Here is a 55,163-nt window from a genome sequence, read left to right as displayed (position 1 = left end):
GCGCCCTTGCGGATGATGAAGATGCCGGACTCGGTGGGCGACGGCGCACCGTCGGCCTCCAGTCCGTAGAGGTTGAGGTAGTCCAGGTCGCGAAAGGTGAAGGCGTCGGCGCCCTGCTTGACCTGGATGCGGTCGTACAGCCCGCCGCGCACGAATCCCGAGCCCTTGAACGACTCCTGGCCGGCGCTGCGGATGACGAAGAAGGCGTTGTCGCCCGGTTTGAGCTGGTCGTGCAGATTCTCGAACCCGCGCTCGCCGATCAGGCTGCGGCCGGTGTCGGGGTGGTTGAGGTCACCGAACCACAGTTCGATGAAGGGCTCGGGGCTGCGGTCCAGCCCGACCTGTTCGGGCATCACGCGCAGGCGCTGCACCGCGCCCATCTGTTCCAGTTCGCTCCAGTTGTAGCGGCGCTTGTGTTCCACAAAGCGGGCCGGCTCGCGCACGGTCGGCGCGATGATGCCGACCTGCCGCGCCACGGCCGAGCCGGAGAGCTGCATCACCTGGTTCTGTGCGATCACGGTCACCGTGGCACCGGAGATGGCGTCCACGCCCAGCACGTTCTCGTCCGGGCGCGAGGGACCGACCTCGATCGTGTCCTTGACCGACTTGCCCAGGTACTGGTTGTTGAAATCGACAAGCGCCTTTTCGGGAATGCCCAGCAGCAGGATGGGCTCGGAATGTTTGAGCACCTTGACGCCGACATAACGGCCCTGCAGGTCCATGCCGATCAGGGTCACCACCGGTTTGCCCGAATACGCGGGTGTGTCGGTGATGTCGGTGGACAGCATCACATAGCCCAGCAGCCGGCGCTTGCCCGGTTGCTGCGGGTCGGCCTCGCCATAGGCCTCGACATAGGGCGGCTGGCCCATGCGGGACGAGAAGGCCTGGGCGCCGGGAAACACCTCGGTGCAGGGCACGCGCTCGCACAGCGCGGGGTGGCTGGCCAGGTCGTCGGGGAGTTTGGCTTCGTAGGACTGGGCGTGGGCCACACGGTCCACGGGCATCAGGGTCAGCAGACCCAGCCAGAAGGCGGCCAACGCAGAGGCCAGCAGGCGAACAGTCGACATCTTCAATCTCTCTGTTGTCGCCGGCGGCGGGGCATCACGGTGATGCACCGCCGCCGGCGGACAGCTTCCCCTGGCGGGGAAGGGGCCTCATCGGCCCGTCGTTACGCTTCCACGATCATGCGCGAGCGCATCTCCAGGTGCAATGCGTGGCAGAAGTGCGTGCAGTAGCACCAGAACACGCCCGGCTGGTCGGCGATGAACGTGACCGACGCCGTTTCCTGCGGGTTGACGATGAAGTTCACGTTGTAGTTGGGGATCGCGAAGCCGTGGGTCAGATCCTCGATCTTGTCCAGGTTGGTCAGGATCAGCGTGACCTCGTCGCCCTTCTTGACCTTGAACTCGCGCAGGCTGAAGGCCGGCGCCTGCGAGGTCATCTTCACCGTCACCTTCTTCCCGTTGCGGAACACGCCCGACTCCTTCGGGTCCTTGACGGCGTTCGGGAAGTCGTCGAGCGAATAGACCTGCTTGGGCTTGACCAGGTCGCGCTTGAAGATGATGAAGTCGTGCGGCTCGCCGCGCACCGGGTGGTCGCCCATGAGCACCATCTTCTCGCCCGAGATGTCGATCAGCTGTTCGTTCTCGGCGTGCAGCGGGCCCACCGGCAGGAAGCGGTCCTTGGAGAACTTGCAGCCCACGGCGAGGTACTTGCCGTCGGCGGCCTTGGTCTCGGACTGCGAGGCGTTGATGTGGCCCGGCTGGTAGTGCACGTCGATGCGGTCGACCACGTACTTGGCGGCCTTGTCGCCGGCATGGAACTTGATGGCGGCGTCCACGTTCCACTTGACCACCTGGCTGTCCAGGAACAGCGTGGTGTAGGCGTTGCCGCGGCCGTCGAAGGCGGTGTGCAGCGGGCCCAGGCCGAGTTCAACCTCGGCCACGATGGCGTCGTCCAGCTTTTCAAGCTTGCCGTCGAACCACTCCAGCACCTTGCTGAGCTCGATCACCGTGGCGGTAGGCGAGAGCTTGCCCGCGCAGATGAAGTACTTGCCGTCGGGGCTGGCGTTCACGCCGTGGGGGTTCTTGGGAACCGAGACATACGCCGTCAGCGCCGTCTTGGGATCCTTGTTGGCTTCGTGTGTGCCGTCCACCACGGGCACTTTCGATGTGCCGATGGTCTTGAACTTGCCGGCCTTGACGGCCTCTTCGATGCGGGCGATGTTGAAAAACAGGCAGGCGTCGCGTTCGGCGGACATCATGTCCTCGTACTTGGCGCCCATTTCGATGTTGTACTGGTTGGTGGCCGCCAGCTTGCCGTCATACGACGTGGCGGTGAGGTCGCAGTTGCCATCGATCAGCACCTGCCAGCGCACCTCCATCGATTCGGCGTCCACGCAGGTGAACATCGAGCGGTACTTGCTGCTGTCCTCGGTGCCCGTGTTGGGCAGGGGGATCGAGAACTCGGCGCCGCAGAACACGCGTGTGGTGTAGTTGATGGCCGGATCGACCGGGTCGGCCTTGTCCGGGAAGATGCCATGGAAGCCCTGCACGTTGGGCAGCTGGGTGATCTTGTCGCAGACGAAGTAGTCCAGGCGGATGCGGGCCAGGCGGCTGTTGATCTTGTCGTTGATCCAGGCGTAGCGGCCGTCGTAGTTGCCGTCCTTGTAGGAGGCGTGGGTGTGGTGCGTGTCGGCGACGGTGTAGCGCAGCGAACCATCGGCCTTGGTGCCCATGATCGCCTTGGATTCGTTGGTGATGCCCCAACCGACCAGTGCGTCGGGTACGAAGCAGGGGATGCGCAGCAGTTCGCGGCCGGAGGGCATGCCCAGCACGCGCATGTCGCCCGTGTGGCCACCGCTCCAGAGACCGTAGTAGGTGTCGAGTTCACCGGGCTTGAGGTGGCCGGCGGCGGCTCCCGAGGCAGCGTGCGCCGCATCGGCGGGGGCTGCAGGGGCGGCGGGTGTGGCGGCTGTTCCGGCGGACTTGTCGGTGCAGGCCACGGCGCCGATGGACAGACCCGCCAGCGCGGCGGTGTTCAGGAACTTGCGACGCCCCCAGGCGGCGCGGTCTTGATCGTTGGAAATGCTGTCGTCTTTCATGTGAAAACCTCTAGGGTTGGGCTTGGGAAACGGGGTGGCCCGCGCGCGGGTGGCGGCGTGGCCTCGGGAACGGGGTGGCGTGTGGCCGTGGCGACGGCACGCTGGTGATGGCCAAAGTCCAGCAGCCAGGCGTCACTGATGGGAGGCGGGGAGGGCAGCGCCGTCGGCAGACACAGCGCGCAGTCCAGGGCGTGACCGGTGGTCGCCGGTGCGCCTTCGTTGTCGAGGTCCACCCACTGCAGGCCGGTGCTGCTGCAGACCGTGGTGCTCTGCGGCGGCTGGATCAGTGGTGAGGCGAACACCAGCGACCAGCTCACCAGCAGGCACCACAGCACGGGGCATTGGCAGCGGCTGCGGAGTCGGCTCAGGAAAAGCATGGGCGGACTATAGGTCCGATATGCTTCATAAAAAATGAATCTTTAAGGGCAATTGACATTCGTCAATTGCGCTCCCCGGTGGTGTGGTGCGCAGACGTCAGTGGCGCCGTGTCAGTTGGTCGGACCGAACCAGGTACCGGCCATCTTCATGCCCAGCAGCGTGAGCGCCAGCGAGCCCAGCAGGTGCAGCGCCGCGGTGCCGAAGGCCAGCAGGTAGCGCGCGTGCTGCAGCATGGACACCACCTCGGCCGAGAAGGTGGAGAAGGTGGTCAGCGCGCCGAGGAAGCCGGTGACCAGGGCCAGCCGCCAGGCCGGGTCCAGCTGCGTCTGGCTCTGGAAGAACACCACCGCCACGCCGATCAGCCAGGCCCCGATCCAGTTGGCAGCCAGCGTGCCCCAGGGCAGCACGGCGTGGCCCTGGTTGAGCCACAGGCTCAGCTGCCAGCGCGAGAGCGCGCCGACGCTCGCTCCGAGGCTGATGGCAACGATTTGCAGCATGGATCAGGCGCCGCTGAGCGTGTCAGAACGGCGCGTCGCCGTCGCCCACGGCGGTGACGGCTTCCTGCTTGGGTTTGGCCGGCGCCGACGCGGGCTCTGCACCCGGCAGCGCCGCGCCGGGCTCGATCTCGCCGCCCAAGGCTCCGATCAGCGCCGGGATCAACTGGCTCAGCTCGCCGGTGGCCAGGGCCACGTCGGTGTCGAAACCGCTCTCGTCGTCGTTGGGCCGGTCGTCGAACACGCCTTCCAGAAAGGCCAGCTTCTTCAGCTGCATGGATTCGGTCAGCGTGAAGCCGATGCGGCCTTCCCAGCTGAGTGCCAGCCGCGTGGGCAGCTTGCCTTCGGTGAGGTGCTTGCGCACCTCGTCGGTCAGCAGGTGGTGGCGCGTGAACTTCACGGCAGATTTCTCTTCGTCAGCCGACTTGAGCTCGCACTCGCGCTCGACGTTGAAGCCTTCGGGCCAGTCGTTCTCGGGTTCGGTGGTCGCCAGCCACTGCGTCATCGCGGTCTGCGGCGTCATGGCGGTCTGCAGCAGGGTGAGGGCCAGGCCGTCGAAGGCGCGCACCAGCGCGGTCACGACCTCGTCGTTCTTGCCCTGGCTGCCGGCGTCGGTGACCAGCAGGCCGTTCTTCATGTCGAACCAGACCCAGACGCTGCCGCGGCGCGGAAAGGCCTGGGGCAGCAGTGCCTGCAGCGCGTCTTCGCGCAGTTCCTTGGTTTCCTTCTTGCCGGGCTTGCGGCCGGTGGTGGCCTCGATGTGGTCGGCCGCTTCCTGCGCCTTTTCCTTCACCACGGCGCCGGGCACGGCCTTGGTCTCGATGACCAGCTTGAGGATGCGCTGGCCGTTGACCGATTCGACCAGCGGGCCATGCTCCTCACCACGCGGTTCGGCCCAGCCGACCGACTTGTCCTGCGAGGCGCTGCAGGGCACGAAACGCGCCGCGTCCAGCGCGGCCTCCATCGACTCCAGCGTCGCGTCCCAGCCGGGCGCGATGCGGTAGATCGTCACATTCTTGAACACGTATTTCCTTGGGTTGCAGGCCGTCAGCGGCCGACCTCCCCTGCCGGCGGCAGGAGAGGCCTGGGATCTGGGCGTTCGATGATACCGAGCCGGTTGGTATGTCCAGGCGTTTGCCTATACTGCCGACGGAACAGATCGGGCAGGGCGGCCAACAGATGTGCACCAGCGACCCTGCCAGCAAAACATCAAGGAGGTGTGTGTGCATGAGTTGCCTTTCAACCGCGGCGCCCGTCTGGCCTGCGCCATCGTCATGTGGGGGACGCTGATGGCCTGCCAACCCACCGCCCCAGCCGCGCCGGCGCCGGGCGCATCCGCTGCGGCCGACCAGCCCACCGGCGTGCAGAAGAACGACCGGTCGGAGCAGGCCCACCTCTTCAAGCTCAATCCCTCGCCTCGCCGGGTGTTCGAGGTCACGTTCGAGATCCACGATGCGCCGGGGCCGCTGATGGCGGTGCGGGGCAGCGCCGGTTACAGCGCGCCGCAGGCGCCCAACTGCACCTTTGTCACCAATGCCTGGGCAGGCACCTGGGGCACGCCGTTCAAAGGTCTGAGCCTGCCCGTCACACCCGCTGGTCCGAATCGCTTCGTGATGACGGTGGCGCTGGATGCCATGCTGGACGAGGACTACTACGGCAAGGGGGTGTGCCGCTGGGAGATGGGTGGCGCGGGGGCGGGCTTTGCTGCCAGTGCGTCGGAGGAGGACACGCGCTATGGCCTCAGCCTGGATGCGAAGGAGTTCGTGGACGGTGCCACGTACCGGCAGTACTACTGGAAAGGGGACTATCCAAAGCTGGAGACGCGCGATTCGGCTGTTTCCGTGGGCAACCCCGGGCGGCGCGATCCTGACGGCTACAAGGAGCCCTTCCGCTCCAACCTGTTCTCCATCACCGCACAAGTGAAGGCCAAACCATGAGTGTCTCCAGTCAGCAATATGCAGACTTGGCGTGGCATGTGTACAAGCCAGCGCAGTCTGCGAATTACGACCGTGGCGATGATTCGGCCCCAAAGGTCGTCTCGGACGGTGTCACGTTCCATGTCCGTGCCCATGTGGACAACCCCAGGACCGGGTACCAGGGCACGATTTACCAGCGCCGCGACACGGGCGAGTTGGTGGTTGTCCACAGAGGCACTGAGTTTGATCGGGAGGCGTTCAAGGACGGCGCTTTGGCAGACGGTGGCATGGTTCTCAATCGTTCCAACCTCCAAGCGGAGGATGCAATAGCCCTGACGCGCGAAGCTCTCCGTTTGAAAGTGGCGGATGAGGCGCGGAACTTGACTTCTGGCCCTGTCACCACCACCGGCCACTCGCTGGGCGGCACGCTGGCCCAGGTCAGCGCCCACCACTTCGGTCTCAAAGGCGAAACCTTCAACGCCTATGGCGCAGTCAGCCTGAGCTGGCGCATTCCCGAGGGCGGGCACTTGGTCATCAACCACATGATGGCGGGCGACGCGGTGAGCGCGGCCAGCCCGCACTTTGGAGAGACACGGATCTATGCCCGGCCCGAGGAGGTGAAGACGCTGCTGTCCAAGGGCTACGACAACCAGACCCACTGGAGCGACTCGCTACGTCCCTATTCTCCGGCAATGTGGGCCGCCGGAATGACCCCGCCCAGCACCCTCGGTGCGGCGGTGGCGCTGGGGGGCAGCCACAGCATGCACCACTTCGTGGAGGTGGACGCCGGCGGCCAGCCCGACCGCTCCATCCTTGCCAATCCGCAGGCGCGCAGCCTGGCGCAGCAGCAGGCGGTGCAGATCGGCGAGTACCGCCGGGACGTGCGCCAGATGCGTGGCGTGCTGACGGCGGTGTCTCGCGGCCTCGATGGCAACGCCCGCGATGCCATCGACACGATCCGCGGACCGCTCGAACCGGGTGAACCTGCCCAGCGCGAGCCGCGCAAAGGCGCCGCCCTGGACCCGGCGGCCTTGCCCGAACCGACCCGGCGGTTGCTCGACGACAGCAGGGGCCATGTGCAGCGGCTGGCCGACCAGCACGGACTGCCCTGGGACCAGGGCATGGAGAACACGGTGCACGCGGTGGCGCTGGGCGCGCGGGAGGCCGGTCTGTCGCGCATCACCCACTTGCGTGCGGATGGGGGCCAGATCCGCGTCGCGGAGTTCGATGGCCTCGGCTTGAAGGAGGGGGCCGTCGATGCGCGGCAGGCGGCCAACAGGCCCGTGGATGAATCGTTGCAGCGGCTGGCCGCGGGCGTGGAGCCGGTCGCCGAGGTGGCGGCTGTTCAGCCCCAGGAAAGACAGGCCCCGGTCAGGGCCTGAGCACCGCAACGCCCACCCTGGTTCTCGAAGGACCGCCTCAGACCAGTGCCGGCAAGCCCGCCAGGCGGTGGCCGGCCGCTTCCAGCGCGGTGCGGATCGCCCGCGCAGCGGCCAAGGCGCCGGGGCCGTCGCCGTGCACACAGATGCTGTGGATGGGCGTGGGCAGGCGCTCGCCTTCGGCGGTGAGGATGCCGCTGGCCTCCAGCATGCGCTGCACATGCCGCACGCAGTCGGCGGCGTCGTGCAGCACCGAGCCCGGTTGTGAGCGTGGCGTCAGCTGCCCGTCGGCCTGGTAGGTGCGGTCTGCGAACACCTCGCGCGCGACGCGCAGGCCGGCGGCTTCGCCCGCGCGCTCCAGTGCCGAGAGGGCGGGCGCCAGAAGAATCAGCTGCGGGTCCAGCGCCTTGACGGCGCGCGCCACGGTGGCGGCCATGGCCTCGTCGGCGCAGGCCATGTTGTTCAGTGCGCCGTGCGGCTTGACGTGGGTCACGCGACCGCCTTCCGCGGAGGCCATGGCCTGCAGCGCGCCGACTTGGTAGAGGATGGCCGCTTCCAGTTCCCTGGGCGAGAGCTGCATCACCCGCCGGCCGAAGCCCTGCAGGTCGGGGAAGGCCGGGTGTGCGCCCAGGCTCACGCCGTTGGCGATGGCCAGGCGCACGGTCTCGCGCATCACCACCGGGTCGCCGGCGTGGAAGCCGCAGGCGATGTTGGCGCTGTTGATGACGGTCAGCAGTTCGGCGTCGCTGCCCATGGTCCAGGCACCGAAGCTTTCGCCGAGGTCGGCGTTGAGGTTGATGGGGCTCATGGTGTGTCCTCTCCGGGGTGGGTGGCGAGCATGCCGGAAATCAGGTTGCGGCCGTAGAGCGCGGCCTCGTCGATGTGGCCCGGCGGCAGGAAGGCCTCGCGGCCCGCCAGCCATTGCTGCCAGCGCGTGCGCTGGGCGGTCAGGGCCTCGTGCGCCTGTTCCGCCGTCACGGGCGCGAAGCGCACACGCGTGCCCGGCCGCAGGTGCGCCAGCCGCGGCAGGTCGGCGGTGATGACGGTCGCGATCTTGGGGTAGCCGCCCACGGTCTGGCCATCGGCCAGCAGCACGATGGGCTGGCCGTTGGCCGGCACCTGGATCACGCCCGGCGTCACGCCGTCGGACACGATGTCGGCGGCGTCTGCGCTGGTGTGCGCGAGTGCCTCGCCTTCCAGACGCAGGCCCATGCGGTCCTGTGCGGGTGTGGCCTGCCAGTCCTGCGCGAAGAAGCTCGCCAACGCGTCGGGGGTGAAATGGTCGTCCTGCGGGCCAGGCATTACGCGGATCGGGCCGGTCTCGGGCTCCCAGGGCGAGCGGCAGCGCCACTCGCGCGGGTCGCCGCTGCCGGTCTCGCCGCAGGGCAGCACGTCGCCCGGCTGGAAGGCGCGGCCCAGCACACCCGACAGGCCGGCGCGCCAGTAGCTGGCGCGGCTGCCGAAGGCCGGCGCCAGGGCGATGCCGCCTGCCACCGCCAGGTAGGCGCAGCCGCTGTCGGCGCTGCCCAGCTGCAGGGTCTCGCCCTCGTGCAGCGTGGCGGTCTGCCAGGCGGGCAGGGGCGTGCGGGCGCCGTCCTCTCGCATGCGCTGCGCGCCGATGCGGCCGGCCAGCGCGACGCGCACGGGTCCGCGCTTCACCCGCAGCGCCGTGCCGACGCCGCGCAGCTCCAGCACCGCCGCGTTCAGATCGTTGCCCAGCAGCGCGTTGGCGGCCCGGGCCAGCGGCGCGTCGAGCCAGCCCGAGAGCGGCAGGCCGTGGTGCCGGTGGCCCGGACGGCCCCGGTCCTGCACGGTGGTGCCGATGCCGGGCTGCAGGACTTCCAGCTGGCCGCTCATGTCGCAGACTCTTTCAGGAAGGTCTCGCGCGGCAGGCCGTTGGCGATCTCGCGCGCGAGCCGGTCGTGGGTGGCGCGGTCCACCGCGGTCCAGCGCACCTCGTCGCCTGCGGCGAGCATGGCGGGTTGTTCGGTCTGCGCCGGGTCGAACAGCACCACCGGCGTGCGCCCCAGCAGGTTCCAGCCCCCCGGGCTCTCCCAGGGATAGACCGAACACATGTCCAGCGCGATGGCCACCGACTTCGCGGGCACCTTCTGTCGCGGCGAGGGCAGGCGTGGCGTGACCAGCGTGGGTGGCAGTCCGCCCATGTAGGGGAAGCCGGGCTGGAAGCCGAGCATGTAGACCCGGAAAGCGGCGCCCAGCAGCTGGCTGATCACCTCGGACCGGCTCAGTTGCTTCAGCTCGCACACGCGCGGCAGGTCGGGTGCGAAGTCGTCGTCGAAGCACACGGGCAGCTGCCACTGGCGTCCTTGCACAGTGGTCTGCTGACCCTCCTGCGCCATGGACAGCAATTGCCGGCCCAAGGCAGTGGCGTCGCCCGCCCAAGGGTCGAAATGCACCGTGAGCGAGCGGAAGGTCGGCACCACATCGGTCACCGGGGCCAGCAGCGGATCGTTCTGGCGCGCGGCCGCGACCCGCCCGGCCAGGCCCATGACGCGCGCATTGGTTGCCGCGTCGATGGCGTGGCCGAACTCCACCGTCCAGGCGCTGTCGCCCAGGGGCAGCAGACGTGGGGTCATGACGCTCACAACGACGCCGCCGACCGGGCGGCCTGGTCGTACATGCCCGAGAGCACGCGCAGCAGGCGCGCCAGCTCGCCGATGTCCTTGTTCAGTGCATCGTCGGCGTGCAGCGCCTGGATCAGGCATTGCTCGCGGATCTCGCGGTAGCGCTGGACGAAGGCGCTGCCGGACTCGGTGGCCGCGTAGGTCACTTCCTTGCCCGACTTGCTCGATGCCACCACGCCCAGGCTCGCCAGCTTCTTGAGCGAGTAGTTCACCAGGTGCGTGTCCTCGATGTTCATGATGAAGCAGATGTCGGACAGGCGCTTGTCCCTGGCCCGGTGCGTCACGTGGTGCAGCACCAGCACGTCCAGCGGCATCAGGTCCTTCAGCCCGGCGGCGGCCATGCAGTGCACCACCCAGCGGTGGAAGGCGTTGCTGGCCACGATCAGGCCGAACTCGAACTCGCTCATCTCCGCGCTCTGGGGCGAGACCAGGTGCGCAGAGGACACGATGGGCGATCGTGGTGCGGCGGTGACTGGCGTGCTGCTTGCTTGGGCTGACTTGGCCATGGGTCGGTTTCCGTGGTGGGCGGGCGCCTGTATTTGACGACAATTTACCAACGATTTGTCAACAATAAGGGAAAACACTGGTCACAATCTGTTGCCATGACCCCTACAGTGCATGCACCCGTCTTCTGCGGTCGGTGCCGCGGTTTGTTCAACCTGCAACTGGAGCTTTCATGAAACGTCGCGCTTTCCAACTCTCCATGGCCTTCGCTGCCATCGGCCTCTCGACCTCGGCGTTCGCCCAGGCCAAGTGGGACCTGGCCACCGCCTACCCGGCGAGCAACTTCCACACGGTCAACATCAACCAGTTCGTGGCCGACGTGGACAAGGCCAGTGGCGGCAAGCTCAAGATCACGGTGCACCCCAACGCCGCGCTGTTCAAGGCGCCCGAGATCAAGCGCGCGGTGCAGGGTGGCCAGGCGCAGGCCGGCGAGATCCTGCTGGTGAACTACCAGAACGAGTGGCAACTGTTCGGCGCCGACGGCCTTCCGTTCGTGGCCGACAGCTACGACGAGGCCGCCAAGCTGTGGAAGGCGCAGCGCCCGTTGCTGGAGAAGAAACTGGCCGAGCAGGGCATGATGGTGCTGTTCGCCGTGCCGTGGCCGCCGCAGGGTGTCTACAGCAAGAAGCCGCTGAACAGCGCCGCCGACCTCAAGGGCATCAAGTGGCGCGCCTACAGCCCCGCCACCGCCCGCATCGCCGAACTGGTGGGCGCACAGCCGGTGACGGTGCAGGCCGCCGAAGTCAGCCAGGCCTTCGCCACCGGCGTGACCGAAAGCATGATGTCCAGCGGCTCCACCGGTGCCGACGCCAAGCTCTACGAGCATGTGAAGTACTGGTACGACACCCAGGCCTGGCTGCCCAAGAACGCTCTGCTGGTGAACAAGAAAGCCTTCGACACGCTGGACAAGCCCACGCAGGACGCGGTGCTCAAGGCGGCTGCCGACGCCGAGACGCGCGGCTGGGACGCCAGCAAGAAGGCCAACACCGAAAGCCTGGACAAGCTCAAGGCCGGCGGTATGCAGATCCTGCCCGCGCCAGCCGCGCTCAAGGCCGACATGAAGAAGGTCGGCGACACCATGCTCAAGGAGTGGCTGGACAAGGCGGGTCCTGAGGGCCAGGCCCTGGTCGACGCGTTCCGCAAGTGAGCGGCGGCAGCAGCATGCGGCGCGCGCTCGACGCTCTGTACGACGGCTGCGCCTGGCTCGCGGCGGTGTTCATGATCGGCGTGCTGGTCATGGTGCTGCTGTCGGTGCTGGGGCGCCAGTTCAATTTCCATGTGCCGGGCACCGACGCCTACGCGGGTTACAGCATGGCGGCGGCCGGCTTCCTGGCACTGGCGCACACGCTCAAGCGCAACGAGCACATCCGCGTCACGCTGGTGCTCGGCAAGCTCACAGGCGGTGCGCGCCGGGGCATGGAGCTGTGGTCGCTGAGCGCGGCGGTGCTGCTGTCCGGCCTGTTTGCCTGGTTCTCGCTGCGGCTGGTGATGCAGTCGCACGAGTTCAACGACATCTCCACCGGCAACGACGCCACGCCGCTGTGGATTCCGCAGCTGGGCATGGCGCTGGGCACGCTGGTGCTGCTCATCGCGTTTGTGGACGAATGGGTGCTGGAACTGCGCGGCCAGCGCCAGCACATCGGCGGACCGGAGACGCGCCATGAATGAGATGCTGGTCACCGGTTTTCTGATCGTCGCGCTGTTCCTGCTGCTGGGCAGTGGGGTCTGGATCGGCCTGACGCTGGCCGGCGTAGCCTGGATCGGCATGGAGCTGTTCTCCTCGCGCAGCGCGGGCGACGCCATGGCGGTCACCATCTGGGGCTCGGCCAGCAGCTGGACACTCACCGCCTTGCCGCTGTTTGTGTGGATGGGCGAGATCCTGTTCCGCACCAAGTTGTCCGAGAACATGTTCAAGGGGCTGGCGCCCTGGGTGAATGCGCTGCCGGGCCGGTTGCTGCACACCAACATCCTGGGCAGCACCATCTTCGCCGCGGTGTCCGGCTCCTCGGCCGCGACCTGCGCCACCATCGGCAAGATGACCATTCCCGAGCTCACCGAGCGCGGTTACCCGCCCGAGCGCGTGATCGGCTCGCTGGGTGGCGCCAGCACGCTGGGGCTGCTGATTCCGCCCTCGATCGTGATGATCGTCTACGGTGTCGCAGCCGAGGTGTCGATCGCCAAGCTGTTCGTCGCAGGCGTCATTCCGGGCTTGCTGCTGGCGGGCCTGTTCAGCGGCTACCTGATGGTCTGGGCGCTGATGAACCCGGACAAGATTCCCGAGGCCGACGCCGGCATGAGCTTCACCGAGAAGCTGCGCGCGTCCAGCGAGCTGATCCCGGTGATCCTGCTGATCGGCGGTGTGATCGGCTCGATCTATGTCGGCGTGGCCACTGCGACCGAGGCGGCGGCCATCGGCGTCGTCGGTGCGCTGCTGCTGTCGGCCTACCAGAGGTCGCTCTCGTGGCAGAGCTTCAGGGATGCGCTGCTGGGCGCCACGCGCCTGTACTGCATGATGGCCCTGATCCTTGCGGGCGCGGCCTTCCTGACGCTGTCGATGGGCTACATCGGCCTGCCGCGCCACCTGGCCGAATGGGTGGGCTCGCTGGGCCTGTCGCCCGGCCTGCTGCTGGTCGCGCTGGCGCTGTTCTACATCGTGCTTGGCTGCTTCCTCGATGGCATCTCGATGATCGTGCTGACCATGGGTGTGATCATTCCCACGGTGCAGGCCGCAGGCATCGACCTGATCTGGTTCGGCATCTTCATCGTGATCGTGGTCGAGATGGCGCAGATCACGCCGCCGGTGGGCTTCAACCTGTTCGTGCTGCAGGGCATGACGCGGCGCGAAATCAACTGGATTGCGCGGGTCTGCATGCCGTACTTCCTGCTGATGGTGCTGGCGGTCACCCTGCTGTACTGGTTCCCGCAGATCGTGATGTGGCTGCCGGGGAACATGTGAGCACGCTGTTCAGGCGCGCAGGAAGCGCTGCGGCCTGAACGGGTGCGGGTCGATGGCGCTCGGTTCGCCCAGCATCAGCTGCGCCAGCAACTCGCCGGTGCCCGGGCCGGTGGAAAAGCCGATGTGCTGGTGACCCAGCGCCAGCCACAGCGCCTCCTGCCCCGGGCATTCACCGATCATCGGCCTGCAGTCGGGCATGGTGGGGCGGCTGCCCAGCCAGTCGGGGTCGGAAGTGCGGTCACCCAGCGGCATCGCTTCCCGCGCAGTGCGTTCGGCCACCTCGAGTTGCGCCTGGTGGGGCGGCGCGAATTGCGCGTTCAGCTCGACACCCGTGGTCAGCCGCAGCCCCTGCGCCATCGGCGCCAGCACGTAGCCGCCAGCGGTGTCGTACACCGGCCGGCACAGCGCTGTGCCCTCGGCGGGGTGGAAGTGGCGGTGCTGGCCGCGCTCGAAGCCCATGGGCAGGCGCAGGCCGAACTGCCCGCGCAGGAAGTCGCGCGACCAGGGGCCAAGCGCCACCACCACATGGTCGGCTTCGAGCGGTGTGCCGCTGCGGGTGTGAACCGTCCAGCCGCCGCTGTGGCGATGCAGCCCGGTGGCCTCGTCCGTGCGCACCGCGCCGCCGAGCGCCTGGAGCCAGGCCGCATAGCTGCGCACCACCTCGCCGGGGCTGTCGACCGAGCTGGCGTCCTGCACCCACAGCGCGCGCGGGAACATTGGCTTCAGGTGGGGCTCCAGCTCGTGCAGCGCGGCCGCATCCAGCACGCGTGTGGCCACGCCGAAGCGCGCCAGCGTCTCGCGCCCGAAGGCGCCACTGTCGAAAGCGGCCTCGCTGCGGTAGAGAAACAGCCAGCCGTCGTCGCGGCGGCGGTGTGCGATGCCCGCCTCGGCCATCCAGCGCCGGTGGACGGTGCCGGAGTGGCGGATCAGCGCGTCCAGCGCGGTGGTGGTTTCCTGAAAGTCGGCAGCCCGCGCATGGCCCAGAAACGACAACCCCCAGCGCCACTGGCCCAGCACCCACGGCAGGTGGTAGCGAAAGCCCGGGTTTTTCCCGCGCAGCAGCGCCGGCAGCTGGGCCCACAGCCCTGGGTGGTTGAACGGCATCAGCGAACTGCGCGCCAGCACGCCCGCGTTGCCATGCGAGGTGGCGGCGCCGGGACCCAGCGGGTCGAGCACCGTGACGTCCATGGACCGCTGGCGCAGCGAGAGGGCACAGGCAATACCCACCATGCCGGCGCCCAGCACCACAGCGCGCTGCCCTGGTCTGGCCTGCGTCATGCTTCAATCACCTTCTTGTTGCTTCGGATGTGGACGCACAGCTTATCGCCATGAATGGTTCGGACAGCAGTGAAAAGGCCTTTCTCGGCGTGATCGTGCTCGACACGCGCTTCCCGCGTCCGCCCGGCGACATCGGCTGTCCGCAGACCTGGACGCGGGCCGGCATCCCGGCCCGGCTGCGTGTCGTGCCAGGGGCATCGGCACGGCGCGTGGTGCAGCAACAGGACCCGGCACTGCTCGGCCCGTTCATCGACGCGGCCCGCTCTCTGGCGGATGACGGTGCACGCCTGATCTCCACCAGCTGCGGTTTCCTCGCCGGGTGGCAGGCCGAACTGCAGGCCGTGGTCCCGGTGCCCGTGATCACCTCCAGCCTGCTGCAATGTGCCGACCTGCCCGCACCGGGCATCGTCACCTTTGACGCGGCCTCGCTGCACCCATCCCTGCTGCGCAAGGCCGGTGTGCCCGCCGGAACACCCGTGCAAGGCCTCGCTCCCGGCTGCGAGCTGCAATCGCGCATCCTCGCCGATGACTCGGTGCTGGACCTGGCGCAGGCGCAGCAAGATGTGGTGGCGGCGGCCATGAGGCTGGTGTCGCGGCACCCGCAGGTGCGGACCGTGGTGCTGGAGTGCACCAACATGCCGCCTTACCGTGCGGCCGTCGAAGCGGCGACCGGTCGGCCGGTACACGACCTGGAGACCTGGCTGCTGGCCGTCTGGCGCCGTGCTCAGAGTTCTTCGACGCGGCGAGCCGGGTAGCTGTCCCAGCTCTGGCAGCCCGGGCAGTGCCAGAAGTGCTGGCGTGCCTCGAAGCCGCAGGCGGCGCAGCGGTAGCGCTTGAGCGGAGCGGCCGCATGTTCGAGCGCCGCCTGGACCCGCTTCTGGGCAGCGGGGTCCGACAGGGTTTCGCCAGCCAGCCACTGGGTGGCCGCCACCAGGGAAGGTTCCCGCTCCAGGTGGCTGAGGTAGTGCCTCCGGGCCGCTGTCGCGCTGCCGCTGAGCGTGGCCAGCGCCTCGGTGATGTCCAGCGAGGGGCCGTGGGCCTGCGCCTCGTTGAGCAGGGCGATGGCTTCCTGCTGGCGCCCGGTGGCGATTGAAAGGTCGGCGATGGGTCGCGCCGCCAGCGGAAAGCCCTGCGGCGCATGGCGCACCAGTTGCAGCAGCGTGTCGAATGCACCCTTGGTGTCGCCCTGCTGCGCTTTCAGCGCCGACAGCGCCATCCAGCCGCGGACCATCTGCGGCGCGCGCTCCACCGCCTTGTTGAGCAGGCGCTGGGCCTCCGCGGCGTCCCCCTGGCTCATGGCCAGCTCGGCCTCTTCACAGAGGTAGTGCGCAAGGCGGGGCGTGAAGCTGCCCTGGTGGGTGTCCTCCAGGCGCTGGGCGAGGATCTGCGCCTGGGGCCAGTCGCGCGAGCGTTCGGCGATCGACAGCAGCGCCATCAGGGCTTCGCCCTCGTAGGCAGACCCTTCCAGCTTGTGCAGGGCGGACTCGGCACGGTCCAGCAGGCCCGCCTTGAGAAAGTCCAGCGCCAGCGCATGCTGGGCGCGGTCGCGGTCCTTGCGGCCGATGTCGGCGCGGGCCAGCAGGTGCTCGTGCACCCGCACGGCGCGGTCGTAGTCGCCGCGGCGGCGGAACAGGTTGCCCAGTGCGAAGTGCAGCTCGGCGGTGTCGGGGTCTCCTTGCACCGCCTCGATGAAGGCGTCGATGGCCTGGTCCTGCTGTTCGTTGAGCAGGTGGTTCAGGCCCCGGAAATAGGCCTTGGGCGTCTGGCGGCTTTCCATGCGCCACTGACGCAGGTCGAGGCGTGAGGCCAGCCATCCGAGTGCAAAGGCCAGGGGAAGGCCCCAGAGGAGCCAGGTCAGGTCAAGTTCCATTCGGGGGGCGGGACGCGGTGGACACTGCGTCCGGGACGGCAGGAGGCAAGGGTATGGGTGCGGTTGCCGGTCGGGCTGCTGAACGCCGACGCGCCCGCAGCCACAGCGGCAGCATCACCACCACACCCAGCACCACGCCCAGGAGCAAGGCGCACAGAAGAATCAGCACCAGCGGGGCCTGCCAGCGGGCTCCGAAGAACAGGTGCATGGTGACCGTGTCCTGATTGTTCAGCGCGAAGGCGAACAGAACAAAAAAAATGGCTGCATTGAGCAGCCACGTCAGGTATTTCAAATCATCCCCTCTGTGGTGGGACGATTGTAGCGATCAGGCCGTATTTTTCGGCTCTCGACCCAGGATCTCCGCCGTCTTGGCATCCACCTGCTCGCGCAGGGCTTTGCCAGGCTTGAAGTGGGGCACCCGCTTCTCGGGGATCATCACGCTCTCGCCCGAGCGCGGATTGCGTCCGATGCGGGGCGAGCGGCGGTTGACAGAGAAGCTGCCGAACCCGCGGATCTCGATCCGGTGGCCTTTCACCAGGGCATCGCCCATCGCGTCCAGGATCGCCTTGACAGCGAACTCTGCATCGCGGTGGGTGAGCTGGCCGAACCGGCTGGCCAGTGCTTCGACAAGGTCGCTGCGGGTCATGACTGAACTCGGGCGTTGGTGTGTCCGGAACAGCGCCGGGCCCTGCCGGTGCGTGAAGCACCGGCAGAAGCCTCAGGCTGGATCTCAGTTGTTGCTGTCCAGCTTGGCCTTGAGCAGGGCGCCCAGGTTGGTCGTACCGGCGTTGCCGGTGTTCTGGTTCAGGCTGGCCATGGCTTCGTTCTGGTCGGCCATGTCCTTGGCCTTGATCGACAGCTGGATGTTGCGGGTCTTGCGATCCACGTTCACCACCACGGCCGTGACTTCGTCGCCTTCCTTGAGCACGTTGCGGGCATCTTCCACGCGGTCGCGGGAGATTTCCGAGGCGCGCAGGTAGCCGATGACGTCTTCGCCCAGGTCGATCTCGGCGCCCTTGGCGTCCACAGTCTTGACCTTGCCGGTCACCACGGAGCCCTTGTCGTTGACCGACACGAAGGTGGTGAACGGGTCGCCGTCGAGCTGCTTGATGCCCAGGGAGATGCGCTCGCGCTCGACGTCGATGGCCAGCACGATGGCTTCGACTTCCTGGCCCTTCTTGAAGTTGCGCACGGCGGCTTCGCCCGGCTCGTTCCAGGACAGGTCGGACAGGTGCACCAGACCGTCGATACCGGCGGCCAGACCCACGAACACGCCGAAGTCGGTGATCGACTTGATCGGACCCTTGACGCGGTCGCCGCGCTTGGTCTGCTCGGCGAACTCGTGCCAGGGGTTGGCGCGGCACTGCTTCATGCCCAGGGAGATGCGACGCTTGTCTTCGTCGATGTCCAGCACCATGACTTCGACCTCATCACCCAGCGACACCAGCTTGGACGGGGCCACGTTCTTGTTGGTCCAGTCCATTTCGGAAACGTGCACCAGGCCTTCGATGCCGGGTTCGAGCTCCACGAACGCGCCGTAATCGGCGATGTTGGTGATCTTGCCGAACATGCGGGTACCTTGCGGGTAGCGGCGGGCCACGCCCATCCAGGGGTCGTCGCCCATCTGCTTCAGACCCAGCGAGACGCGGTGCTTCTCGGTGTCGAACTTCAGGATCTTGGCGGTGATTTCCTGGCCAGCCGTCACCACTTCGCTCGGGTGACGGACACGGCGCCATGCCATGTCGGTGATGTGCAGCAGGCCGTCGATGCCACCCAGGTCCACGAACGCACCGTATTCGGTGATGTTCTTGACCACGCCGTTGACGATGGCACCTTCCTTCAGGGTTTCCATCAGCTTGGCGCGCTCTTCGCCCATGGAGGCTTCCACCACAGCGCGGCGGCTCAGCACCACGTTGTTGCGCTTGCGGTCGAGCTTGATGACCTTGAATTCCAGGGTCTTGTTCTCGTAGGGGGTCAGGTCCTTGGTGGGACGGCTGTCGACCAGCGAGCCCGGCAGGAAGGCGCTGATGCCGTTGACCATGACCTTGAGGCCGCCCTTGACCTTGCTCGAGGTCGTGCCGGTGACGAACTCGCCGGACTCCAGGGCCTTTTCCAGGGCCATCCAGGAGGCCAGACGCTTGGCCTTGTCGCGCGACAGCAGGGTGTCGCCGAAGCCGTTTTCGACGGAGTCGATCGCCACGGACACGAAATCACCGACCTGGACTTCGAGTTCGCCCTGGTCGTTCTTGAATTCGTTCAGAGGCACGTAGGCTTCCGACTTCAGACCGGCGTTGACCACCACGTGGTTGTGCTCGATGCGCACGACTTCGGCGGTGATGACCTCACCCGAGCGCATTTCTGCGCGCTTCAGGGACTCTTCGAAGAGGGCGGCAAAAGATTCAGACATTGAATTTCCTATGACCACCTGGCGTCGGACAGCAGCAGCACCGAAGGAGGGTGCGCGAGGAATCGACGTGTGGGCGGCGTTGACGTTGCGGTGCGTGACACCGCGGGTTAAGTGAAAGAACCATGGGGCCTGCGGGCTGTGAACACCCGGCGGGGCCTTCTGGGCCATCGAAAAAGGCGGTTCAGTTGCCTGGAACCGCCGTTGTGCCTTGCCACCAGTCAAGAACCAGTTGCACCGAGGCTTCGATGCTCAGGTCCGAGTTGTCCAGCAACTGGGCGTCTTCCGCGGGCTTCAAGGGTGCGTGTGCACGGGACATGTCCCGGTGGTCGCGCGCCTTGAGGTCTGCCAAAAGGTCGTCGATGCTAGCAGAAATTCCCTTGGAAATCAATTGTTTATGGCGTCTCTGGGCCCGTTGTTCGGCGCTGGCGGTGAGGAACACCTTCAGGCCTGCGTCCGGGAAGATCACCGTGCCCATGTCGCGCCCATCGGCCACCAGCCCCGGCAGGCGCCGGAAGCTTTGCTGCAGGCCATGCAGCGCCGCCCTCACCGCCGGGTGCTGGGACACCCGGGAGGCCATGCCCCCGGTGGATTCCAGCCGCAACGGATCGGTGATGTCCCGGCCGGCAAGGTAGACCCGGTGATCGCGGAAGGCCAGGGGCAGATGGGCTGCCAGGCGGGCGAGGGCCGTTTCATCGTCCAGGTCCAGTCCGGCGTCCTGTGCGGCCAGGGCCGTGGCGCGGTACAGCGCGCCGGAGTCCAGCAGGTGAAAACCCAGTCGTCTGGCAACCTCGGAGGCCAGCGTGCCCTTGCCTGAGGCGGTAGGGCCATCAATGCAGATCACAGGGATGCGCGCCGCCGGTGTGGCACACAGCTCGAACAGGGTTTCGAAGTAGTCCGGGAAGGTCTTGGCCACGCACTTCGGGTCCTCGATGCGCACGGTGACGCCATCCGGATTGAAGGCGGCCAGCGAAAAGCACATGGCGACGCGGTGGTCGTCGTAGGTGTGGATGCTCGCACCCGTCCAGCGGGCGGGCGGCGTAATGCGGATGAAGTCTGCACCTTCCTCGACTGTCGCTCCCAGCTTGCGGCATTCGATGGCCATGGCCGCGATCCGGTCGGTTTCCTTGACGCGCCAGCTCGCGATGTTGCGCAGTGTGGTGGTGCCGTCGGCGTAAAGCGCCATCACCGCGAGCGTCATGGCGGCGTCGGGGATGTGGTTGCAGTCCAGGTCAATGGCCTTCAGGGGCCACTTGCCTCGCCGGATGTGCAGGCGGTTGGCTTCACCCGTCACCTCGGCACCCATCATCCGGGCCGCCTCGACGAACCGGATGTCGCCCTGTATCGACGACAGCCCCACGCCCTCGATGGTCACGCCATCTGTGCCCTCACGGGCAGGCGCCAGCGCACCCAGCGCGATGAAATAGCTCGCCGACGAGGCGTCTCCTTCGACGTGGACCAGCCCGGGCGACACATAGCGGCTGCCGGCGGGGATCGTGAATCGGGACCATTCGTCGCGCTGCACGTGCACACCAAACCGCTCCAGGAGGTTGAGCGTGATCTCTATGTAGGGCTTGGAAATCAGTTCGCCGACTACGTCGATTACCACCGGGCGCTCTCGCGCCACCAGCGGCAGGGCCAGCAGCAGCGCCGTGAGGAACTGGCTGGAAACGTCGCCCCGCACCCGGATGGGCTGGTCCAGACGAAGCACAGAAGGTGTGCCATTGCCCAGGCGCAGCGGCGGGTAACCCTCCTGACCGAGGCAGTCCACCGGGCAACCCAGCTGGCGCAGCGCGTCGACGAGGTCGCCGATGGGCCGCTCGTGCATGCGCGGGATGCCGCTCAGCTCGAAACACCCGCCCTGCTCGGCGGCCAGCAGCGCAAGCGCCGCGGTAAGTGGCCGCATGGCGGTGCCGGCATTGCCCAGGAACAGTGCGGCCCCTTTCACCGGCAGCTGACCGCCCAGACCGTGCACGCGCAGCAGGTTGTCGGGGCGCTGTTCAATGCGGCAACCCAATTGGTCCAAGGCGGCCAGCATGACGCGCGTGTCGTCCGAATCGAGCAGGTCGGCAATGTCGGTGTGGCCGGCGCTCAGGGCCGAGAGCAGCAGCACACGGTTGGAGATGCTCTTGGATCCGGGCAGGCGGACGGTGCCGCCCGCGCTGGCCAGAGGCGGGATGTCGAGATGGGCAATGGCGTACATGCGCTGGAGGAGGTCAGCTCTGGGGCTTGTGGGCGCTCATGCGCCACCGCGAGCGGGTCTGGCTGGCTTTGTCGATCAGTGCTTCGAGCGCGTCTGGATTGCCTGCAGCGATGGCGGACTCGAACGCGTGCAGAGCGCGCTGGAACTGTCGGGACTGTGCGATCAATTCCTCGCGGTTGGACAGCAGGATGTCGCGCCAGACGCTGGGGTCGCTGGCGGCGATCCGCGTGAAGTCGCGGAAACCGGGGCCGGCCAGGGCGAGGAACTGTTTGCCGTGCTCATGACCCGCGATGGCGTTCATGAGTGCAAACGCAATCATGTGCGGCAGGTGGCTGACCGCAGCGTAGGCGGCATCGTGTGCCTCGGGCGACATGCGCTGCACATGACAGCCCAGAGCCGCCCAGAGCTGGGCCGCCTTCTCCAGTTGAACTGTCTGGGTGCGTTCGATGGGGGTGAGGATGACCTGGCGGCCCTGGTACAAGTCCGCGTCGGCGTTCTCGACGCCCGCCAGCTCCTTGCCTGCGATCGGGTGCGCCGGCACGAACACGCCCACCTGATCCTTGAGCACGCGCCGTGCCGCGTCGATGACTTCCCGTTTGGTCGAACCCACATCCATCACCAGCGTGTCCTTGGTCAGCAGGTGGCGGATTGCCTTGAAGGTGGCTTCGGTTGCTGACACCGGAACGGCGACCAGCACCAGATCGGCGCCCGAGACGGCGAGCAGGGCGGAAGGCGCCTCAATGTCGATGACACCCATCTGGCGGGCGCGTTCGGTGGTGGATGGCGACTTGCTGTACCCGACGACACGCTTGACCAGCCCGGCCTTCTTCATGGCCAGCGCAAACGATCCACCCATCAGGCCGCAGCCGATCAGGCCCAGTTGTTCAAATTTGAGAGGAGGGGCGTTCATGTCATTCGCTGACCGGGTAGGCACCCAGCACCTTGTAGAACGCACACAGGCCCTGCAGCTCCTTCAGGGCTGCTGCCACGTTGGGCTGCGAGGGGTGACCCGCGAGGTCGATGTAGAAGTAGTACTCCCACTGGCCGGACTTGGCCGGGCGGGACTCGAACCGCGTCATGGAGACACCGTTGTTCTTCAGCGGCACCAGCAGGTCGTGCACCGCACCCGGGCGGTTCGGCACCGACACCACGAGGCTGGTGCAGTCGCGCCCGGAGGCGGGCGGCGTGGCCAGGGTCTGCGGCAGACAGATCACCAGGAAGCGTGTGCGGTTGTAGGCCTCGTCCTGGATGGCGTGCGAGACGATGTGCAGGCCGAACTGCGCCGCGGCGCGCTCGCTTGCAATCGCCGCCCAGGCCGGGTTGGTGGCAGCGAGCCGCGCGCCTTCTGCGTTGCTTGAAACGGCGCGCCGTTCTGCCCTGGGCAGGTGCTGTGTGAGCCAGCCCTGGCACTGGGCCAGCGCCTGTGGGTGGGCCAGCACCACCTCGACCGCGTCCAGGTTGTTCACCTGGCGCAGCAGGTTGTGGCGCACCAGCAGGCTGACTTCGCCCACCACGTGCACGGGTGAGCGCAGGAACAGGTCCAGCGAGCGCGCCACCACACCTTCCGTGGAGTTCTCGACGCCGACCACACCGAACTGGGCTGTGCCTGCGGCGGTCGCGTGGAACACCTCGTCGAAGCTGCTGCAGTAGATCAGGTTGGCGGCGCTGCCGAAGAACTCGATCGCGGCCTGTTCGGTGAACGTGCCTTCGGGGCCGAGCACGGCTACGCGCTGCGGGGCTTCCAGCGCCAGGCAGGCCGACATGATCTCGCGCCAGATGGACGCCACGTGCTGGTTCAGCAGCGGGCCCTGGTTGGCGTTCTGGATCTTGTCGATCACTTGGGCCACACGGTCAGGGCGGAAGAAGGGCGAGCCTTCGGCCCGTTTGATCTCGCCCACCTGTTCGGCGACACGGGCACGCTGGTTCAGCAGGGACAGCAGTTGCTGGTCGATGCTGTCGATCTGCACGCGCAGACCGGCGAGCGCTTCGGACTGAACGGGTTGCTGGCTCATGCGCAGGTCTTCTCGAAATCGCGCATGTAGTCCACCAGTGCCTGCACGCCCGCCAGTGGCATGGCGTTGTAGATGCTGGCACGCATGCCTCCCACCGACTTGTGGCCTTTGAGTTGCAGCAGGCCGCGCTCTTTCGCCCCCGCGAGGAAGGCATCGTTGCGGCTCTCGTCGCGCAGAAAGAAGGGCACGTTCATGCGAGAACGGCAGTCTCTGGCCACCTTGTTCACGTAGAACTGGGAATGGTCAATGAAGTTGTAGAGCAGGTTGGCTTTGCCCAAGTTGCGCGCCTCCATGGCGGCGATACCGGTGAAATCACCTTCCTTCTGGCGCTTGAGCCACTGGAACACGAGCCCGGCCATGTAGATGCTGTAGGTGGGCGGGGTGTTGTACATGGACGCGTTGTCGGCCACGACACGGTAGTCGAATGCGCTCGGGCAGATCGACAGGGCCTGGCCCAGCAGGTCCTCGCGCACCACCACCAGCGTCACACCCGCCGGACCGAGGTTCTTCTGAGCTCCACCGAAGGCCAGGCCCACGCGCGCCCAGTCCACCGGACGGGACGCAACGTGCGACGAAAAGTCGATCACCAACGGAGCATTGCTGCCCAGGGCCTTGAGATCGGGCAGCTCGTGAAACTCCACACCGTGGATGGTCTCGTTGCTGCAGATGTGCACATACTGTGCACCGGGGCTGATCTTCCAGCCAGCCGGGGCGGGCAGGGTGGTATGACCGTCGGCTTCATTGCTTGCGACAACGTTCGCGGTCGCGTACTTGCGGGCCTCCTTGGCCGACTTCTGGCTCCAGCCGCCGGTCACGACGAAGTCAACGGTGCCTCCGCGAGACAGGTTCATCGGCACGATCGCGTTTTCCGCCAGTCCCCCGCCCTGCATGAACAGGATGCGGAAGTGGGTTGGAACGGCGAGCAGTTCGCGCAGGTCGGCCTCGGCCTGCGCCGCGATGGACATGAACTCCTTGCCGCGGTGGCTCATCTCCATCACGCCCATGCCGGAACCATTCCAGTTCAGCATCTCGGCAGCGGCTTGTTGCAACACTTCTTCTGGAATCGCGGCCGGGCCGGCCGAGAAGTTGTAGGGGCGCTGGGTCATTCGGCGTCACCCGCCACGTCGTCGTTTCCTTCTGCTGCTTCGGGTGCATTGGCATCGTTTTCCACGATGCGCTGCAGACCCGACAGCTCGGCCCCTTCGTCCAGCGCGATCAGCGTCACACCCTGGGTGGCGCGGCCCATCTCGCGGATCTCGCTCACCCGGGTGCGCACCAGCACGCCCTTGTCGGTGATCAGCATGATCTCGTCATCGCTGTGCACCAGCGTGGCGGCCACGACCTTGCCGTTGCGCTCACTTTGCTGGATGGCGATCATGCCCTTGGTGCCGCGGCCGTGGCGGGTGTATTCGCCGATCGGCGTGCGTTTGCCGTACCCGTTGACCGTGGCGGTCAGCACACTCTGCTGTTCGTCCTCGGCCACCAGCATGGCGATCACGCTCTGGCCGTCTTCGATCATCATGCCGCGCACGCCGCGCGCATTGCGACCCATCGGGCGCACATCGTTTTCGTCGAACCGCACGGCCTTGCCACCGTCGCTGAACAGCATCACATCATGCTGACCGTCGGTCAGCGCCGCACCAATCAGGAAGTCGCCTTCGTCCAGGTCGACAGCGATGATGCCGGCCTTGCGCGGGTTGCTGAACTCGGTCAGCGCCGTCTTCTTGACCGTGCCCATGCTGGTGGCCATGAACACGTAGTGGTCCTCGGGGAAGCTGCGGAACTCGCCGGTCAGCGGCAGCACCACGTTGATCTTCTCGCCTTCCTGCAGCGGGAACATGTTGACGATCGGTCGGCCGCGCGAGCCGCGCGAGCCGGCGGGCACTTCCCAGACCTTGAGCCAGTAGAGCCGGCCGCGGTTGGAGAAGCACAGGATGTAGTCGTGCGTGTTGGCGATAAAGAGCTGGTCGATCCAGTCGTCTTCCTTGGTGGCGGTCGCCTGCTTGCCCCGGCCGCCGCGCTTCTGTGCGCGGTACTCGGACAGCGGCTGGCTCTTGATGTAGCCGCTGTGGGACAGCGTCACCACCATGTCGGTGGGCGTGATCAGGTCTTCTGTCGAGAGGTCCTGAGCGCTGTGCTCGATCTCGCTGCGGCGGGCGCCCAGCTTGGTCTGGCCGAACTCGTTCTTCACCGCCACCAGCTCTTCGCTGATGATGGTCGAGACGCGTTCGGGTTTGGCCAGGATGTCCAGCAGATCGTCGATCTCGGCCATCACATCCTTGTACTCGGCGACGATCTTGTCCTGCTCCAGCCCGGTCAGGCGCTGCAGGCGCATCTGCAGGATTTCCTGGGCCTGCGTTTCGCTCAGACGGTACAGGCCGTCGCCCTGCATGCCGAACTCACGTTCCAGGCCCTCGGGGCGGTAGTCGTCGGCGTTGACGGTGCCGCCGTCGGCCTTGGCGCGGGTGAGCATCTCGCGCACCAGCTGGCTGTCCCACGAGCGGGTCATCAGCTCGGCCTTGGCCACCGGTGGCGTGGGGCTCTCGCGGATGATCTTGATGAATTCGTCGATGTTGGCAAGAGCAACAGCCAGGCCTTCAAGCACGTGGCCGCGGTCGCGCGCCTTGCGCAGGTTGAAGACGGTGCGGCGGGTGACGACCTCGCGGCGGTGCTCCAGGAAGACGGTGATCAGATCCTTGAGATTGCACAGCTTGGGCTGACCGTCGATCAGCGCCACCATGTTGATGCCGAAGGTGTCCTGCAGCTGCGTCTGCTTGTACAGGTTGTTCAGCACTACCTCGGGCACTTCGCCGCGCTTGAGCTCGATCACCAGACGCATGCCAGACTTGTCCGACTCGTCCTGGATGTGGCTGATGCCTTCGAGCTTTTTCTCGTGCACCAGTTCGGCGATACGCTCCTGCAGCGTCTTCTTGTTGACCTGGTACGGGATCTCGTCAACGATGATCGCCTGGCGCTGGCCCTTGTCGATGTCCTCAAAATGCACCTTGGCGCGCATCACCACGCGGCCTCGGCCGGTGCGGTAGCCGTCCTTGACGCCGTTGATGCCGTAGATGATGCCGCCGGTGGGGAAGTCCGGTGCCGGGATGATCTCCATCAGCTCGTCGATGGAGCAGTCCGGGTTCTTCAGCGAATGCAGGCAGGCGTCCACCACCTCATTGAGGTTGTGCGGCGGGATGTTGGTGGCCATGCCGACCGCGATACCGCCCGAGCCGTTGACCAGCAGGTTGGGCAGGCGGGTCGGCAGCACCAGGGGCTCTTTTTCGGAGCCGTCGTAGTTCGGACCGAAATCCACCGTTTCCTTGTCGATGTCCGCGAGCATCTCGTGCGCGATCTTGGACATGCGGATTTCGGTGTAGCGCATGGCCGCGGCGTTGTCGCCATCCACCGAGCCAAAGTTGCCCTGACCGTCCACCAGCATGTGGCGCAGAGAGAAGTCCTGTGCCATGCGAACGATGGTGTCGTACACCGCGCTGTCGCCGTGCGGGTGGTATTTGCCGATGACGTCGCCAACGATGCGGGCCGACTTCTTGTATGGGCGGTTCCAGTCGTTGTTGAGCTCATGCATGGCATACAGCACGCGGCGATGCACAGGCTTGAGGCCGTCCCGGGCATCCGGCAAGGCGCGCCCCACGATCACGCTCATCGCGTAGTCGAGATAGCTGCGGCGCATTTCCTCTTCAAGGCTGATCGGCAGGGTTTCTTTGGCGAACTGGGTCATGAGCTTTGAAGGGGTCCGTGACGGAGAGGGAAAGCCAACAATTTTAGTTGACGGGTCGGGCTCAGGTCCGGACGGTGCCATGTTGTGTGTGGGCAACGTACCGACGGGCGTTGCGGGCGACCTTGTCCCCGCGCCGACCTTGGTATTCCAGAGGCTTGTGGCACAATGATTTGAGCGTTACAGGTGGTGGTCACCTCGAGCGCGTTCAATCAGAAATCAGCCGTCTGCGGCTTACTCCAAGAGGAAAACCATGAAAAAACTGAACTCAGTGGCAATGCTGTTCGCAACCGCCGCCATGGCATCGGCTGCTTTCGCTGCTCCCTCGAGCGGTACTGCGACGAACGACAACTGGCGCAGCGGCCATGGCAACCTCCAGTGGAAGAATGGTGATGGCACCCTGTGCTGGCGCGATGCCAACTGGACGCCCGCCACTGCAGCCAAGGGCTGTGACGGCGCCATCGTGCCGGCGCCCGCCCCCGCGCCTGCTCCGGCACCCGCACCTGCTGCTGCCCCGGCTCCGGCGCCCGCACCGGCCCCCGCTCCCGCACCGGCCCCTGCTGCCACCAAGGTGACCTACGCCGCCGACGCCTTCTTCGATTTCGACAAGGCTGTTCTGAAGCCGGAAGGCAAGGCCAAGCTGGACGATCTGGCCGACAAGGTCAAGGGCATCAACCTGGAAGTGGTGATCGCTGTTGGCCACACCGATGCCACCGGTACCGACGGATACAACCAGAAGCTGTCCGTGCGTCGTGCCGAAGCCGTCAAGGCCTATCTGGTGAGCAAGGGCATCGAAAGCAACCGCGTCTACACCGAAGGCAAGGGCGAAGGCCAGCCGGTGGCAGACAACGGCACCAAGGAAGGTCGTGCCAAGAACCGCCGCGTGGAAGTCGAGGTGGTGGGCACCCGCACCAACAAGTAAGACTTGCCGGTCTCGTTTCTTTCAAAAAGCCCCAGGCGTGCAAATGCCTGGGGCTTTTTGCTGGGCGCCCGATGCTGTGTCCTGGGCTTCGCCAGCATCCTGACGGCACCGTTGCATGCGGGTGAGGCACTTGTCCTCTCGCCAGAATGCCTCGACGTCGTTGTGCCCTCGGGCATTCAGCGCCCGGTCGTGGTGGCTGTGTTGTCGCCCAGGATGGTTTACAGCATGACCGAGTGGCCCCGAATGAGGGCTGCTGCGGAGGCCGAGGGTTTTGATACTGTCGCCTGGTGGGCGCCAGATCTGACGAATGATGAGGGTGTCCTGGCGGCACAAAGGGCCGGGTGGTCGGTCCGCGAGATGGCCGATGTGGTCCGGGTGCCCGACGCGTGTGCCGGATCGTTGGGGCATCCGAATCACTTTCCATACAGCAGGGTGCTGGACCGAGGTGGGATGCATGCCTGGCCGATCTGGGGTGTGATGCCGAATCAAGCCTGGGTGGATTCCTTGCGCTGGCGGTTGTGGTCGCTGCAGCAACCCAGGGAGGGGCGCAGACCATGACTCCGGCGGTCTTGCGACGAATGGTTCCGTGGACTCTGGCCTGCTGCATTGGCCTGGCTTGGTCCGCAGACGTCACCGGGTCTTCCTGCATTCCCGCGGTCAGCTACCTGCCCCTGGACGCCGCGGTCGTGGGGACTGACGCGAACGGCGTACCCGCCTTGGGCACCTATGAACGCATCAGCCCTGACGGGCGGTTTGTGTTGCGCTCGTACTCAGGCAAACGCCTCGGAGAGGTGTCGTTGATGGAACTGCCCTCCGAGCCGGACGATCGTATCCGAGCCTACCGGACACCCTTGAGCAACGAGGCCTTTCCGGTGCAGGGCAGCTGGCGATACTTGGTGGATGTGGATGGACGCCATTTCCGTCTGCGCGACGTGCTGCGGTCTGAGGCGGGTGCCAAACCGCTTTTCCAGGGGGGTATGCGGGGCTTCTACGCGGCTGCATCCGAACTGGATGCTCGCGATGCGCCAGATCCGTCCCTCGTCTGGATCAGGTCCATGAGTTGGCCGCAAGGCGACCGGTCCGGTCAGGGCACGGGGCCGTTGCAGGTCAGGACCATCGCGATCCTCGACGATGGCCGGGCGGCAGAGGTCGTGTCCGACACCGGCCCCCAGTTCATCTGTGGCTCTCGGCGGGCCGTCGACGGTGGGGTGTACACCTTGCCCATGATTTCTGTGGATGGGCGCGAGTTTTCAGCCATACCCATCAACCCACGGGTGGGTCAACCATCGATGCGTGTGTATGGGCTGTCGTCCGTGATTCCGGGTGCGGATCATGGTTGTGAGCCTCGGATGGACCTCAAGGCTTCGCCGGGGAAGGCCGTGTTCGCATTCCCCGGCCGCACCTCCGCGATGCTGGCCTACACCGACAACGCCAGCGTGTACTTCGTGGACCGGCGTTCCCCGCTGCAGGACCAGGTGTTTCGCATTGATGACGAGCGCACGCAGGTGCTGGCGAGCGCTTTTCCCGGATTCACCCGCGACGGCCGCATCGTGTTTGGTGCCACCTGGCAGGACTGCACGGCCGACCGTCGGTGTGACCGCCGGGCAGGCTACGTGGTGGCCGACCCGTATCAGAACGCCGACTACCGGCAACAGGTTCAACGCTTCGGGCTGTCGCCGGAGAAGCTCTGCATCACACACGCCGATGTCCAGAGGGAGCGCAGGCACTTCGCCTCCGAACTGGGGCTGGCGCCCTGAGCACATGGGACAATGAAAACATGAACAACGTCAATGCCGACCCGGCCGAACTGGCCAAATTCTCTGATCTGGCTCATCGCTGGTGGGACCCTGACAGCGAGTTCAAGCCTCTGCATCAGATCAACCCTTTGCGACTGGGCTGGATTGATGGCCAGGTTTCGCTGGCGGGCAAGCGCGTTCTGGACATCGGATGCGGCGGCGGCATCCTGTCCGACTCCATGGCGCGCAAGGGCGCGGACGTCACGGGCATTGATCTCTCAACCAAGGCGTTGAAGGTCGCGCAGTTGCATGCGCTGGAAGCCGGAACACAGAACGTGTCGTATCGCGAGATCAGTGCCGAGGCGCTGGCGCAGGAGCAGCCCGCCGGCTTCGATGTGGTGACCTGCATGGAGATGCTCGAGCATGTCCCGGACCCCTCTTCGGTGGTCCGCGCGTGTTCCGCGCTCGTGAAGCCCGGCGGCTGGGTCTTTTTTTCGACCATCAACCGCAACCCCAAATCGTTCCTGTTTGCAATTGTCGGCGCCGAGTATCTGTTGCGCATGCTCCCCAAGGGCACGCACGAATACGCCAAGATGATCCGTCCGAGCGAGCTGGCAGCGCATTGCCGCGCAGCGGGTTTGTCTCTTGAGCAAACCCGGGGCATGGAATACAACCCCTTGACCCAGCGCTACTGGCTCAGCAGCGACACCAGCGTGAACTACCTGGTGTCCAGCCGCAAGCCATGACGTCTTTTGCTGGCGTTCGCGCGGTGCTGTTCGATCTGGACGGCACCCTGATCGACAGTGCTCCCGATCTGGCGGGTGCTGCCAACGCCATGCGCATCAGCCGCCAACTGACGCCAATTCCCCTGGATCGTTACCGCGCGCATTCGGGCTCTGGTGCGCGCGGCATGTTGCGGGTGGCTTTCGATACCGGACCTGGCGATCACGGCTTTGAAGACCTCAAGCAGGAATTTTTCGATCACTACCAGAGCCGGTTGCTGCTGCAGACATGTCTGTTCGACGGTGTCGAGAGGCTGGTGGGCAGGCTGATGGAGCAGGGCCTCTTCTGGGGCGTGGTGACCAACAAGGGCGAGCGCTTCACCCGGCCGCTGACCCAGTCCATGCCGCTGTTTGCCAGGGCTGCCGCCGTCATCAGCGGCGACACCACGCCACACACCAAGCCCCATCCCGAGCCACTGCTGGAAGCAGCCCGCCGCATCGGGGTTTCGCCCGCGGATTGCCTCTACGTGGGCGACGACATTCGCGACATCCAGGCCGGTCGCGCCGCGGGAATGCGCACGGTGGCTGCGATGTACGGCTACCTGGGGCCAGAGGCCGACGTGTCGACCTGGGGCGCGGACGAAATCATTGAGGTGCCCCTTGGGCTCTTGAAATGGCTGGGACTGCCTTAAACTACCGATTCCAAGGGGCTGCACTGGTTTCGACGTGGGTTCGGACACGCAGCAGGGCATGTCGAGGTTCTGTCACCTCGTAAAACAGCAGAAAAAAACTAACTGCAAACGACGAACGTTTCGCACTCGCCGCTTAATTGCCGGTGAGCTTTGCAACAGCAGGCCTATGGGCTGGGCAAGGGTCTGATCAGCGCAAGCTGTGAGGGTCCAGGCTGCAAAGTTATTTACATAGGCTGGTCGCGCGACGGGCAACTTGTCGCGCGGTGAGATCCAAGGTTGCTGGCGTCCTGGGCAGAGTGCCGCTGCGCGGCTCAGGGGGTGAGATCCAAAACAGACGGCTACACATGTAGAACTGCTCGAAGAAGGCTTGCGGACGGGGGTTCAAATCCCCCCAGCTCCACCATAAAGTCGATCAAGGGCATGCACCCGCATACGGTGCATGCCCTTTTTCATTGGAGAATCAAGGCGTTTTGGTGCAGGGCCATCCATACGCATCCACCCCAAGCCAGCCGGTCTAGGGGGTACAAATGGGGGTACATCCCCCCTTTCGTCCGCAAATGGTGGTGCTTGTACCCCCACTTTCTGAGGGACGCCCCCCATGCTGACCGATCTGCAGTGCAAGAGCGCTACCTGTCCCCCCGACAAGAAGCACGCCCGTTTCTATGACTCCGGGGGGATGTATCTCCAGGTGAGCCCGGCCGGCTCCAAGCGCTGGTTTTGGAAGTACCGCATCGGCGACAAGGAAAAGCAGCTGGCACTTGGCAGCTATCCGGCCGTGGGGTTGATGGCCGCTCGCAAGGCCAGGGACGCGGCCAAGGTGCTCAAGGATTCCGGACAAGACCCGGTTTCCGTCCGCCAGGCCGAGCGCAACCCGCCGCCGCCGGTTCCCGATGGTGGCGACAGCTTCCGCCTGGTGGCCCTGGAGTGGTACCGCATCAAGTCCGGCCAGTGGAGCGACGTTCACGCCGAACGCATGCACCGCCAGTTCGAACGCGACCTGTTCCCCTGGATCGGTGACAGGGGAATCGCCAGCATCACCCGCGTCGAGCTGCTGGCCTGCCTTCGCAAGATCGAGGAGCGGGGCGCCATCGAGACCGCCGACCGGGCGTTGATGCTGTGCGGCCAGGTGTGGCGCTATGCGATGGCCACCGGCCGCACCGACAAGGACGTGACCATCGGCATCAAAGATGCGCTGACGCCCTACCGTGGCAAGCACTTTGCCGCCATCACAGAGCCCGCCGACCTGGGCACTCTGTTGCGAGCCATCCAAGCCTACCGGGGTGGTCCCATCGTGCGCGCGGCCTTGCAGCTCGCACCCATGCTATTCCAGCGCCCGGGCGAGCTGCGCGGCGCCGCCTGGGGGGAAATGGACCTGGACGGGGCTCTGTGGACGATCCCCGCCATGCGGATGAAGCGGAACAAGGAAGGCAAGGAGCACGGGGAGGCCCACCTGGTGCCGCTGCCTCGCCAGGCCGTGGAGATCCTGCGCGAGCTGCACCGCTACACCGGACACCATGCGCTGGTGTTCCCTGGGGAGCGGGGCAGGGGGCGACCCATATCCGAAAACTCGGTGCGCACGGCCCTGATCTCCATGGGCTACACACCCGACAAACAGACCTGGCACGGCTTCCGGGCGACGGCCCGCACCATGCTGGCGGAGCGCCTTGAGTTCGACCCGCTGGTGATCGAGGCGCAGCTCGCCCACGGGGTGCGTGATGCCAACGGCCGGGCCTACAACCGCACCACCTACCTGGCCCAGCGCACAGCCATGATGCAGGCGTGGGCGGACTACCTGGACAAGCTCAAGGCCGGCGCCGACGTGGTGAAGATGGTCCGTCGCGCCCGTTGAACAGACCGGCCACAGTCCTTCGGCGGTGATTTTTCTGAAGAACCACCGGGGCACCGGGGCAAAACCGCCGAAAGTGAGGATTCATGCGGGTTTGCGGCTTGGCAGGGTACCGGGGCAAGACCGGGGCAGAACCGGGGCGAAATAGGGGCAAACATAGAGGGGAGAGAGAGATCCTCACTCAGAGGGGCAGCTTTCTCGACGCCTGTTCTACATCGTGGCGGATGCTCCTGCACTCTATTGGTAGGCTGTGTAATAGCGCGGAAGAAAGTAGCCCTCCGCCACCCCTGTTTCCGGCCGATGCGCAGCAAAACGGGCACCGCCGCGCGGCGCGGACACGTGTCCAATCTGTTTCTACAGTGCCAGAATGTGAACAGGAGGGAAAGCGATATGCCAGCGGAAACCTGTCTCAAGTGCGGCCATGTCAATCCGCACGCCACCGGGTCAGAAACAGAGGCCTGCCCTCAGTGTGGCGCGATCTACTCGCGTGTGAAGGCGGCTGCTGCTGCCGGCAAGCCGGTGCGGCCGTCGCGAGCTGTGGACTCTGGTTTCAAGGAGGCCGCTGAACCGTCGGTGCCGCCACCGAGAAAGCCAGCGACTCGCGCCGAGCGCAGACCCTTCTCAAAGGCGCGCTATGTTGAGTCGCTGCGGGGTGAAACCAACTATCCCGCCTTCCGGACCGTGGTGCGTTTCGGACTGTTCTTTGGCTACTTGCTGGCCGTGTGCGCGTTGATCGGCGGCGCTATTTCCGCGTTCAAGACGGAGGGCACCTTCTGGCACCTATTGATGGGGGCCGGCGCAGGGGCCTTCCTCTACCTGCTGACGCGCATTTGGTTCGAGCTGACGGTGATGATCGTTGACATTGCCGACGCCAGCGTTAGGGCCGCAGAGAACAGCGAGTCCAAGTCGGCCAGTTAACGACCAACTTGGCACGACCCTCACCGCTTCTTGGTGCCGTAGGGCGATTGATTGGTCGGTTTGAGGGACACGCCCAGAGCGCTCGCCTTGGCCTGCACGGCTTCAGGCGTCCGGCCCAGCTTGAGGGCTGCAACCCGGGTGGGCGTGTTTCCCTTTGCCAGCTCTCGCAGATCCTTGACTTGAGAATCGGTCCAGCCCTTGCCGTGGTTGGATGGTTGCTTTGCCATTTGCTTTGCTCCTGGGGTGAAGAAAACTACCGCGATGCCTTCGGGAACTGCACGACGTTGGTGGTGCTGCCTGCAGGTTGCTGGCCTTGTCCTGGCGACCTGGAGTCCCCCCGCGCCACCCTGAGCGTCGCGAGTTCAACCACCTCGGGTGCCTTCGAAAAATAGCCCTCGCGCAGTCCCGCAAGCTGTTCGATATCGCGCTCAGAAAGCCCGATGAAACGGGGGATGCCCTCGGTTGGCATCACGCCCGCGCCGACCAGTAGCTCAATCGTTCTTCGCAGCAGCCTCGGCGACTCGGGCTCGCGCTTGTCGTCGCCTGGCTCTGCCTTCCTGCCCCAGCGGGACGATTGCCTCTTGAACAGGTTCAATTTGTCGGTGTCGTCGATCAGATCGAGCGCAGACAAACGCATGACCATGGCAGCGACCGAGACCCCCCATTTCTGCTTGAGCACGAGCAAGCTGTCCAGGCTCACGGGAATCCGAACGTCTGCTGCGAAGGTCTCTGGTGGCAACAGGAGCGCCCCAGCGAATCGGTGCGCTTGCTTTTCCATAAGGCTGTGCCGCTCAGGAGCTGGCCCCTCTGGCACGTGCTTGTGCAGCACCAAATGCCCGATTTCATGGGCCAGGTCGAACCGGCTGCGGAAGGCGTTGGCCTTGTCCGCAGACAGGAGCACAAACGGGCGGCTGCCGCTCGCGTCGTGGACCCAACAGGAAAGCCCCTCGATGGCTGAGATCTCGGTTTCTTCGCGGGCGACGATGATGCCTGCGCCCTCGGCGGCCAGCATGAGATCCTGGATCGGTGTCTGGCCAAGTTGCCACATGGCGCGGCAAGCTTCTGCAGCAATCTCGATTTCCGCGTTGCTGATCGCCTCGGGTTCCCTGAACTCAAAGTCTGGCAGTTTCACCTCGGGATAGTCGGCGAACTGGTTGAACAGCTGCGCCATTTCCTGCAGCCATTCCGCCCGGCCCCTCAGCTTCGCCCGCGCCGTCTTCAAAGCCTGGGCATTGCTGCGAAAGAGCGGCGCCGATACCGCGGAGCGCTGCGGGCGAGTGAACCACTCCACAGAGAGATTCAGCGTGTTCGCCAGCCGCTCCAGGGTGGTGGCCTCTGGCGAGTGTTTCGCACCTTCCTTCATCCACTTGCTGATGGTGGACGGGGAAATCCCGATCAAGCTGGCAAGCTGGCCTTGCGTGAGCCCGCGCGTTGAAAGCGCTTGCTGCAGCCTGGTGGGTTGAAAGTTTTCTACACCGCGTGTCATTGTTCGTTTTGCTTCTTCGGGGCCACGATGTTCGTCTTGAGAACAGGGTGCGCCATGTCGGGTTGGGACGCCTGGGGCTTCGACTCGTAGAGGGCCAAAGTCATGGCAACAGGTTGCCGGTAGAGCCACCCGTCCATGTCTGGCCGGGGGATGGCGATATCGACGCGCACAAGCTCAGCAAGTGCATTGCCAGGGGAGCGGTCGAACACGCCCACAGCAAAGAGCGATGCGGTCTGGGCCGGCTTGTAGCTTTCGAAGAGGTCGGGGGAGACCAGGTGCTCGATCGCGCGATTGAACATCGCCAACTGGCGTCGGGCCTTGCTCCGTTTGGCGTTGCCCCAAAAATGGGTTGTCACGTTGAAGCGGGAGATCGAGAAAATCCCGATGCGCCCGACCACGAGCCGATTCCCGTTCAATGGGGTCGGGCTCGCATCGGCCGCCGTGAGCGCGTCGAAGAAGCGTTCGTTGGTCCGGAAGTGCCGCATGTGGCCGATTGCATGCGCTCGATGACCTCGTGCCAGCGTTCCCGATCCGATGGCTCCCTCTGCGGCGCCAGTGATCAGGGCTTCTTCCATCGCAGCGATCAAGTCCTTGGGGACGTGGGCGACGATCAACGATTCGATACTTTCCGAGCTGGGAAAGTCGGCCGGGAGGATGTTGGGATCGAAATTGCTCATAACCGGAAAACGTATCGATAAAGTTGAAAGTTTGTGGATTCTGACAGACTTTTGTTGTTGTGTGAAGCCACTTGTCGGAGCGCAAACGAGAGCTGTCTTTCCCTTACCAAGCAGGAGCAAGGATGAAACGCTGGTTAACTTCACGGAAATGGCGCGGTTCAATTGCTGCCGTGGTGGCAGTGCTCGTTGCGTTGTCTTTGTTCAGGAAGGGAGGAGGTCAAGCGATGACGGATAGTTGCGTTTTTTTCTGGGCGCTCAAGGCAAGTGACTGCGCTGCGTGGGTTCAGGCATGGGGCACGCTCGCGGCCCTGGCGGTGAGCATCGGGGTCTGGTGGTGGCAGTCCTCGCGAGCCCGTGAGGACCGCGTGCAAGCAGAAATTGAACGCCTTACCGAGCGTGTGACACCGGCTTTAGGGCTGTTGGAAGGGATGCTCCACGAGTTTCATAGCATCGTGGCCGAGCTGGAGGGGCGGGTTGGCGGCGAGTTTTTTGGTTGGCAGGTCCCAAGTAAGACGAAATTTCTGGCACTGCTTAATGAATACAGTAAGGTGGAAGCGCATTTGCTCCCAGATGCGAACTTGGCGTTGGAGGCCGCCCGGGCAAAAGAGCTCGGGGCGACCATGCGCCAGTGGATTGGCTCCTTCGAGCCTTGGCCTGCTGTCAGAAGGTTTTCGGTCAGCCCGAATCACGTCAAGGAAGCCAAGTCGCTGCATGCTGCGCTCTCAGATTGCCGCGATGCAATGCGTAAGCGGCTCGTTGAGCGGTCGCAGCTGATCATCAATCCAGATCTGAAGCGTTCGCCAGTGGTCGATGCGGATTGACGGCATCGACTACCGTGCCATAATGTTCGCAACCCGAAAGGGCCGGTGCTTGAAAACACCAAAGGTTCAGCGGTTGCAGCCCCCACCGACAAGCGGGGTTTTGTCACGCCCATACATCGACGGCATGGCCTCGCGCCATCCCGCCACTGTGCCCCCACACAAGGGCACCTGCTTATGGACGGGATGGGCCTACCCGCAAGGATGGCCGCACGGCTGAACCCGTGTTTTCAACATCCCGTCCACCCGTTCGCGCTTGAAAACGCGGCCGGGTGGTTTCAAGTCTCGTTCAGGAGTCTGAAATCATGCCCAAGGTCATCGACCTGGCCAGCCGCCGCGCTGCGCCGACCACCCAAACCACCACCGAACCGCTGGAGCTGATCCAGCTCCACGCACAGGCGCACAACGCCCTGTCCACAGCGCTGCACTGCCTGCAGCAGCCCGAGTGCTCACCCCAGCACATCAAGACCGCCACGGCCCGCGCCATGCGCGCCGCCACGCTGCTGAAGCGCGCCAGCGTTGCAGCCAACCAGGTGGAGGCTTGAACCATGAACACCCCCAGCATTGACGCATTGCGTAGCACGGTGGAATTGGTGGACAGCGTTTCTCAAGACGCCTTCCGCCGCATCAGGTCACTGTGCGCAGTGACCCTGCTTGCCATGGAGCAGCAGGGGAAGGCGCTTGACTTGGAGCACCTGGCGCAAGTTCTGAAGCAGATCGAGCAGGCCTCCGACGAGGCCCATAACTACATCAACTCCGAGGCGGAGGGCGTCGGATGCAACTACAAGGACGAGCGGTGGTATCGGCGCATCGATGCTCGCAATGCCTGGCGTTCGGCCGCGAAGGCGGAGGGCTGAGCGATGGCCACGATCATGACAAACGCACCCCACAGCATTGCGGCGCCTGCGCTTGATCTCACACCGATGGAGGCTTTCCGGTGGCACCGGCCAAGCATCGCCGGAAATCCACCGACCGTGTTGGTCAACTCAGCCGCGACCTTCAGTCAGAAAACCGCTCTCGCATGCGCCATGGTGGTTGATCTGCAGGCTGTTGCAACGCTGGCGGATGTGCTGGCGAACACAGACACGAGCCAAGCCTGTGACGCGCTGCCGCTGCTGTCTGAGCGGCTGCGGCAACTTGCTGTGGTGATGGACCACCTGGGCCAGCAGGCCGCGGCCATGGAAGGGGCTGCACCATGAGCAAGACGGAAATGCAAGTCAGGCATGAAGGCCCCGTGTGGGTTGACCTTGGATGCCACGTTCTTCCCCTGCTTGATGCCATCGTGTGGATGGGGCAGGCCAGCAACAAGCTGAGCGAGATCGAGGCCGTGAAATCTTTTTCGCCCGACATGAAGTGGATGGACGAAATCATCGGCCCGGAGTGCTCCAATCCGGGCGAGCTTGTCAGTGGTGTCGCTTGGGTGGCGTCGAGCCTGTTGCGGCGCTATGGGGAAGAAAGGGGGGCGGCATGAACACCCGTAAGCTGACAGCAGAACAGATCGGTTTCGCGCTGGGTGACTTGTCGCAGTCACTCAAGGCGCTTGAACGCATCACCATCATGTTGCAGGCCGGTCTGATTGAAGACGAGCGCGACGTCGATGCCCTTCATTGGGTCACACAGCACACACTGCAACGGGCAAGCCTTGTTGCTGAAAGCGTTGCTCTGGGCTGCGGGGCTTCCACTTCTTTGATGCCCTGTGGGGCAGACGTGTGGAAGAACTTCATGCCGCCTCTGTTCTTCCCGGATGCGACCGATGTGGAGCACCGGGAGGGAGCGATCGGGTAGGCTGTCGCGTAGTCGTTTTCTTTGCTGCCTCTATGTTCCAGATGAAGCACTCAGCGCCAACGCAAGACCGGCCGCAAGCCCCTTGGGATGCTGCCATCAAGCGAGATATTCCGGGCGGTCGCCGTTCTGCATTGGTGCTGTTGGTGGACCTGTTCCGCTGGGTCGCTCAAACAGAGCGGCTCGGAGGTCAGGAAGCCCTGTCGGACATGCTGCTGCGCCTCGAAGCAAACCCGCAGGTACACCTGTATCTCGCGTGGGACTTCCAGCCGGTGGAGCTGGTCGAGAAACAGGAGTTCGGTTTGCGCACTCCAGATGGCGCCGACCATGCCGAGGCCCTGCTCGCAGGTATGCCTGTTCGGAGTGGTCTTCCTGAGGGGGTCTCGCCTGGCCGGTCTGCAGCCTTGTTTCGCTTTCGCCGTGGGCTTCAAGATGTGTTCACCTTGAAAGATCTGGACACGCTGCTTTCTGAGGACCACAGCCGGGATATCGTGCATCCGTTGGACCGGCCAACACTGCACTGGACCGTCATGGCGTTGGCGGCTGAAGATGCCTGTCTCTTGTTTGGCGCAGCCGGTGAGCAGTTCCACTCGATCAGCACCTACAACGACCTGGTCGTCATGGTGAGGAAGTTGAAAGCCGCAGATGCCAACGCGCGCATTCCTTGGACAGCCGAGGCTCGCGCTGTTCTTCGGGGTGAGATCGAGCGACGGAAAAAGCTGAGTGGCGGCTTGAGCGCTGCACAAACGCAGATTGGGTTCGAACTCGGGGACCTCACCCGCGCGGCCGTTGCCCTACAGGCAAAGAAGTAACGACTACACACAGCCTGCCGTCCAAGTCATTGACGGCAGCTTGCAGGCAGTTTTCAAAAGCTGTCTGGCAACCAACTTTGTTTTCAGCAGGGGCGCGGAACTGAGGCCCTGAAAGCTGTTTGCAAGTTGCCGCCTTTGACTTGCCGCACCTATGGTCCGGCTGCCAACGCACATAGCCAATCAGGGCAATGCGTAGCAGCTCAAGGAGAAACATCGTGCAGCTTGTCAACCAAACCCAGACCGTCGCACCCCAGATGCGGGATGCGCTGTTGTCTCGCAAGGAAACCGCCCGGCGCACATCGCTGTCGGCGTCGTCCATCGCCGCCATGGCGAAAGCCGGGCTGTTCCCGCGGCCTGTGCCATTGACTCCCAGCGGGAGCCGTGTGGCCTGGCTTGAATCTCAGGTGAACGCGTGGATACAGGAGCGCGCAGAGCAGGCGGCGGAAGCTGTGCGCGCCAAGGGTCCGCGTTCGTGCGCGAGGGCCGCCCAATGACCTGGAACGGGCCTCACACCCAGCCCAGCGAGGAAAAGATCGCCTCGATGGTTCTGGAGTTCGCGAAGAAGCGCTTCTTCATTCGCACCTTTGACCGTGACGACCCGCTGTGGCGGTGTGCCCTGGTGTTTCCGAAGCTGGGCAAGCACGTGTACGTCGAGCTGATGCCTTCGCTGGCCCTTCGCGTGAGGGACACCAGCACGGGCGAGATCCTGGCGCAGTCCGTACCGGGCGACTTCGACACCCTGGACGTTTCCGCCCCAGCGATCGAGGCGATGTTTCAAACATGGCAGGCCGCTCGTGCACAGACTACATGCGGGCAGGAAGGCGGTGGCGAATGAACAGAGCGCAATCCAGATCACATGGAAAGGGGCGGCCAGTCCCTGCGCTTTGCCAAGGGCCGCGGTACTTCGACTCTGAGCTGCTGGACGAGCAAGAGGCCGGCCGCTTCTATCACCGCTGCATCAAGGCGCTGGGCTCGTCGGCGGTCAACGGCCAGGCGTCCGGAATCTTGCGAGTGGGGTGCTACCACGCGCAGATCTACGCGATCTACAGCGGCCCGGGTCGTCTGTTGCGCTTCTGGTTGCGCACGCTCAGTGACAACCGCCTGGTGATCGTGGGCAATCGCAACGGACTGCTGCCTTTGGACGTGGGGTCGATCCATGGATGAACAGCAGAAAGCGCGGGCCGACGGCTTGGTCGAGTACCACTCGAACCTGCTTGGTCAGGCCCTCAAGGCTCGCGAGCGGTACGCGCAGACCGGCGAACTGACACCACAGGCCGAAGTCCCTCATGTCGTTGCAGCGTGGCATGCAGCTGCTGCCGCGGTGAGCTACGCCAAACGGATCTCAGCCAAGACCAGCGATCTGCCCAAGCGCTTTGAGTGGCTCGGAGCTGAATTCCTGTTGGTGTTCACGCCCCACAAGACGGTCGAGATCGCCACGAGCAACCCGCTCAACAGCATCAATCTTTGCTACGGCATCGAAGGCTGGATTGATCCGATGAAGGTCACTTCCCTTCGGGCTGTGCCTGCCAATTTAACCAACAAACCCAACCCCACATGAACACCCCTCAAACGAACACACCCACCCAGGGCCATGCATACGCCCTGGAGACGCTGTTTCCGGGCGGCATGGCTGCCATGGACGCGGCAGGCGTCCGCGCCACCCTCGACGAATACATCGTGCGCAGTGCGAACTACACCGGCCCCATGGAGGCGATCAAGGCCCCCGCCGGTCCGAGGCTCGGTCAGAGCGCCGATGGCCTGCTCTATCAGCTGCTGGCCGGCGGCGTGGCCCGAATCGAATGGGACGGTCCGATGCTGCAGCGCCCTGGCTTTCTGGCCCGCCTGTTTCTTGGTGCGGTGGACACGGCGGAGATCGCTGCGGCGGTTCAGGCGGCCGCAAGTGATCCAGCCGTGCGCTCCATCCTTCTGGTGGTCAACAGTCCGGGCGGTGCGGTGCCCGGCGTTGCGGAACTGGCGGACGTCGTTGCCGAAGCCACGCGCACAAAGCCTGTGGTCGCCGTGACCGAGGGTCTGCTGGCCAGCGCTGCCTATTGGGCCGTCAGCGGTGCCAGTTCGGTCTATGGCAGTGGCCCGACCGTGCAGGTCGGCAGCGTGGGAGCGGCGAGCGTGCACACCTATTCGCCGCGCTCTGATGGTTCTGTGGTGACCGAGATCACTGCCGGCAAGTTCAAGGCAGTTGGCAGCGGCACCAAGCCGCTGAGCAGCGACGACAAGGCGCATCTGCAGGAGAAGGTCGATTACGTGGCATCTGTGTTCATCAACGGGGTGGCCAAGGGCCGCAACTTGGCGCCGTCTGCCGTGGCCGCTCAAGAGGCACGGGTCTACATCGGCCAACAGGCGGTGGACGTGGGTTTGCTGGATGGCTTCGCCACGGCCAGCGCCCTGGAAAAGCAGTTGGCTGCGGACCCGTCGCGGTTCATGCTCCGCAAGGCAAGTGGCGGCGCATCGGGCGCACCGGCTCGCGCCAGCGCGACCACCACCTGGCCGCCCAAGTTGCAGCCAGTGGCGTCGGTGGCCTCCCCTGAGTCGATGCTAGAGCAGACGGGCCAGGCCGAAGAAGACATGCGGGCCGAAGCGGCAGAGATTGTGCGCCTGCACCGGCTGCGCACCGGCCGCATGCCCGCTGTCATGAACTGGAAGGGCTGGGAGCGTGCAGGCGCTGCGCGCGCACAGAAAGACGGCTGCACCCTGATCGAGGGCATCAAGCGCGAGGGGTATCTGCACCCCTATGTGAGCCTCCCCGACTCGCCCAAGCGCGGCGCGGCTGGCGTCAAGCCATCAATGCAGCTGTCCAAACAGCAGATCGCGGAGCGCGCTGCCGCTTGGGCTCAGTTCAAAGGCATCGGCGTTGTCGAGGCTTGCAAGTGGCTCGGGGTTCGCTTCTGACCTCCACACATTCACGTTCACCAACCCAACGAAAGAACACCATGAACCTCAAGTCCCTTTTCGGCCTGAAGGCCGCTTCCGATGTGTCCCCTGAACTGCAGGCTATGGCCGAGCGTGTATCCACTGCGGCCGGCTGCGAAGCGCTCGCGGAGGAGCTGGAACAGCAGTTGTCCCAAAACGCTGCGGGCGACATCCCCCGCAACAGCGTGTTGCGTCGTAAGCTGGCCGAGCTGGCGCGGCTGCGCAAGGCCCATGCGATCGCCCAGGACCGGGTGCGCGTGGCAGCTGTGGTCAAGCGCGACCAGGACGCCGCCAGCAAGGCCCTGAAGGCAGCCGAGGCCAAGCTGAAGGCGGCGAAGGAGCAGGCGGCCAACGCGGCGGCCGCGCTGGCTGTCCGGACGGCCGAAGTTGATCGCATGAAGCAAGACCTCGCCGAACTGCATGCGGCTGCAGACAAGGCCGTTGAGATTGCCCGCAAGGGCTTCGCTGATGCGGTGGCCGCGGATGATGTGAGCGCAGAGGCCGAGGCCGCAGCGTTTGCCGCGATAAAGAAAGCGCAGGCGCACCGTGAGACCTGCGGCGAGTTGCAGGCAGCGCGCATCAAGAGCCGCGAGGCTGGTATCTCAGACCTCCAGCGAGCGAGCGCCGACGCTTCTGGCGCCATCGCACAGGCGCGGGACGATTTGAGCTTGGCACGCCTTCAGCTGGCGCGGGTCGAGTACGACCAGGCGGCCCAATCGATGGTTGATGCCTACATCAAGCAGCTGTCTCTGCGCTCCTTCGGCAGTGACGGCAGGGCCTTCAAAGGGAGCGCGATTCACGAGCTTGATCTGACGTTTGCATCCGCCGAGCGGGCGGTGCTGGGCTCGCAGCTGATCAGCGAAAGCGGGCGGGTGCGTGGCTATGTCCTGGCGGACATGGCCACGGCGCTGAAACCGGCAGACCTGACGCTGTTGACCACCGAGATCCCGGCGCCGAAACAGCCCGAAAAGCCGCTGGACCTTCCTAACCCGTTCCTGCACCTGGAGGGCTCAAACGAGCACACGGTGGCCGATATCGAACTGAAGAAGGCCACCAAGGGAATGAGTGAATCCGAGTTCGAGAACGTGCGAAATCGGCTTCGAGTTCAAGCCAGTGAGCAGAGGCTCGCACAAGCCTGGACCCCACTGGCTCAGTGAACACAAAGCCGGCAGAACGCCGGCCGTCGCGCCCCCGGCGCGCTCGCGAGCGCCGACCAAACAACACCAGTTGAAGGGCTCTCATGGCCACCAGCACCCAAACAAACAGATGCGCTATAGCAGTGGCAGCGCTGCACGATGAACAGGCGAAGCGTCCAGGAGGATATGTTCAGAGGGATCGGCCCTCTGTGCGGGGGTGATCTTGTCAGGGCATGACGTCACCCCCGAATTGATCCGCGCCGCACTGGCGCACATCCCGGCAAGCCTCCCGCGCGACGAATGGGCGCGGGTTGCGATGGCCATCAAGAGCGAGTTTCCGGACGGCGCAGGGTTCGACCTGTTCGACACCTGGAGCGCCAGCGATGCGGACCGGTATGACTCCAAGGCCGTGCAATCGACCTGGAGGAGCGTGAAGCCGTGCGGCGGTGTGTCGGTGGCCACGCTGCTGCACCTCGCCAAGGAACACGGTTTCACGCAACCCAAGGACGGGCCAGCACCCGCAGCGCCCACGTCTGCGGAGCTGGCCGAACACCATCGGAAGCGCGCGCAGCGCCTGCAACAGGAAGAAGCTGAGCGCGAAGCCGCGCACGCAAGGGCGGCCGATCAAGCGGCCGCGCAGTGGGCGGAAGCCAGCGAGAGCGGCGCCAGTCCTTACCTGGTGCGAAAAGGTGTGCAGCCCTACGGTGTGCGGTTCGCGGCCGGTGGCTGGCTTCTGGTGCCCCTGTGCGATGGCGCCGGCAAGCTGTGGAACCTGCAGCGCATCGCACCAGCGAAGCCCGCCAGCGGCTCGGACAAGCTGTATCTGAAGGGTGGCCGCAAGTCAGGTCTGTGGCACATGCTGGGAGAGCTGGCCAGCACCGAGGCGGGTGGCCCGGCCGTGCTGTTGATCGCTGAGGGCTACGCGACAGCTGCCACCTTGCACGAAGCCACCGGCTACCCGGTGGCGGTGGCGTTCGACGCCGGCAACCTGCAGCACGCGGCGCGCGCGCTGCGTCAACTACACCCTGGCGCGCTGCTGGTGGTGTGCGGTGACGACGACCAGGACACGGAACAGCAGACCGGCGCGAACCCGGGCCGGGTCAAGGCGACGGCCGCAGCAAAGGCAGTGCGCGGCCTGGCCGTTTTCCCCGAGGGCTTGCCGCCTGGTGGCAGCGACTTCAACGACCTGGCCGCCCATGTGAAGACCGAAGGCGGCGCCGGCGATGGCCTGGAACCAGTGCGCGCCATCGTGGCCGCAGCGATTGAGGCGCACACGACCGCGCAGGCGGCCGCAGAGAGCGCGAAAGCACCCAAGGGCAAGGGGCAGGCCGGGCGGCGCCGGAAGAACGGCGCCAGCGGCCCGCCAGAAGGACCGCCTGTCAATCCCGAGGACGGGGGCGACAAGCCGGCGCCCGACTGGGACCGCTTCACGGTTTCCGATGCCGGCGTTTTCCACCAGGGGGTGGACCGCGATGGGGAGCCGACGAAGCCCGAATGGGTGTGCAGCCGCTTGGACGTGGTGGCCCTGACCAACGACCAGGACGGCAACGGCTGGGGCTACCTGCTGAACTTCGCCGACCCGCTGGGGCGCCGCAAGCAATGGGCGATGCCCTCGCGCATGCTGGCCGGCGACGGGTCGGAGTATCGCGGCGCCTTGATGGGCATGGGCCTTCGCATCGCCACCAGCCCGCGCGCCCGCAACCTGTTGACGCAATACATCCAGACCCGCCAGCCTGGAGAGTTCGCGACGTGCACCGATCGCATCGGCTGGCACGGCCTGGCCTTTGTGTTGCCCCATGAGACCGTCGGCGACGAAGCGGACAGGGTGGTGTTCCAGAGTGAGAGCGCGCAGGAAAACACCTTCCGGGTCAAGGGCACGCGCGAGCAGTGGCGCGACCGCGTGAGCCTCGCCTGTGCTGGCAACACCCGGCTGGTGTTCGCAGTCTCTGCGGCCTTTGCTGGTCCCTTGCTCAAGCCGGCCGGCATGGAGGGCGGGGGCTTCCACATGCGCGGGGACGGCAGCACTGGCAAGTCCACCACGCAGGTGGTGGCCGCCAGCGTGTACGGCAATCCCGAGCGGTTCAAACAGTCATGGAAGGCGACCGACAACGCCTTGGAGGGCGTGGCCGCGCAGCACAACGACTGCCTGTTGATCCTGGACGAGATCGGGGAGGTAGATCCCAAGGTGGTCGGGGAGTGCGCCTACATGCTGGGCAACGGTCAAGGCAAGGCGCGCGCCGCACGCACCGGGGTGCCGCGGCCGCGCCTGTCCTGGCGCTTGCTGTTCCTGAGCAGCGGGGAAAAGTCGCTGGCCGATCACATGCAGGAAGTGGGCAAGCGCACGCGTGCAGGGCAGGAAACCCGTATGGCGGACATTCCGGCCGATGCCGGCAAGGGCTTGGGGGCGTTCGAGAACGTGCACGGCCATGAAGGCGGCGCCGCTTTCTCCCGGCACTTGGTGGCGCAGGCCAGCGCCTGCCATGGCGCGGCGGGCCGCGCCTGGCTGCTGTGGCTGACCGATAACGCCGAAGGCCTGCGGGACCGCATCCGCACGCTGGCGCAGCGCATCGAGCTGCAGATCGTCCCCGAGCTGGGAAGCGGCCAGGTGCAGCGAGTGGGCGCCCGTTTCGCACTCGTGGGCGCTGCTGGTGAGCTGGCCACTGAGGCGGGCCTCACAGGCTGGCACAAGGGCGAGGCAGAGCAGGCGGCGCGCGAGTGCTTCAACGCCTGGCTGGTGGCACGCGGTGGTATCGGCAACAGCGAGGAAACCATGATGGTGCGCCAGGTGCGCCACTTCCTGGAGGCCAATGGAGACGGGCGGTTCATGACCTGGCACCGTGCCCACGACGATCATGCGCCGCGTGTCGGGCTTCGCGCAGGGGTGAGGCGGTTGATAGGTTCGAACGGTCTTCCGATCGGGATTCGCAAGACGCCAGAGTTCGCCCACGAGATCAGCGATCCCGAGGGCGAGAGCGTGGAGTTCTTCATCTTTCCCGAGGTGTTCAAGTCGGAGATCTGCAAGGGCTACGACCCCGAGGCCGTGGCTCGCGTGCTCAAAGATCGTGAGTGCCTACAGGCCAGAGAGCCGGGGCGGTTCACCGTGAGCATGAGCCTGCCGGGCGGCATCGGTAAGGCGCGGGTCTATCACGTGTCCGCACGCATCTTCGCGCTGGACACATGAGCGCAGCGAAGCGAAGCCACGCGGGCCGCCGATGGGGTGGGGGGAGAGCTTTTCTATTTGCGCGCTGTTCCGCTGGTGTGCACTTCCAAGCGAATCAAGGGGCGGGCCTTGAGTTGCTCCGGCCTGCTGTGTGCTGGCGAGGTGGCGCTGGCTGCAGATGGGCTGTGGTTCGCTTCTGGCCCGGCCTTGGCTGGACGGTTGAGCGCACCACGATGCCACCAACCGGCGAGGGGTGGGGGTACCCCCCTATAGGTACTCCTGGAAGGGCGACCCACCGGGGTAATTCGGCCCCCGCGCACACGCTAGTGGCAGGTCCGGCCAATTTGTCAATTTGTCCGCTTTTCGGGCTCTAGGCGATACATGAAAGCTATGAAGAAACCCACTCATGCGGCACTTGCGGCCGCCCTCGGGATCGATCCCGCTCTGGTGACCAGGTACAGGCGCCGGGGCATGCCGGTTCACAGCATTGAGGCGGCGCAGCAGTGGCGCGACGTGAACGTGCGCGTTCGGTTTACACCTGAAAGAGACCTTGAAGCCGTCGAGCGCGCGATCAGCGGCGAAAAGGCCGTGAAGCGCGTGATTGCACTGCACGAGGCGGCTGGCAAGCTGCTGGACAGTGGGGGCGACGTGTATCCACTGCTCCCCACCATCAGCGCGGCCATGGCCGATGTACCCCCCTCACAGAGAAACCGAGTGCTGGTGGTGAGTGAAGTCATGGACCTTCTGGTGGCTGACCTTCTTCGCATTCACCGCGCAGGCGGTGACGTGGTGGAGCTGACAGAGGGCGACTGCTACCCCTGCGGAGACGAAGGCAGCGACGAAGCCATGATGGGCGCATTCTGGTATTCGGTCGCTGCTGGTGAGCTTCGGCTGAAGAATGCGCGAAGTTGATCTGCTAGCGCCATCAAGGACGCACAGCTATGTATGTTGGCCGCGTTCCTTGCGCCTTTTCGCGGCCGCAGTTATCAGCAGCCGCATTCGTCCTGAGAGATAGGCGCTGTGGACCTTTGTCCACATCAAGAGAATCCCAAGGACCCGAAGGGTGAGAGCAAGCCACTGAGGCATGTTCGCCTGAAGCGGTAGCCAAAAAAGCGCCACAACTGCTGCGGCAAAGATCGCCAGTCGCGGGCCGATAACTGAGGCAATGTAGACGTGATTGCCGCGGGCCCTTGCACGGCGGAGGATCTTTCTTCTCAGCTGTCCGAACAATGCCCCCTCCAGTTGCTTGTAAAACCGAATGACTGTACACGGGGCAATCATGGACTGGCTGGCCGATGGAGTGGTGAAGTTTGCCCCGGTTGCCCCGGCACACTGAGTGAATGCCCCGGTCACCCCGGGGCATTCTTTTTTCAATGGCGACAAGGACTTACAGAACAGTGCCCCGGTTGCCCCTATTGCCCCGGTAAAAAATGGCAAGGGGGGAAGCAAATCAGCTACGATTCCTGAACTTTTTGGGGGTACGTGTCCCCGCGTGGCTCCCGTGCTGTGGGGGTACAAGTGGGGGTACAGGGTGCAAATCCGCAATCCGGTATCCATATAAATCAACAAGTTGGGGCATCGTTCGGGTGTCCCCAGCCCACCATTCATCCAACCCCAGCCGTCACCGGCTGGGGTTTTTCATTGTTGTTTTGTCATGCTCGCGTTGCAGGACATCCTTTTCAGTCAGGGCTTCGGAACCCGTCGCGTCTGCTGTGGACTGGTCCAGCAGGGTTTCGTCGATCTGGGCGAGGCGCGGAACCCCTGCACGGACCCTGGAACCATGCTGGATGAGGACGGCCTGGTGTTCTGGGTGCAGGGTGTGCGCTGGACTTACCAGGAGTACGCCTACCTGATGCTGCACAAACCGGCTGGCTTCGAGTGCTCCCAGAAGCCTGGGGCTCATCCAAGTGTGTACACGCTGCTACCGGCCCCACTGCGCCAGCGGGGAGGTGGTGCCGCCGCCGGGGTGCAGGCGGTGGGTCGGCTGGATCAGGACACCACGGGCCTGCTGCTGCTGTCCGACGATGGCAAATTCATTCACCGGATGACGTCGCCCAAGCACCATGTGCCTAAGGTGTACCAGGTGCAGGTGAAACATCCGCTCGATGAGCGTCAGACAGTCCGCCTGATGGATGGCGTCGTGCTGGATGACGACCCGAAGCCAGTGCGTGCAGCGGCGTGCCGGGCTCTGGGGCCGAACCACCTGGAGTTGACGCTGACGGAGGGCAAGTACCACCAGGTCAAGCGCATGGTGGCCGCTGTCGGGAACAGGGTGGAGGGGCTTCACAGGTCCCGGATCGGGAGCATTGAACTGACCGATGAGCTGCCAGTCGGACATTGGCGGTGGCTGACGGCCGACGAAGTGGCTGACCTGAGCCGCAAACAATGAGCCCCTTGACGGGGCGACCCGGTCAGAGCAGGTCGCCTTTGCGGCTGTCGAGCGGCATCAGGAACGAATTGTCCTGCCATTGGGAGCCCAGATCACTGACGCGTGAATCACCTGTGGTGCTGCCGGGCCAGGTCGACAGGGGACTGAAGTCACTGTGACGGGTGCTGCGCTGGCGGTTCAGTGCAGAGCGCAGATTGGCCTGTGCAGCGATGATGGCCCGTTCTTCCTGCTCGTGCTCACGCATGCTCTGCGCGGTGGGGGTCTCGCCGAGAAACTCGCTGCGGACTTCGGAAACCGTGGGCAGGCTGGACGAACGAACCACCCAGTAGGGGAGTCCGCATTGCGTGAGAAGGGAGTGTTTGAGCTGGCGCGTGCTCCTCGGGATCCCCGCCCGTCCAGGCACGTCCAGACAGCCGACCACCCGCCCGTCGGACTTGCAGATGGTGAACGTGCAGTAGACGCCCCCAAGCAGCCGGTACCAGTCCATTCCTTGCTGCTTCTCCCGGGGCAGGGTGAAGCGGGTGACCGGCAGCTTGATCATCACGTGGTGATCGTAGAAGGCCCGGGACAGCCAGTGCCACACCTGCAGCTCTTCTGAGTTCGCGATCACCCGGGTATCCAGTGGCCACCGCTTGGGAATCCTGCGCTGGGCCCGGGCTTTGCGACTCTCCCAGAGGCGATACATCCAAGCGCCGGTCACCAGCAGAGCGGGTACCAGCACGGAAAGCAGCCAAGGGTTGTTCCAGGCGATCATGCAAGTTTCAGTGACGGAGTGTGACCAAATGTAGTTTGATGATCGCGCAAACGGGCAGTTTTGTCGCAATTTGACACGTCGTTTGCGTGATTTCCTTGGGGGATTGGAGCCACTCGCCGACCAAAGCCCACGGTCGTGAGCGCGCGTTTCATGCCGGTTTCCGAGCGGCCAACCGGGCATTTTGCCGGCGCTGGAGGTGTGTTGCCATCCCACAAACGGGGGATTCACGGGAGTTCGGACAGAAACTCCCCAATGGCAGCGAGCACCGCGTCGGGTTGGTCCCGATGCGGGCTGTGCCCGCAAGCTTCCAGCACCAGGGTGCGGGCTGCAGCGTTCTTGGGTTGTATGTCCCGTACCTGCTGGAGGGTGCCGTACTCGTCGCTGGCTCCTTGAATAGCCAGCACAGGCGCTTGGATGTTTTGGCATTCGTGGCGGATGTCGAAACCCCGGAATGCCGGTTCAAGCCAGATGTCGTTCCATTGCCAGAAGGCGTTGTCGACATTCTTGTGATGGCGCGCCAGGCGCGCTCGCAGGCCCCGTTCCCCAGGTTGCATGTACGCGGATCTGGCCTGCTCGATGGACCGGATCGAGACCTCCTCCACAAACACATGGGGTGCCATGACGACGCAGGCTGTCACCGGATGCCGGCTGGCGTACAGCAGCGCGATGGTGGCCCCGTCGGAGTGGCCCACCAGAACGGGAGCGTCGATGCCCAGTGTCTCCAGCAAGGCCGGCAGCACATCCAGGGCATCTCGGTGCATGTAGTCGGGTTCGTGCCGCCCGGTGTGCCAGAACTCCCCGACCTGAGGCGCTCCGCGTACGTCCGGCACGGGGTCTGAGTGTCCGTAACCTCTTCGGGAATACACCCAGCCGGCCCGTCCGGTGGCATTGCACAGTTCCTTCGTCCAGTCGCGGCCTCGTTGGGTCCACATGGACACGCTGCCCAGCCCCTCGTGCAGGAACACCAACGGCGAGCGGCCGGTCGGGCCTGGGATGTGTCGAACTTCCAGGCGGGTGCCGTGGATGATGACGCTGTCCATCGTGTCTCCGCTTCGCGTGCCGCCTGGCTGGCGGGAAAACCGGTATTCTCGTTGCATGACTCAGCTGTTTGATGCGTTCTGGCGGGCGGTGGTGTACTGCATGCACCCGCGGGTGATCGGTTTGTCGTTCCTGCCCCTGGTGCTGATGGTCGCACTGTCTTTTGGGCTGGGCTATTTCTTCTGGGACACGTCTGTCGATGCCGTCACGCAGTGGCTGCAGACCTATGAACTGGTTCAGGGCTTTCTGGGCTGGCTGGATCGCGTCGGCCTAGGCTCCATGCGGACGGTGTTTGCACCGCTGGTGGTCCTGGTTCTGGCGACGCCGGTGATCGTGTTGCTGTGCCTGCTGCTGGTCGCCGTGTTCATGACTCCGTCCATGGTTGAACTGGTTGCGCAAAGGCGCTTTCCTTTGCTCGAACGCAGGCGTGGTGGCTCTTTCGTTCTCGGTCTGTTGTGGTCGCTGGGGTCCACGTTCGTGGCCCTGGTGGTACTGGTTCTTTCTATGCCCCTGTGGCTGGTTCCGCCGCTGGTGCTCATCCTTCCGCCGCTGATCTGGGGCTGGCTGACCTACCGCGTGTTTGCCTATGACGCACTGGCGCAGCATGCCAGCAGTGCCGAGCGCAAGACCATCCTGCGTGAACACCGTGGCAGCCTTCTGATCATGGGCATCCTCAGCGGGTATCTTGGCGCGGCACCCAGCCTGCTCTGGGCATCGGGTGCCATGTTCGTGGCGCTGGCGCCCTTGCTGGTGCCGGTGGCCATCTGGATCTACACCTTGGTATTTGCGTTTGCGTCTCTGTGGTTCGCACATTTCACGCTGGCGGCGCTGCAGCGGATGCGCGCGGCGCAGGTGGTGGAGGTCCTGGATCCTGAGCCAGGAGGTCAACCAGCCATGCCGCTGGAGACCCTGCCGCCCACCACCGTTCTTCCGCCGCCTGGCGCCTGACCTCCATGAACACCAGTAAAGAGAACCCACCGGCGTTTGGTCTGATCATCATTGGCGATGAGATTCTGTCGGGCAAACGCGCCGACAAGCACTTGCCGAAGGTGATCGAACTGCTGGCGGGAAGAGGCCTCTCGCTGGCGTGGGCTCGGTTCATCGGTGATGACCGCGAGCGCATCACCGACGCACTGCGGGAGGCGTTCGCCAGCGGTGATGTCGTGTTCAGCTGTGGTGGCATCGGGGCCACGCCCGACGACCACACGCGCCAGTGCGCGGCTGCGGCACTGCAGGTGGACCTGGCGCTCCACCCCGAGGCCCGCGACCTCATTGAGCAGCGTATGAGGGACGTGGCCGCCGAGAAGGGTGAGGTTCACGACCCCGCGAGGCCCGACAACATGCACCGGCTGAACATGGGGGTGTTCCCGGTCGGGGCGCGGATCATTCCCAACCCGTACAACAAGATTCCCGGGTTCAGCTGCGATGGGCCTGGTGGTGGTTCCGTGCATTTTGTCCCGGGGTTTCCCGTAATGGCCTGGCCGATGATCGAAGCGCTGCTGGATGGGGCGTACCGCCATCTGCACCGGCAAGACGCGTGGCAGGAGCGCTCGGTGGTGGTCATGGGGGCCATGGAGGCTACCTTGACCCCTCTCATGGAAACCATTGAGCGCGAGCACCCGGTGAAGGTGTTCAGCCTTCCCAGCGTGGACCACCCGGACTACGGGCGGCACATCGAACTGGGCGTCAAGGGTGCCCCAGACGCCGTGGCCCCGGCGTTTGCGTCGCTGCTTGACGGGCTTGAGCGGTTTGGTGCGGAGTTGGGACCCGAATTGGTGCGATAGTTGCTTGCACCAATATTGTGCATTCTGCTGGAATGCACCAGAACAATGCGCTGCATGCCGGGTTTACAGCGGTCACGCCGGGCATCCAGGCTTTGCAGCCCGCCGGCGCAGGGCGCTGCGCCATAATCTGCGCCGCCTTGGGGCCTGGCGCATCGTTGATTGAACCCGACGGCACAACTTTGGCACAGAAACTGCTTCATGCCCTTGTCAAATTCAGTTTTCCACTCACACAGCAACAGGAGTATTTGATGGCCAAGACCGTCGCAGACGTGATGCAAATGGTGAAGGACAACGAAGTCAAGTTCGTTGATTTCCGCTTCACCGACACCCGTGGTGCGCAGCAGCACACCACCGTGCCCGTGTCTCACTTCGATGAAGACAAGTTCGTTTCCGGCCATGCATTCGATGGCTCGTCCATCGCAGGCTGGAAGGGCATCGAAGCTTCCGACATGCAACTGATCCCCGATCCGAACACGGCCAACATCGACCCGTTTTACGAAGAGACGACGCTGATCCTCACCTGCGACGTCATCGAGCCTGCCGACGGCAAGGCCTACGACCGCGATCCCCGCTCCATCGCCAAGCGCGCCGAGGCTTACCTCAAGTCCTCGGGCCTGGGCGACACCGCCTTCTTCGGACCGGAACCCGAATTTTTCCTGTTCGACGGCGTGCGCTGGAGCACGGCCCCGGGCCACACCTTCTACGAAATCGAAGAGTACGAAGCCCCCTGGAACAAGGGTGCCAAGCTCGAAGGCGGCAACCGTGGCCACCGTCCGACGGTCAAGGGCGGTTACTTCCCCGTGCCCCCGGTCGACAGCACGCAGGACATGCGCGCCGAGATGGCACTGATCCTCGAATCGCTGGGCATCCCGGTCGAGGTGTTCCACCACGAAGTGGCGGGCGCGGGCCAGAACGAGATCGGCACCAAGTTCAGCACGCTGGTGCAGCGCGCCGACTGGACAGTCCTGCAGAAGTATGTTGTGCACAACGTGGCCAATGCCTACGGCAAGACGGCCACCTTCATGCCCAAGCCCTACGCCGGTGACAACGGTTCCGGCATGCACGTGCACCAGTCGGTCTGGAAGGACGGCAAGAACCTGTTCGCTGGCGACGGTTACGCCGGCCTGAGCGAGTTCGCGCTGTATTACATCGGCGGCATCATCAAGCACGCCCGCGCCCTGAACGCCATCACCAACCCCGGTACGAACTCGTACAAGCGGCTGGTGCCGCACTTCGAAGCCCCGGTGAAGCTGGCCTACTCGGCCAAGAACCGTTCGGCCTCCATCCGCATCCCGTACGTCGCCAACCCGAAGGGTCGCCGCGTGGAAGCCCGCTTCCCCGATCCCCTGATGAACCCCTACCTGGGCTTCTCGGCGCTGCTGATGGCCGGTCTGGATGGCGTGGAAAACAAGATCCACCCGGGCGAGGCAGCGACCAAGGACCTTTACCACCTGCCGCCGGAAGAGGACAAGCTGGTCCCGACCGTGTGCCACAGCCTGGACATGGCGCTGGACTACCTGGACAAGGACCGCGCGTTCCTGACCAAGGGTGGCGTGTTCACCGACTCCATGCTGGACGCCTACATCGAACTGAAGATGGGCGAAGTCAACCGCAGCCGTATCGAAGTGTCGCCGGTGGAGTTCGACATGTACTACAGCCTGTGATGGCGGGCCCGGGATCACCCGGGCCTCGCTTCGCAGATGAAAAGGACGGCTCGGCCGTCCTTTTTTTTTGGGCCGTTCGGACGGGCGCGCGGGCGCCCTGTCATGGCGGATACCATGCGACCTGTTTTTGGGTCATACTGAAAATTGATTCTCAATGCGCCCACAGCGCCTGGAGCCCACGTGTTGTCGAAGCTGAACGTTGCCGCAAGAACCCATCGCGTCCTGATCCTTTCCGTTGCCGTGGCGTGGTGCCTGCCGTCTTTGGCGCAAGAGCGCATCTATCGCTGTGGCAATGAATACACCAACAACGCCACGGTGGCGAAGGCCCAGGGCTGCAAGCTGATGGAGGGCGGCAACATCACCGTCATTCAAGGCCCGGCGCCGCAGGCGGCTCCGCGGTCTGCCAGTTCGTCGACAGCGCCCCGCAGCGCACCTCGCAACGACTCTGCTGAGCAGCGTGCACGCGACAGCGATGCCCGCCAGATCCTCGAGATGGAGTTGAGAAAGGCAGAAGAGCGGCTGGCTCAGGCGCAGAAGGCCTACGCCAATGGGCAGCCCGAGAAAGAAGGCATCGAGTCGCGCAACTACCAGCGCTATCTCGACCGTGTGGCCGAACTCAAGGCGTCGGTGGGCCGGGCCGAGGCCGATGTGAGTGGTCTGCGGCGCGAACTGGCCCGCATGGGCGGTGCGCCGATGGCGCCGCCAGCGGCGTCGGGCCCCGCGGGACCCGCTCCTGCGGTGCCGGGTGCGAGCGGGCCGTCCGAACCTGCCGCAAAATAGCCGGCTTGAAAAAGCCAGACCTTTCTCTCCCCCTGTCCCGTGTCGATGCGGCCATGCTGCCGGGAAAGGCTGCGCAGCGCGCGGCTTCGGCGCACGGCAAGTTCCATTCGCTGGATCTGCTGGCCACGCTGGTGGCGGTGGTCTCGCTTGACGGGCAGGTTCTCTTTGCCAACGCAGCGCTGGAAGATGCCTTGGGCATGTCCCGTCGCAGCATCACGGGCACGCGGCTGCAGGACTGCTT

The 55,163-nt window shown here is 65.0% G+C and carries 57 protein-coding genes and 1 other RNA gene (2 of these 58 running past the window's edge); 34 read left to right on the top strand and 24 right to left on the bottom strand.

Annotation, left to right across the window (positions count from 1 at the left end):
* The 5 genes from BC358_RS07000 to BC358_RS06980 form a co-directional block, all read right to left on the bottom strand.
* Positions 1-1,067: the start of a NosR/NirI family protein gene (locus tag BC358_RS07000; RefSeq protein ID WP_079365255.1), read on the bottom strand. It extends 1,570 nt beyond the left edge of the window; the window shows 1,067 of its 2,637 coding nt (coding positions 1-1,067); its start codon is at positions 1,065-1,067; its stop codon lies beyond the left edge, outside the window.
* Positions 1,068-1,168: 101 nt separating this feature from the next.
* Positions 1,169-3,103 carry a TAT-dependent nitrous-oxide reductase gene (nosZ, locus tag BC358_RS06995; protein WP_066155737.1) on the bottom strand — a complete coding sequence of 645 codons (1,935 nt, stop codon included), beginning with the start codon at positions 3,101-3,103 and terminating at the stop codon, positions 1,169-1,171.
* Positions 3,100-3,480: a hypothetical protein gene (locus tag BC358_RS06990; protein ID WP_143434212.1), complete on the bottom strand. Its 381-nt coding sequence runs from the start codon at positions 3,478-3,480 to the stop codon at positions 3,100-3,102. The genes nosZ and BC358_RS06990 overlap by 4 nt, the downstream gene beginning before the upstream one ends.
* A gap of 111 nt (positions 3,481-3,591) precedes the next feature.
* Entirely contained in the window at positions 3,592-3,978 is a 387-nt protein-coding gene (gene crcB / locus BC358_RS06985) for a fluoride efflux transporter CrcB (protein ID WP_079365254.1), read from the bottom strand.
* 22 nt (positions 3,979-4,000) lie between these two features.
* Positions 4,001-4,999 carry a recombination-associated protein RdgC gene (locus BC358_RS06980; protein WP_079365253.1) on the bottom strand — a complete coding sequence of 333 codons (999 nt, stop codon included), beginning with the start codon at positions 4,997-4,999 and terminating at the stop codon, positions 4,001-4,003.
* 199 nt (positions 5,000-5,198) lie between these two features.
* Here BC358_RS06980 and BC358_RS06975 point away from each other — a divergent pair, with 199 nt between their 5' ends.
* Positions 5,199-5,912 carry a hypothetical protein gene (locus BC358_RS06975; RefSeq protein ID WP_143434211.1) on the top strand — a complete coding sequence of 238 codons (714 nt, stop codon included), beginning with the start codon at positions 5,199-5,201 and terminating at the stop codon, positions 5,910-5,912.
* A gap of 359 nt (positions 5,913-6,271) precedes the next feature.
* Positions 6,272-7,273: an XVIPCD domain-containing protein gene (locus BC358_RS06970; RefSeq protein ID WP_079365251.1), complete on the top strand. Its 1,002-nt coding sequence runs from the start codon at positions 6,272-6,274 to the stop codon at positions 7,271-7,273.
* 37 nt (positions 7,274-7,310) lie between these two features.
* On the opposite strand, the gene BC358_RS06965 is transcribed toward BC358_RS06970, so the two are convergent.
* From BC358_RS06965 to BC358_RS06950, 4 genes are read right to left on the bottom strand one after another with little or no spacing between them, the layout of a single operon-like run.
* Positions 7,311-8,078 (bottom strand): LamB/YcsF family protein, encoded by a 768-nt coding sequence (locus tag BC358_RS06965; protein WP_079365250.1) that lies wholly within the window; start codon positions 8,076-8,078, stop codon positions 7,311-7,313.
* A complete protein-coding gene (locus BC358_RS06960; protein ID WP_079365249.1) occupies positions 8,075-9,127 on the bottom strand; it encodes a biotin-dependent carboxyltransferase family protein in 1,053 nt (350 codons plus the stop codon). Before BC358_RS06960 ends, BC358_RS06965 begins: the two co-directional genes overlap by 4 nt.
* Complete coding sequence (gene pxpB / locus BC358_RS06955) at positions 9,124-9,867, bottom strand: 5-oxoprolinase subunit PxpB (RefSeq protein WP_079365248.1); 744 nt, start codon at positions 9,865-9,867, stop codon at positions 9,124-9,126. The genes BC358_RS06960 and pxpB overlap by 4 nt, the downstream gene beginning before the upstream one ends.
* Positions 9,868-9,872: 5 nt before the next feature.
* Positions 9,873-10,421, bottom strand: coding sequence for a winged helix DNA-binding protein (locus BC358_RS06950; RefSeq protein WP_066155760.1), 549 nt, complete (start codon positions 10,419-10,421; stop codon positions 9,873-9,875).
* Positions 10,422-10,591: 170 nt separating this feature from the next.
* Between BC358_RS06950 and BC358_RS06945 the strand changes: the two genes are divergently transcribed.
* The 3 genes from BC358_RS06945 to BC358_RS06935 are packed head-to-tail and all read left to right on the top strand — an operon-like array spanning position 10,592 to position 13,375.
* Positions 10,592-11,566: a TRAP transporter substrate-binding protein gene (locus BC358_RS06945; protein WP_066155762.1), complete on the top strand. Its 975-nt coding sequence runs from the start codon at positions 10,592-10,594 to the stop codon at positions 11,564-11,566.
* Between the two features lie 14 nt (positions 11,567-11,580).
* Entirely contained in the window at positions 11,581-12,087 is a 507-nt protein-coding gene (locus BC358_RS06940; protein WP_066156067.1) for a TRAP transporter small permease, read from the top strand.
* Positions 12,080-13,375, top strand: a complete 1,296-nt coding sequence (locus BC358_RS06935) for a TRAP transporter large permease (protein WP_079365247.1) — start codon at positions 12,080-12,082, stop codon at positions 13,373-13,375. The genes BC358_RS06940 and BC358_RS06935 overlap by 8 nt, the downstream gene beginning before the upstream one ends.
* Positions 13,376-13,384: 9 nt before the next feature.
* On the opposite strand, the gene BC358_RS06930 is transcribed toward BC358_RS06935, so the two are convergent.
* Positions 13,385-14,653 carry an FAD-binding oxidoreductase gene (locus tag BC358_RS06930; RefSeq protein ID WP_079365246.1) on the bottom strand — a complete coding sequence of 423 codons (1,269 nt, stop codon included), beginning with the start codon at positions 14,651-14,653 and terminating at the stop codon, positions 13,385-13,387.
* Positions 14,654-14,703: 50 nt separating this feature from the next.
* On the opposite strand from BC358_RS06930, the gene BC358_RS06925 reads away from it, so the two are divergent.
* Positions 14,704-15,408 carry a hypothetical protein gene (locus BC358_RS06925; protein WP_079365245.1) on the top strand — a complete coding sequence of 235 codons (705 nt, stop codon included), beginning with the start codon at positions 14,704-14,706 and terminating at the stop codon, positions 15,406-15,408.
* On the opposite strand, the gene lapB is transcribed toward BC358_RS06925, so the two are convergent.
* The 9 genes from lapB to gyrA all read right to left on the bottom strand — a co-directional run bounded on the left by lapB (position 15,378) and on the right by gyrA (position 26,881).
* Entirely contained in the window at positions 15,378-16,523 is a 1,146-nt protein-coding gene (gene lapB / locus BC358_RS06920; protein ID WP_066155772.1) for a lipopolysaccharide assembly protein LapB, read from the bottom strand. The genes BC358_RS06925 and lapB overlap by 31 nt on opposite strands.
* On the bottom strand, positions 16,513-16,815 hold the full coding sequence (locus BC358_RS06915; RefSeq protein WP_066155775.1) for a lipopolysaccharide assembly protein LapA domain-containing protein: 303 nt from the start codon (positions 16,813-16,815) through the stop codon (positions 16,513-16,515). The genes lapB and BC358_RS06915 overlap by 11 nt, the downstream gene beginning before the upstream one ends.
* A gap of 33 nt (positions 16,816-16,848) precedes the next feature.
* Positions 16,849-17,202 (bottom strand): integration host factor subunit beta, encoded by a 354-nt coding sequence (locus tag BC358_RS06910; RefSeq protein ID WP_341785663.1) that lies wholly within the window; start codon positions 17,200-17,202, stop codon positions 16,849-16,851.
* Between the two features lie 51 nt (positions 17,203-17,253).
* Positions 17,254-18,930 carry a 30S ribosomal protein S1 gene (gene rpsA, locus BC358_RS06905; protein WP_066155779.1) on the bottom strand — a complete coding sequence of 559 codons (1,677 nt, stop codon included), beginning with the start codon at positions 18,928-18,930 and terminating at the stop codon, positions 17,254-17,256.
* 181 nt (positions 18,931-19,111) lie between these two features.
* A complete protein-coding gene (locus tag BC358_RS06900; RefSeq protein ID WP_079365244.1) occupies positions 19,112-21,130 on the bottom strand; it encodes a bifunctional 3-phosphoshikimate 1-carboxyvinyltransferase/cytidylate kinase in 2,019 nt (672 codons plus the stop codon).
* Positions 21,131-21,143: 13 nt separating this feature from the next.
* Positions 21,144-22,040: a prephenate dehydrogenase/arogenate dehydrogenase family protein gene (locus tag BC358_RS06895; RefSeq protein ID WP_066155785.1), complete on the bottom strand. Its 897-nt coding sequence runs from the start codon at positions 22,038-22,040 to the stop codon at positions 21,144-21,146.
* Position 22,041: 1 nt separating this feature from the next.
* Positions 22,042-23,142, bottom strand: coding sequence for a prephenate dehydratase (pheA, locus tag BC358_RS06890; RefSeq protein ID WP_066155788.1), 1,101 nt, complete (start codon positions 23,140-23,142; stop codon positions 22,042-22,044).
* A complete protein-coding gene (gene serC, locus BC358_RS06885) occupies positions 23,139-24,248 on the bottom strand; it encodes a 3-phosphoserine/phosphohydroxythreonine transaminase (RefSeq protein ID WP_079365243.1) in 1,110 nt (369 codons plus the stop codon). The genes pheA and serC overlap by 4 nt, the downstream gene beginning before the upstream one ends.
* Positions 24,245-26,881: a DNA gyrase subunit A gene (gyrA, locus tag BC358_RS06880; RefSeq protein ID WP_079365242.1), complete on the bottom strand. Its 2,637-nt coding sequence runs from the start codon at positions 26,879-26,881 to the stop codon at positions 24,245-24,247. Before gyrA ends, serC begins: the two co-directional genes overlap by 4 nt.
* A 250-nt stretch (positions 26,882-27,131) precedes the next feature.
* Here gyrA and ompA point away from each other — a divergent pair, with 250 nt between their 5' ends.
* From ompA to BC358_RS21775, 7 genes are all read left to right on the top strand, one after another.
* Complete coding sequence (ompA, locus tag BC358_RS06875) at positions 27,132-27,800, top strand: outer membrane protein OmpA (protein WP_066155797.1); 669 nt, start codon at positions 27,132-27,134, stop codon at positions 27,798-27,800.
* Positions 27,801-28,600: 800 nt separating this feature from the next.
* Entirely contained in the window at positions 28,601-29,557 is a 957-nt protein-coding gene (locus BC358_RS06865) for a hypothetical protein (RefSeq protein ID WP_143434210.1), read from the top strand.
* A gap of 20 nt (positions 29,558-29,577) precedes the next feature.
* Positions 29,578-30,282, top strand: a complete 705-nt coding sequence (gene ubiG / locus BC358_RS06860) for a bifunctional 2-polyprenyl-6-hydroxyphenol methylase/3-demethylubiquinol 3-O-methyltransferase UbiG (RefSeq protein WP_066155803.1) — start codon at positions 29,578-29,580, stop codon at positions 30,280-30,282.
* Positions 30,279-30,950, top strand: a complete 672-nt coding sequence (gph, locus tag BC358_RS06855; RefSeq protein WP_079365239.1) for a phosphoglycolate phosphatase — start codon at positions 30,279-30,281, stop codon at positions 30,948-30,950. Before ubiG ends, gph begins: the two co-directional genes overlap by 4 nt.
* 14 nt (positions 30,951-30,964) lie before the next feature.
* Positions 30,965-31,353: a transfer-messenger RNA gene (gene ssrA, locus BC358_RS06850) on the top strand.
* Positions 31,354-31,548: 195 nt separating this feature from the next.
* Positions 31,549-32,799, top strand: a complete 1,251-nt coding sequence (locus BC358_RS06845; RefSeq protein ID WP_079365238.1) for a site-specific integrase — start codon at positions 31,549-31,551, stop codon at positions 32,797-32,799.
* A 297-nt stretch (positions 32,800-33,096) separates the two neighbouring features.
* On the top strand, positions 33,097-33,714 hold the full coding sequence (locus BC358_RS21775; protein WP_143434209.1) for a hypothetical protein: 618 nt from the start codon (positions 33,097-33,099) through the stop codon (positions 33,712-33,714).
* A 20-nt stretch (positions 33,715-33,734) separates the two neighbouring features.
* Here BC358_RS21775 and BC358_RS06835 read toward each other — a convergent pair whose 3' ends face one another.
* From BC358_RS06835 to BC358_RS06825, 3 genes are read right to left on the bottom strand one after another with little or no spacing between them, the layout of a single operon-like run.
* Positions 33,735-33,941, bottom strand: coding sequence for a hypothetical protein (locus BC358_RS06835; RefSeq protein WP_079365236.1), 207 nt, complete (start codon positions 33,939-33,941; stop codon positions 33,735-33,737).
* Positions 33,942-33,967: 26 nt separating this feature from the next.
* Positions 33,968-35,200, bottom strand: a complete 1,233-nt coding sequence (locus BC358_RS06830) for an XRE family transcriptional regulator (protein ID WP_079365235.1) — start codon at positions 35,198-35,200, stop codon at positions 33,968-33,970.
* On the bottom strand, positions 35,197-35,877 hold the full coding sequence (locus BC358_RS06825; protein ID WP_079365234.1) for a hypothetical protein: 681 nt from the start codon (positions 35,875-35,877) through the stop codon (positions 35,197-35,199). The genes BC358_RS06830 and BC358_RS06825 overlap by 4 nt, the downstream gene beginning before the upstream one ends.
* Before the next feature lie 122 nt (positions 35,878-35,999).
* Between BC358_RS06825 and BC358_RS06820 the strand changes: the two genes are divergently transcribed.
* The 16 genes from BC358_RS06820 to BC358_RS06745 all read left to right on the top strand — a co-directional run bounded on the left by BC358_RS06820 (position 36,000) and on the right by BC358_RS06745 (position 48,902).
* The gene (locus BC358_RS06820) at positions 36,000-36,698 is read left to right on the top strand and encodes a hypothetical protein (RefSeq protein ID WP_143434208.1); all 699 of its coding nucleotides are present in this window, start codon (positions 36,000-36,002) and stop codon (positions 36,696-36,698) included.
* A gap of 302 nt (positions 36,699-37,000) precedes the next feature.
* Positions 37,001-37,240 carry a hypothetical protein gene (locus BC358_RS06815; RefSeq protein ID WP_079365232.1) on the top strand — a complete coding sequence of 80 codons (240 nt, stop codon included), beginning with the start codon at positions 37,001-37,003 and terminating at the stop codon, positions 37,238-37,240.
* 3 nt (positions 37,241-37,243) lie between these two features.
* Positions 37,244-37,552 (top strand): hypothetical protein, encoded by a 309-nt coding sequence (locus BC358_RS06810; RefSeq protein WP_079365231.1) that lies wholly within the window; start codon positions 37,244-37,246, stop codon positions 37,550-37,552.
* A 3-nt stretch (positions 37,553-37,555) separates the two neighbouring features.
* Entirely contained in the window at positions 37,556-37,894 is a 339-nt protein-coding gene (locus tag BC358_RS06805; RefSeq protein WP_079365230.1) for a hypothetical protein, read from the top strand.
* Positions 37,891-38,166 (top strand): hypothetical protein, encoded by a 276-nt coding sequence (locus BC358_RS06800; RefSeq protein ID WP_079365229.1) that lies wholly within the window; start codon positions 37,891-37,893, stop codon positions 38,164-38,166. Before BC358_RS06805 ends, BC358_RS06800 begins: the two co-directional genes overlap by 4 nt.
* Entirely contained in the window at positions 38,163-38,480 is a 318-nt protein-coding gene (locus BC358_RS06795; protein WP_079365228.1) for a hypothetical protein, read from the top strand. The genes BC358_RS06800 and BC358_RS06795 overlap by 4 nt, the downstream gene beginning before the upstream one ends.
* Positions 38,481-38,512: 32 nt before the next feature.
* Complete coding sequence (locus BC358_RS06790) at positions 38,513-39,289, top strand: hypothetical protein (RefSeq protein ID WP_143434207.1); 777 nt, start codon at positions 38,513-38,515, stop codon at positions 39,287-39,289.
* Between the two features lie 215 nt (positions 39,290-39,504).
* Positions 39,505-39,783 (top strand): AlpA family transcriptional regulator, encoded by a 279-nt coding sequence (locus BC358_RS06785; protein WP_218669474.1) that lies wholly within the window; start codon positions 39,505-39,507, stop codon positions 39,781-39,783.
* Positions 39,780-40,124, top strand: a complete 345-nt coding sequence (locus BC358_RS06780; RefSeq protein ID WP_143434206.1) for a hypothetical protein — start codon at positions 39,780-39,782, stop codon at positions 40,122-40,124. The genes BC358_RS06785 and BC358_RS06780 overlap by 4 nt, the downstream gene beginning before the upstream one ends.
* Positions 40,121-40,453, top strand: coding sequence for a hypothetical protein (locus BC358_RS06775; RefSeq protein WP_079365224.1), 333 nt, complete (start codon positions 40,121-40,123; stop codon positions 40,451-40,453). The genes BC358_RS06780 and BC358_RS06775 overlap by 4 nt, the downstream gene beginning before the upstream one ends.
* Positions 40,446-40,847, top strand: coding sequence for a hypothetical protein (locus tag BC358_RS06770; protein ID WP_079365223.1), 402 nt, complete (start codon positions 40,446-40,448; stop codon positions 40,845-40,847). The genes BC358_RS06775 and BC358_RS06770 overlap by 8 nt, the downstream gene beginning before the upstream one ends.
* A 68-nt stretch (positions 40,848-40,915) precedes the next feature.
* Positions 40,916-42,196, top strand: coding sequence for a S49 family peptidase (locus tag BC358_RS06765; protein ID WP_179130025.1), 1,281 nt, complete (start codon positions 40,916-40,918; stop codon positions 42,194-42,196).
* Positions 42,197-42,237: 41 nt separating this feature from the next.
* Positions 42,238-43,374, top strand: a complete 1,137-nt coding sequence (locus BC358_RS06760; RefSeq protein ID WP_079365221.1) for a hypothetical protein — start codon at positions 42,238-42,240, stop codon at positions 43,372-43,374.
* 229 nt (positions 43,375-43,603) lie between these two features.
* Positions 43,604-46,534 carry a DUF927 domain-containing protein gene (locus tag BC358_RS06755; RefSeq protein WP_179130024.1) on the top strand — a complete coding sequence of 977 codons (2,931 nt, stop codon included), beginning with the start codon at positions 43,604-43,606 and terminating at the stop codon, positions 46,532-46,534.
* 450 nt (positions 46,535-46,984) lie between these two features.
* Entirely contained in the window at positions 46,985-47,425 is a 441-nt protein-coding gene (locus BC358_RS06750; RefSeq protein WP_143434204.1) for a hypothetical protein, read from the top strand.
* Between the two features lie 742 nt (positions 47,426-48,167).
* Complete coding sequence (locus BC358_RS06745) at positions 48,168-48,902, top strand: 16S rRNA pseudouridine(516) synthase (protein ID WP_079365218.1); 735 nt, start codon at positions 48,168-48,170, stop codon at positions 48,900-48,902.
* Positions 48,903-48,924: 22 nt separating this feature from the next.
* On the opposite strand, the gene BC358_RS06740 is transcribed toward BC358_RS06745, so the two are convergent.
* Together BC358_RS06740 and BC358_RS06735 are read right to left on the bottom strand one after the other, a co-directional pair.
* Positions 48,925-49,656 carry a DUF2726 domain-containing protein gene (locus BC358_RS06740; protein WP_066155863.1) on the bottom strand — a complete coding sequence of 244 codons (732 nt, stop codon included), beginning with the start codon at positions 49,654-49,656 and terminating at the stop codon, positions 48,925-48,927.
* 224 nt (positions 49,657-49,880) lie between these two features.
* On the bottom strand, positions 49,881-50,696 hold the full coding sequence (locus BC358_RS06735) for an alpha/beta fold hydrolase (RefSeq protein ID WP_079365217.1): 816 nt from the start codon (positions 50,694-50,696) through the stop codon (positions 49,881-49,883).
* Positions 50,697-50,751: 55 nt separating this feature from the next.
* Between BC358_RS06735 and BC358_RS06730 the strand changes: the two genes are divergently transcribed.
* From BC358_RS06730 to glnL, 5 genes are all read left to right on the top strand, one after another.
* Complete coding sequence (locus BC358_RS06730; protein ID WP_079365216.1) at positions 50,752-51,642, top strand: EI24 domain-containing protein; 891 nt, start codon at positions 50,752-50,754, stop codon at positions 51,640-51,642.
* Positions 51,643-51,647: 5 nt separating this feature from the next.
* Positions 51,648-52,478: a molybdopterin-binding protein gene (locus BC358_RS06725; RefSeq protein ID WP_079365215.1), complete on the top strand. Its 831-nt coding sequence runs from the start codon at positions 51,648-51,650 to the stop codon at positions 52,476-52,478.
* A 248-nt stretch (positions 52,479-52,726) separates the two neighbouring features.
* On the top strand, positions 52,727-54,142 hold the full coding sequence (gene glnA / locus BC358_RS06720; protein WP_066155873.1) for a type I glutamate--ammonia ligase: 1,416 nt from the start codon (positions 52,727-52,729) through the stop codon (positions 54,140-54,142).
* 192 nt (positions 54,143-54,334) lie between these two features.
* A complete protein-coding gene (locus BC358_RS06715) occupies positions 54,335-54,922 on the top strand; it encodes a hypothetical protein (RefSeq protein WP_373270134.1) in 588 nt (195 codons plus the stop codon).
* Between the two features lie 53 nt (positions 54,923-54,975).
* Positions 54,976-55,163, top strand: partial view of a nitrogen regulation protein NR(II) gene (gene glnL / locus BC358_RS06710; RefSeq protein ID WP_066155876.1) — the 5' end (the start) only. It continues 901 nt past the right edge of the window; only the first 188 of its 1,089 coding nucleotides appear in the window; its start codon is at positions 54,976-54,978; the stop codon falls past the right edge of the window.

It is taken from the genome of Hydrogenophaga sp. H7, from assembly GCF_002025745.1.
GTDB lineage: Bacteria > Pseudomonadota > Gammaproteobacteria > Burkholderiales > Burkholderiaceae_C > Hydrogenophaga > Hydrogenophaga pseudoflava.
Note: the sequence above shows the minus strand (reverse complement) of the source record. Positions and strands in the feature narration are given on the sequence as shown.

What these genes read in the sequence shown, in the direction of transcription:
- nosZ (WP_066155737.1), bottom strand. Translation starts at nt 3,103, where the DNA reads ATGAAAGACGACAGCATTTCCAACGATCAAGACCGCGCCGCCTGGGGG.
- BC358_RS06990 (WP_143434212.1), bottom strand. Translation starts at nt 3,480, where the DNA reads ATGCTTTTCCTGAGCCGACTCCGCAGCCGCTGCCAATGCCCCGTGCTG.
- crcB (WP_079365254.1), bottom strand. Translation starts at nt 3,978, where the DNA reads ATGCTGCAAATCGTTGCCATCAGCCTCGGAGCGAGCGTCGGCGCGCTC.
- BC358_RS06965 (WP_079365250.1), bottom strand. Translation starts at nt 8,078, where the DNA reads ATGAGCCCCATCAACCTCAACGCCGACCTCGGCGAAAGCTTCGGTGCC.
- BC358_RS06960 (WP_079365249.1), bottom strand. Translation starts at nt 9,127, where the DNA reads ATGAGCGGCCAGCTGGAAGTCCTGCAGCCCGGCATCGGCACCACCGTG.
- pxpB (WP_079365248.1), bottom strand. Translation starts at nt 9,867, where the DNA reads ATGACCCCACGTCTGCTGCCCCTGGGCGACAGCGCCTGGACGGTGGAG.
- BC358_RS06950 (WP_066155760.1), bottom strand. Translation starts at nt 10,421, where the DNA reads ATGGCCAAGTCAGCCCAAGCAAGCAGCACGCCAGTCACCGCCGCACCA.
- BC358_RS06945 (WP_066155762.1), top strand. Translation starts at nt 10,592, where the DNA reads ATGAAACGTCGCGCTTTCCAACTCTCCATGGCCTTCGCTGCCATCGGC.
- BC358_RS06940 (WP_066156067.1), top strand. Translation starts at nt 11,581, where the DNA reads ATGCGGCGCGCGCTCGACGCTCTGTACGACGGCTGCGCCTGGCTCGCG.
- BC358_RS06935 (WP_079365247.1), top strand. Translation starts at nt 12,080, where the DNA reads ATGAATGAGATGCTGGTCACCGGTTTTCTGATCGTCGCGCTGTTCCTG.
- BC358_RS06930 (WP_079365246.1), bottom strand. Translation starts at nt 14,653, where the DNA reads ATGACGCAGGCCAGACCAGGGCAGCGCGCTGTGGTGCTGGGCGCCGGC.
- BC358_RS06925 (WP_079365245.1), top strand. Translation starts at nt 14,704, where the DNA reads ATGAATGGTTCGGACAGCAGTGAAAAGGCCTTTCTCGGCGTGATCGTG.
- lapB (WP_066155772.1), bottom strand. Translation starts at nt 16,523, where the DNA reads ATGGAACTTGACCTGACCTGGCTCCTCTGGGGCCTTCCCCTGGCCTTT.
- rpsA (WP_066155779.1), bottom strand. Translation starts at nt 18,930, where the DNA reads ATGTCTGAATCTTTTGCCGCCCTCTTCGAAGAGTCCCTGAAGCGCGCA.
- BC358_RS06900 (WP_079365244.1), bottom strand. Translation starts at nt 21,130, where the DNA reads ATGTACGCCATTGCCCATCTCGACATCCCGCCTCTGGCCAGCGCGGGC.
- BC358_RS06895 (WP_066155785.1), bottom strand. Translation starts at nt 22,040, where the DNA reads ATGAACGCCCCTCCTCTCAAATTTGAACAACTGGGCCTGATCGGCTGC.
- pheA (WP_066155788.1), bottom strand. Translation starts at nt 23,142, where the DNA reads ATGAGCCAGCAACCCGTTCAGTCCGAAGCGCTCGCCGGTCTGCGCGTG.
- serC (WP_079365243.1), bottom strand. Translation starts at nt 24,248, where the DNA reads ATGACCCAGCGCCCCTACAACTTCTCGGCCGGCCCGGCCGCGATTCCA.
- gyrA (WP_079365242.1), bottom strand. Translation starts at nt 26,881, where the DNA reads ATGACCCAGTTCGCCAAAGAAACCCTGCCGATCAGCCTTGAAGAGGAA.
- ompA (WP_066155797.1), top strand. Translation starts at nt 27,132, where the DNA reads ATGAAAAAACTGAACTCAGTGGCAATGCTGTTCGCAACCGCCGCCATG.
- BC358_RS06865 (WP_143434210.1), top strand. Translation starts at nt 28,601, where the DNA reads ATGGAACTGCCCTCCGAGCCGGACGATCGTATCCGAGCCTACCGGACA.
- ubiG (WP_066155803.1), top strand. Translation starts at nt 29,578, where the DNA reads ATGAACAACGTCAATGCCGACCCGGCCGAACTGGCCAAATTCTCTGAT.
- gph (WP_079365239.1), top strand. Translation starts at nt 30,279, where the DNA reads ATGACGTCTTTTGCTGGCGTTCGCGCGGTGCTGTTCGATCTGGACGGC.
- BC358_RS06845 (WP_079365238.1), top strand. Translation starts at nt 31,549, where the DNA reads ATGCTGACCGATCTGCAGTGCAAGAGCGCTACCTGTCCCCCCGACAAG.
- BC358_RS21775 (WP_143434209.1), top strand. Translation starts at nt 33,097, where the DNA reads ATGCGCAGCAAAACGGGCACCGCCGCGCGGCGCGGACACGTGTCCAAT.
- BC358_RS06835 (WP_079365236.1), bottom strand. Translation starts at nt 33,941, where the DNA reads ATGGCAAAGCAACCATCCAACCACGGCAAGGGCTGGACCGATTCTCAA.
- BC358_RS06830 (WP_079365235.1), bottom strand. Translation starts at nt 35,200, where the DNA reads ATGACACGCGGTGTAGAAAACTTTCAACCCACCAGGCTGCAGCAAGCG.
- BC358_RS06825 (WP_079365234.1), bottom strand. Translation starts at nt 35,877, where the DNA reads ATGAGCAATTTCGATCCCAACATCCTCCCGGCCGACTTTCCCAGCTCG.
- BC358_RS06820 (WP_143434208.1), top strand. Translation starts at nt 36,000, where the DNA reads ATGAAACGCTGGTTAACTTCACGGAAATGGCGCGGTTCAATTGCTGCC.
- BC358_RS06815 (WP_079365232.1), top strand. Translation starts at nt 37,001, where the DNA reads ATGCCCAAGGTCATCGACCTGGCCAGCCGCCGCGCTGCGCCGACCACC.
- BC358_RS06810 (WP_079365231.1), top strand. Translation starts at nt 37,244, where the DNA reads ATGAACACCCCCAGCATTGACGCATTGCGTAGCACGGTGGAATTGGTG.
- BC358_RS06805 (WP_079365230.1), top strand. Translation starts at nt 37,556, where the DNA reads ATGGCCACGATCATGACAAACGCACCCCACAGCATTGCGGCGCCTGCG.
- BC358_RS06800 (WP_079365229.1), top strand. Translation starts at nt 37,891, where the DNA reads ATGAGCAAGACGGAAATGCAAGTCAGGCATGAAGGCCCCGTGTGGGTT.
- BC358_RS06795 (WP_079365228.1), top strand. Translation starts at nt 38,163, where the DNA reads ATGAACACCCGTAAGCTGACAGCAGAACAGATCGGTTTCGCGCTGGGT.
- BC358_RS06790 (WP_143434207.1), top strand. Translation starts at nt 38,513, where the DNA reads ATGTTCCAGATGAAGCACTCAGCGCCAACGCAAGACCGGCCGCAAGCC.
- BC358_RS06780 (WP_143434206.1), top strand. Translation starts at nt 39,780, where the DNA reads ATGACCTGGAACGGGCCTCACACCCAGCCCAGCGAGGAAAAGATCGCC.
- BC358_RS06775 (WP_079365224.1), top strand. Translation starts at nt 40,121, where the DNA reads ATGAACAGAGCGCAATCCAGATCACATGGAAAGGGGCGGCCAGTCCCT.
- BC358_RS06770 (WP_079365223.1), top strand. Translation starts at nt 40,446, where the DNA reads ATGGATGAACAGCAGAAAGCGCGGGCCGACGGCTTGGTCGAGTACCAC.
- BC358_RS06765 (WP_179130025.1), top strand. Translation starts at nt 40,916, where the DNA reads ATGGCTGCCATGGACGCGGCAGGCGTCCGCGCCACCCTCGACGAATAC.
- BC358_RS06760 (WP_079365221.1), top strand. Translation starts at nt 42,238, where the DNA reads ATGAACCTCAAGTCCCTTTTCGGCCTGAAGGCCGCTTCCGATGTGTCC.
- BC358_RS06750 (WP_143434204.1), top strand. Translation starts at nt 46,985, where the DNA reads ATGCCGGTTCACAGCATTGAGGCGGCGCAGCAGTGGCGCGACGTGAAC.
- BC358_RS06745 (WP_079365218.1), top strand. Translation starts at nt 48,168, where the DNA reads ATGCTCGCGTTGCAGGACATCCTTTTCAGTCAGGGCTTCGGAACCCGT.
- BC358_RS06740 (WP_066155863.1), bottom strand. Translation starts at nt 49,656, where the DNA reads ATGATCGCCTGGAACAACCCTTGGCTGCTTTCCGTGCTGGTACCCGCT.
- BC358_RS06735 (WP_079365217.1), bottom strand. Translation starts at nt 50,696, where the DNA reads ATGGACAGCGTCATCATCCACGGCACCCGCCTGGAAGTTCGACACATC.
- BC358_RS06730 (WP_079365216.1), top strand. Translation starts at nt 50,752, where the DNA reads ATGACTCAGCTGTTTGATGCGTTCTGGCGGGCGGTGGTGTACTGCATG.
- BC358_RS06725 (WP_079365215.1), top strand. Translation starts at nt 51,648, where the DNA reads ATGAACACCAGTAAAGAGAACCCACCGGCGTTTGGTCTGATCATCATT.
- glnA (WP_066155873.1), top strand. Translation starts at nt 52,727, where the DNA reads ATGGCCAAGACCGTCGCAGACGTGATGCAAATGGTGAAGGACAACGAA.